At 40.2% G+C, this 57671-nt stretch carries 61 protein-coding genes, 1 pseudogene and 1 other annotated feature (1 of these 63 running past the window's edge); of the genes and pseudogenes, 8 read left to right on the plus strand and 54 right to left on the minus strand.

The genetic code is table 11. From position 1 onward, the window contains the following. Positions 1–112: 112 nt before the first annotated feature. From deoC to gpr, 13 genes are all read right to left on the minus strand, one after another. Positions 113–787, minus strand: a complete 675-nt coding sequence (gene deoC / locus ACIQXV_RS12600; protein WP_402959275.1) for a deoxyribose-phosphate aldolase — start codon at positions 785–787, stop codon at positions 113–115. A 99-nt stretch (positions 788–886) separates the two neighbouring features. After that, on the minus strand, positions 887–2260 hold the full coding sequence (gene mtaB, locus ACIQXV_RS12605; RefSeq protein WP_402959277.1) for a tRNA (N(6)-L-threonylcarbamoyladenosine(37)-C(2))-methylthiotransferase MtaB: 1374 nt from the start codon (positions 2258–2260) through the stop codon (positions 887–889). Between the two features lie 8 nt (positions 2261–2268). After that, a complete protein-coding gene (locus ACIQXV_RS12610; protein WP_402959279.1) occupies positions 2269–3018 on the minus strand; it encodes a 16S rRNA (uracil(1498)-N(3))-methyltransferase in 750 nt (249 codons plus the stop codon). A 110-nt stretch (positions 3019–3128) separates the two neighbouring features. Beyond that, on the minus strand, positions 3129–4070 hold the full coding sequence (prmA, locus tag ACIQXV_RS12615; protein WP_402959281.1) for a 50S ribosomal protein L11 methyltransferase: 942 nt from the start codon (positions 4068–4070) through the stop codon (positions 3129–3131). A 17-nt stretch (positions 4071–4087) separates the two neighbouring features. Continuing rightward, positions 4088–5218, minus strand: a complete 1131-nt coding sequence (dnaJ, locus tag ACIQXV_RS12620; protein WP_402959282.1) for a molecular chaperone DnaJ — start codon at positions 5216–5218, stop codon at positions 4088–4090. Positions 5219–5338: 120 nt separating this feature from the next. Next, positions 5339–7174, minus strand: a complete 1836-nt coding sequence (gene dnaK, locus ACIQXV_RS12625) for a molecular chaperone DnaK (RefSeq protein WP_402959284.1) — start codon at positions 7172–7174, stop codon at positions 5339–5341. A gap of 29 nt (positions 7175–7203) precedes the next feature. Next, a complete protein-coding gene (gene grpE, locus ACIQXV_RS12630) occupies positions 7204–7806 on the minus strand; it encodes a nucleotide exchange factor GrpE (protein WP_402959286.1) in 603 nt (200 codons plus the stop codon). Positions 7807–7916: 110 nt separating this feature from the next. Further along, a complete protein-coding gene (gene hrcA / locus ACIQXV_RS12635) occupies positions 7917–8948 on the minus strand; it encodes a heat-inducible transcriptional repressor HrcA (protein ID WP_402959733.1) in 1032 nt (343 codons plus the stop codon). A gap of 211 nt (positions 8949–9159) precedes the next feature. Further along, positions 9160–10299 (minus strand): radical SAM family heme chaperone HemW, encoded by a 1140-nt coding sequence (hemW, locus tag ACIQXV_RS12640; protein ID WP_402959287.1) that lies wholly within the window; start codon positions 10297–10299, stop codon positions 9160–9162. A 258-nt stretch (positions 10300–10557) separates the two neighbouring features. Next, the gene (gene lepA, locus ACIQXV_RS12645) at positions 10558–12393 is read right to left on the minus strand and encodes a translation elongation factor 4 (protein WP_402959289.1); all 1836 of its coding nucleotides are present in this window, start codon (positions 12391–12393) and stop codon (positions 10558–10560) included. 125 nt (positions 12394–12518) lie between these two features. Then, positions 12519–12845, minus strand: coding sequence for a DUF3679 domain-containing protein (locus ACIQXV_RS12650; protein ID WP_402959291.1), 327 nt, complete (start codon positions 12843–12845; stop codon positions 12519–12521). 18 nt (positions 12846–12863) lie between these two features. Further along, positions 12864–14069, minus strand: coding sequence for a stage II sporulation protein P (gene spoIIP, locus ACIQXV_RS12655; protein ID WP_402959293.1), 1206 nt, complete (start codon positions 14067–14069; stop codon positions 12864–12866). Between the two features lie 117 nt (positions 14070–14186). Further along, a complete protein-coding gene (gpr, locus tag ACIQXV_RS12660) occupies positions 14187–15305 on the minus strand; it encodes a GPR endopeptidase (RefSeq protein WP_402959295.1) in 1119 nt (372 codons plus the stop codon). Between the two features lie 217 nt (positions 15306–15522). Here gpr and rpsT point away from each other — a divergent pair, with 217 nt between their 5' ends. Then, complete coding sequence (gene rpsT, locus ACIQXV_RS12665; RefSeq protein WP_402959297.1) at positions 15523–15783, plus strand: 30S ribosomal protein S20; 261 nt, start codon at positions 15523–15525, stop codon at positions 15781–15783. 166 nt (positions 15784–15949) lie between these two features. On the opposite strand, the gene holA is transcribed toward rpsT, so the two are convergent. Continuing rightward, positions 15950–16966 (minus strand): DNA polymerase III subunit delta, encoded by a 1017-nt coding sequence (gene holA, locus ACIQXV_RS12670; protein ID WP_402959299.1) that lies wholly within the window; start codon positions 16964–16966, stop codon positions 15950–15952. A gap of 307 nt (positions 16967–17273) precedes the next feature. Between holA and ACIQXV_RS12675 the strand changes: the two genes are divergently transcribed. Continuing rightward, positions 17274–17408, plus strand: a complete 135-nt coding sequence (locus ACIQXV_RS12675; protein WP_402959301.1) for a YqzM family protein — start codon at positions 17274–17276, stop codon at positions 17406–17408. 72 nt (positions 17409–17480) lie between these two features. Here the strand turns inward: ACIQXV_RS12675 and ACIQXV_RS12680 are convergent, their stop codons facing one another. The 3 genes and pseudogenes from ACIQXV_RS12680 to ACIQXV_RS12690 all read right to left on the minus strand — a co-directional run bounded on the left by ACIQXV_RS12680 (position 17481) and on the right by ACIQXV_RS12690 (position 21089). After that, positions 17481–19808 carry a DNA internalization-related competence protein ComEC/Rec2 gene (locus tag ACIQXV_RS12680; protein WP_402959303.1) on the minus strand — a complete coding sequence of 776 codons (2328 nt, stop codon included), beginning with the start codon at positions 19806–19808 and terminating at the stop codon, positions 17481–17483. A 109-nt stretch (positions 19809–19917) separates the two neighbouring features. Then, positions 19918–20364 (minus strand): annotated as a pseudogene (locus ACIQXV_RS12685) (ComE operon protein 2); the annotation flags it as partial. Positions 20365–20438: 74 nt separating this feature from the next. Further along, positions 20439–21089, minus strand: a complete 651-nt coding sequence (locus ACIQXV_RS12690; protein WP_402959305.1) for a helix-hairpin-helix domain-containing protein — start codon at positions 21087–21089, stop codon at positions 20439–20441. Between the two features lie 87 nt (positions 21090–21176). Between ACIQXV_RS12690 and comER the strand changes: the two genes are divergently transcribed. Then, positions 21177–22001, plus strand: coding sequence for a late competence protein ComER (comER, locus tag ACIQXV_RS12695; RefSeq protein ID WP_402959307.1), 825 nt, complete (start codon positions 21177–21179; stop codon positions 21999–22001). Between the two features lie 74 nt (positions 22002–22075). Here comER and ACIQXV_RS12700 read toward each other — a convergent pair whose 3' ends face one another. The 8 genes from ACIQXV_RS12700 to ACIQXV_RS12735 are packed head-to-tail and all read right to left on the minus strand — an operon-like array spanning position 22076 to position 27117. Then, positions 22076–22825, minus strand: a complete 750-nt coding sequence (locus ACIQXV_RS12700) for a class I SAM-dependent DNA methyltransferase (protein WP_402959309.1) — start codon at positions 22823–22825, stop codon at positions 22076–22078. Continuing rightward, complete coding sequence (rsfS, locus tag ACIQXV_RS12705; protein WP_402959311.1) at positions 22822–23178, minus strand: ribosome silencing factor; 357 nt, start codon at positions 23176–23178, stop codon at positions 22822–22824. The genes ACIQXV_RS12700 and rsfS overlap by 4 nt, the downstream gene beginning before the upstream one ends. A 3-nt stretch (positions 23179–23181) precedes the next feature. Then, positions 23182–23748 carry a bis(5'-nucleosyl)-tetraphosphatase (symmetrical) YqeK gene (gene yqeK / locus ACIQXV_RS12710; protein ID WP_402959313.1) on the minus strand — a complete coding sequence of 189 codons (567 nt, stop codon included), beginning with the start codon at positions 23746–23748 and terminating at the stop codon, positions 23182–23184. Next, complete coding sequence (locus ACIQXV_RS12715) at positions 23738–24307, minus strand: nicotinate-nucleotide adenylyltransferase (RefSeq protein ID WP_402959315.1); 570 nt, start codon at positions 24305–24307, stop codon at positions 23738–23740. The genes yqeK and ACIQXV_RS12715 overlap by 11 nt, the downstream gene beginning before the upstream one ends. Positions 24308–24334: 27 nt before the next feature. Then, on the minus strand, positions 24335–24625 hold the full coding sequence (gene yhbY / locus ACIQXV_RS12720) for a ribosome assembly RNA-binding protein YhbY (protein ID WP_402959317.1): 291 nt from the start codon (positions 24623–24625) through the stop codon (positions 24335–24337). Beyond that, entirely contained in the window at positions 24625–25458 is an 834-nt protein-coding gene (gene aroE, locus ACIQXV_RS12725; RefSeq protein WP_402959319.1) for a shikimate dehydrogenase, read from the minus strand. The genes yhbY and aroE overlap by 1 nt, the downstream gene beginning before the upstream one ends. Positions 25459–25491: 33 nt before the next feature. Beyond that, positions 25492–26598, minus strand: coding sequence for a ribosome biogenesis GTPase YqeH (gene yqeH / locus ACIQXV_RS12730; RefSeq protein ID WP_402959321.1), 1107 nt, complete (start codon positions 26596–26598; stop codon positions 25492–25494). A gap of 3 nt (positions 26599–26601) precedes the next feature. Further along, positions 26602–27117, minus strand: coding sequence for a YqeG family HAD IIIA-type phosphatase (locus ACIQXV_RS12735; RefSeq protein ID WP_402959323.1), 516 nt, complete (start codon positions 27115–27117; stop codon positions 26602–26604). A 504-nt stretch (positions 27118–27621) separates the two neighbouring features. Between ACIQXV_RS12735 and ACIQXV_RS12740 the strand changes: the two genes are divergently transcribed. Then, positions 27622–27762, plus strand: a complete 141-nt coding sequence (locus tag ACIQXV_RS12740; protein ID WP_402959325.1) for a sporulation histidine kinase inhibitor Sda — start codon at positions 27622–27624, stop codon at positions 27760–27762. Positions 27763–27820: 58 nt separating this feature from the next. Here ACIQXV_RS12740 and ACIQXV_RS12745 read toward each other — a convergent pair whose 3' ends face one another. Then, the gene (locus ACIQXV_RS12745; RefSeq protein WP_402959327.1) at positions 27821–28603 is read right to left on the minus strand and encodes a phosphatidylserine decarboxylase; all 783 of its coding nucleotides are present in this window, start codon (positions 28601–28603) and stop codon (positions 27821–27823) included. Positions 28604–28723: 120 nt separating this feature from the next. On the opposite strand from ACIQXV_RS12745, the gene pssA reads away from it, so the two are divergent. Together pssA and sigK are read left to right on the plus strand one after the other, a co-directional pair. Next, a complete protein-coding gene (gene pssA / locus ACIQXV_RS12750) occupies positions 28724–29263 on the plus strand; it encodes a CDP-diacylglycerol--serine O-phosphatidyltransferase (protein ID WP_402959329.1) in 540 nt (179 codons plus the stop codon). Positions 29264–29412: 149 nt separating this feature from the next. Then, positions 29413–30129, plus strand: coding sequence for an RNA polymerase sporulation sigma factor SigK (gene sigK / locus ACIQXV_RS12755; protein WP_402959331.1), 717 nt, complete (start codon positions 29413–29415; stop codon positions 30127–30129). 34 nt (positions 30130–30163) lie between these two features. Here the strand turns inward: sigK and ACIQXV_RS12760 are convergent, their stop codons facing one another. Next, entirely contained in the window at positions 30164–31135 is a 972-nt protein-coding gene (locus ACIQXV_RS12760; RefSeq protein WP_402959333.1) for a F510_1955 family glycosylhydrolase, read from the minus strand. Positions 31136–31338: 203 nt separating this feature from the next. On the opposite strand from ACIQXV_RS12760, the gene ACIQXV_RS12765 reads away from it, so the two are divergent. After that, positions 31339–33138, plus strand: a complete 1800-nt coding sequence (locus ACIQXV_RS12765; protein WP_402959335.1) for a M3 family oligoendopeptidase — start codon at positions 31339–31341, stop codon at positions 33136–33138. Positions 33139–33584: 446 nt separating this feature from the next. Here the strand turns inward: ACIQXV_RS12765 and ACIQXV_RS12770 are convergent, their stop codons facing one another. The 7 genes from ACIQXV_RS12770 to mtnN form a co-directional block, all read right to left on the minus strand. Further along, on the minus strand, positions 33585–33725 hold the full coding sequence (locus ACIQXV_RS12770; protein ID WP_402959337.1) for a YrzI family small protein: 141 nt from the start codon (positions 33723–33725) through the stop codon (positions 33585–33587). Between the two features lie 29 nt (positions 33726–33754). Then, on the minus strand, positions 33755–33895 hold the full coding sequence (locus tag ACIQXV_RS12775) for a YrzI family small protein (RefSeq protein ID WP_402959339.1): 141 nt from the start codon (positions 33893–33895) through the stop codon (positions 33755–33757). Between the two features lie 29 nt (positions 33896–33924). Beyond that, positions 33925–34065, minus strand: coding sequence for a YrzI family small protein (locus tag ACIQXV_RS12780; protein WP_402959341.1), 141 nt, complete (start codon positions 34063–34065; stop codon positions 33925–33927). 450 nt (positions 34066–34515) lie between these two features. Continuing rightward, entirely contained in the window at positions 34516–34776 is a 261-nt protein-coding gene (locus tag ACIQXV_RS12785; protein ID WP_402959343.1) for a YrhC family protein, read from the minus strand. Positions 34777–34984: 208 nt separating this feature from the next. Then, positions 34985–36118: a bifunctional cystathionine gamma-lyase/homocysteine desulfhydrase gene (locus ACIQXV_RS12790; protein ID WP_402959344.1), complete on the minus strand. Its 1134-nt coding sequence runs from the start codon at positions 36116–36118 to the stop codon at positions 34985–34987. Beyond that, entirely contained in the window at positions 36119–37042 is a 924-nt protein-coding gene (locus ACIQXV_RS12795; protein ID WP_402959346.1) for a PLP-dependent cysteine synthase family protein, read from the minus strand. It lies immediately after the preceding gene. Positions 37043–37052: 10 nt separating this feature from the next. Further along, a complete protein-coding gene (mtnN, locus tag ACIQXV_RS12800) occupies positions 37053–37748 on the minus strand; it encodes a 5'-methylthioadenosine/S-adenosylhomocysteine nucleosidase (RefSeq protein ID WP_402959348.1) in 696 nt (231 codons plus the stop codon). A 296-nt stretch (positions 37749–38044) separates the two neighbouring features. Between mtnN and ACIQXV_RS12805 the strand changes: the two genes are divergently transcribed. Beyond that, complete coding sequence (locus ACIQXV_RS12805) at positions 38045–38248, plus strand: DUF2536 family protein (protein ID WP_402959350.1); 204 nt, start codon at positions 38045–38047, stop codon at positions 38246–38248. A gap of 32 nt (positions 38249–38280) precedes the next feature. On the opposite strand, the gene ACIQXV_RS12810 is transcribed toward ACIQXV_RS12805, so the two are convergent. From ACIQXV_RS12810 to ACIQXV_RS12905, 20 genes are all read right to left on the minus strand, one after another. Continuing rightward, complete coding sequence (locus tag ACIQXV_RS12810; protein ID WP_402959352.1) at positions 38281–38919, minus strand: YrrS family protein; 639 nt, start codon at positions 38917–38919, stop codon at positions 38281–38283. A gap of 75 nt (positions 38920–38994) precedes the next feature. Next, positions 38995–40758 carry a peptidoglycan D,D-transpeptidase FtsI family protein gene (locus tag ACIQXV_RS12815; RefSeq protein ID WP_402959354.1) on the minus strand — a complete coding sequence of 588 codons (1764 nt, stop codon included), beginning with the start codon at positions 40756–40758 and terminating at the stop codon, positions 38995–38997. A 136-nt stretch (positions 40759–40894) separates the two neighbouring features. After that, the gene (greA, locus tag ACIQXV_RS12820) at positions 40895–41371 is read right to left on the minus strand and encodes a transcription elongation factor GreA (protein WP_402959356.1); all 477 of its coding nucleotides are present in this window, start codon (positions 41369–41371) and stop codon (positions 40895–40897) included. A 156-nt stretch (positions 41372–41527) separates the two neighbouring features. Further along, entirely contained in the window at positions 41528–42163 is a 636-nt protein-coding gene (gene udk / locus ACIQXV_RS12825; RefSeq protein ID WP_402959358.1) for a uridine kinase, read from the minus strand. A gap of 1 nt (position 42164) precedes the next feature. Then, the gene (locus ACIQXV_RS12830; RefSeq protein ID WP_402959360.1) at positions 42165–43436 is read right to left on the minus strand and encodes a peptidase U32 family protein; all 1272 of its coding nucleotides are present in this window, start codon (positions 43434–43436) and stop codon (positions 42165–42167) included. Between the two features lie 61 nt (positions 43437–43497). Further along, positions 43498–44427: a peptidase U32 family protein gene (locus ACIQXV_RS12835; RefSeq protein ID WP_402959362.1), complete on the minus strand. Its 930-nt coding sequence runs from the start codon at positions 44425–44427 to the stop codon at positions 43498–43500. Beyond that, entirely contained in the window at positions 44424–45074 is a 651-nt protein-coding gene (locus ACIQXV_RS12840) for an O-methyltransferase (RefSeq protein WP_402959364.1), read from the minus strand. Before ACIQXV_RS12840 ends, ACIQXV_RS12835 begins: the two co-directional genes overlap by 4 nt. A 292-nt stretch (positions 45075–45366) precedes the next feature. Further along, positions 45367–46503: an endolytic transglycosylase MltG gene (gene mltG / locus ACIQXV_RS12845; protein WP_402959366.1), complete on the minus strand. Its 1137-nt coding sequence runs from the start codon at positions 46501–46503 to the stop codon at positions 45367–45369. Positions 46504–46716: 213 nt separating this feature from the next. Beyond that, entirely contained in the window at positions 46717–47022 is a 306-nt protein-coding gene (locus ACIQXV_RS12850) for a DUF1292 domain-containing protein (protein ID WP_402959368.1), read from the minus strand. A gap of 12 nt (positions 47023–47034) precedes the next feature. Further along, a complete protein-coding gene (ruvX, locus tag ACIQXV_RS12855; protein WP_402959370.1) occupies positions 47035–47451 on the minus strand; it encodes a Holliday junction resolvase RuvX in 417 nt (138 codons plus the stop codon). Positions 47452–47454: 3 nt separating this feature from the next. Beyond that, positions 47455–47721: an IreB family regulatory phosphoprotein gene (locus ACIQXV_RS12860; RefSeq protein ID WP_007084549.1), complete on the minus strand. Its 267-nt coding sequence runs from the start codon at positions 47719–47721 to the stop codon at positions 47455–47457. A 116-nt stretch (positions 47722–47837) separates the two neighbouring features. Next, entirely contained in the window at positions 47838–50474 is a 2637-nt protein-coding gene (gene alaS / locus ACIQXV_RS12865) for an alanine--tRNA ligase (protein ID WP_402959372.1), read from the minus strand. 55 nt (positions 50475–50529) lie between these two features. Next, positions 50530–50763: a binding site (T-box leader), on the minus strand. Between the two features lie 45 nt (positions 50764–50808). Next, on the minus strand, positions 50809–51873 hold the full coding sequence (locus ACIQXV_RS12870) for an AI-2E family transporter (RefSeq protein ID WP_402959374.1): 1065 nt from the start codon (positions 51871–51873) through the stop codon (positions 50809–50811). Positions 51874–51961: 88 nt separating this feature from the next. Beyond that, positions 51962–52096, minus strand: a complete 135-nt coding sequence (locus tag ACIQXV_RS12875; protein WP_402959376.1) for a YrzQ family protein — start codon at positions 52094–52096, stop codon at positions 51962–51964. Between the two features lie 61 nt (positions 52097–52157). Next, complete coding sequence (locus tag ACIQXV_RS12880; protein WP_007084553.1) at positions 52158–52349, minus strand: hypothetical protein; 192 nt, start codon at positions 52347–52349, stop codon at positions 52158–52160. Between the two features lie 11 nt (positions 52350–52360). Beyond that, positions 52361–52837: a PRC-barrel domain-containing protein gene (locus ACIQXV_RS12885; RefSeq protein WP_402959379.1), complete on the minus strand. Its 477-nt coding sequence runs from the start codon at positions 52835–52837 to the stop codon at positions 52361–52363. Positions 52838–52870: 33 nt separating this feature from the next. Continuing rightward, positions 52871–55282, minus strand: coding sequence for an SF1B family DNA helicase RecD2 (recD2, locus tag ACIQXV_RS12890; RefSeq protein WP_402959380.1), 2412 nt, complete (start codon positions 55280–55282; stop codon positions 52871–52873). A gap of 32 nt (positions 55283–55314) precedes the next feature. Further along, positions 55315–55968: a tetratricopeptide repeat protein gene (locus tag ACIQXV_RS12895; RefSeq protein ID WP_402959382.1), complete on the minus strand. Its 654-nt coding sequence runs from the start codon at positions 55966–55968 to the stop codon at positions 55315–55317. A gap of 82 nt (positions 55969–56050) precedes the next feature. Next, positions 56051–57169, minus strand: coding sequence for a tRNA 2-thiouridine(34) synthase MnmA (mnmA, locus tag ACIQXV_RS12900; protein WP_402959383.1), 1119 nt, complete (start codon positions 57167–57169; stop codon positions 56051–56053). Positions 57170–57209: 40 nt separating this feature from the next. Then, on the minus strand, positions 57210–57671 hold the end of the coding sequence (locus ACIQXV_RS12905; protein WP_402959385.1) for a cysteine desulfurase family protein. The gene runs 681 nt beyond the window's last position; the window shows 462 of its 1143 coding nt (coding positions 682–1143); the start codon falls outside the window, past its right edge; the stop codon is at positions 57210–57212.

Here is a 57671-nt window from a genome sequence, read left to right on the forward strand (position 1 = left end):
CAAAAACGACTAAACCATCGTGCTCCAGTTGAATACCGGATCACGATGGCTGCATAGTCTTTTTTAGAGCTGTCTACTTGACGGGTGTAAGTCCAGAATCGCCGTCTTTTCTTTAGTAATCCGAGGTTACGTGCAGCCCTTTTATAATAGAAACACTTGAACTTGCTCCAATCCTCGTCGCCCCAGCTTCAATCAGATTTTGAACATCTGCAGTACCGCGAACTCCGCCAGAGGCTTTAACCCCAATTTCCGGCCCAACAGTTTGCCTCATGAGAGCGATATCCTCCACAGTTGCTCCACCTGTTGAAAATCCAGTAGAGGTTTTCACATAATCTGCACCAGCCTTTACAGAAAGCTCACAGGCACGGATTTTCTCATCCTTCGTTAACAGACTCGTCTCAATAATTACTTTCGTTAATGCTCTGCCCTTTGCCGCTTCGACAACTGCACGGATATCGTCCTCCACTAACCTGTCATTCTTATCCTTTAATGCACCGATATTAATAACCATATCCACTTCATCTGCACCATTGTCAATTGCATTCTTTGTTTCAAATACCTTTGTTTCTGAAGTTGTCGCCCCTAAGGGAAAACCGATAACCGTACAAACCTTCACACTGCTCCCTTGCAAAAGCTCCTTGGAAGTACTAACCCAAGCTGGATTCACACATACGGAAAAGAACTTATTCTCCTTAGCTTCTTGGCACAAGGATTCAATTTGCTCCCTAGTTGCTTCCGGCTTTAGTAAGGTGTGATCAATCATTGCAGCAACATTAGTAGTAGCCATAATATGCTCCCTCACTTTCTTTTTTAAATTACATAAAAAGATTTGCTGCTAACAGTAGTATGCCCAAAATAAAAAGGACCAGTGAAAGGTCCTTTTTCCTTAAATAGCAGCTTCTTCATGATTAAAAACTTCTTCTTTAACAATCGCAGTATCTTCAACAATCCTTACAAATTGGCCTTTATTGTACGGGTAACCAGCTTTTGTAATTTTCACTTTTACAATCTTGCCGACCATATCTTCTGTTGCCGGGAATACTACTTTTAAGTAATTATCTGTATAGCCAACATATTTTCCAGAATTGGTTTCTTCCTTGTATTCCTCTTCAGGAATCACTTCTAATACGTCACCTTCAAACAATGATGCGTATTCTTTTGCCAGCTGATCAGAAAGGGAAATTAAACGGTGAACACGTTCATTTTTCACTTCTTCATCAACCTGATCTTCCATCCGTGCAGCTGGTGTACCTGTACGCTTAGAATACGGGAAGACATGGAGCTCAGAGAATTTATGATTTTTAATGAAATTGTACGTATCCATAAATTCTTCTTCTGATTCTCCAGGGAATCCAACGATGACATCGGAGGTTACTGCTAATCCTGGTAAAACTTCCTTCAGACGTTCTAATCTCTCACCAAAGAATTCCATCGTATATTTGCGGCGCATTCTCTTTAGAACGGAATTTGAACCTGATTGTATTGGTATATGCAAATGACGAACAACGATATTAGATTGTTTGATGACCTCAATCACTTCATCCGTAATCTGACTCGCCTCAATCGATGAAATACGAAGACGTTCAAGCCCTTTTACTTCTGCTTCCAATTCACGGAGCAGCGCGGCAAGATTATAATCTTTCATGTCTTCTCCATAACCGCCTGTATGAATACCAGTTAACACAATTTCCTTGTATCCCGCATCAACAAGTTGCTGTGCTTGACGAATCACTTCTTTTGGATCACGTGATCTCATTAGGCCGCGTGCCCATGGAATGATACAAAAAGTACAGAAATTGTTACAGCCCTCTTGGATTTTTAAAGAAGCACGTGTTCTGTCGGTAAAGGAAGGAACGTCAAGCTCTTCGTAAACACGGTTCTTCATGATGTTGCCAACACCATTTATCGGCTGGCGTTCCGTTTTATATTGTTCAATAAATCCGAGCATTTTTATACGATCTTGCGTTCCCACGACAATGTCAACACCAGGAATGGCCATAATTTCAGCCGGCGATGTTTGCGCATAACATCCCGTTACACAAATAACCGCATCAGGATTTTTTCTAACCGCTCTGCGAATAACCTGTCTGCTTTTTTTATCTCCTGTATTCGTTACCGTACATGTATTGATAATATATACATCGGAAATTGATTCAAAATCAACCCGTTCGTATCCTTCTTCTTTAAACAACTGCCAGATGGCCTCTGTTTCATAATGATTCACCTTACATCCAAGTGTATGAAACGCGACTCTTGCCATTTGTAAACTCACCTCAATAATTCAAAATGATAGGAAATGGCCGCAAGAGAATATAAAGGGGCCGTTTCCGTTCTTAAAATTCTCGGGCCTAACCCGCATAGGCCGAACCCATGATCCTTTAAAAGCTGTACTTCTTCTTGCGCTAACCCGCCTTCTGGGCCAAAAACCAAAAGAAGGGTTTCACCTTTTTTTATTTTTTTGAGGGTAGCTGAAAAAACAGAAGTTTCACCGTCTCTGCTTTCCTCCTCATAGGCAGCTAATTTATAATGAAAGTCCTTACTTTTGGCCAGCATTGCTTTAAAACTCATCGGACTAACGATTTCAGGCACAAAAGCACGATGGGATTGTTCAGCAGCTTCTTTGGCAATCTTTTGCCATCTCTCTATTTTTTTGGCTGCTTTTTTCTCATCCCATTTTACGACTGAACGTGCAGCCGAAAATGGCAGAAACTGATGTGCACCCAGTTCCGTTCCCTTTTGAATAATCCATTCCAGCTTGTCCCCTTTAGGCAAGCCGCTTGCAATTGTAATTGAAATAGGAAGCTCTGAAACCTCATCTTTCCATTGTACAACGTCTGCAACGACACTTGAATCGGTAATTTCTGCAAGCCTGCAAACAGCTTGGTTTCCTTCCGGATCGACACAAATGATTTGATCGCCTATTTGCATGCGCATAACCTTTACGATATGGTGGCGGTCTTCATCATCAATAAAAAAATGATTTTCATTTGCTCGTTGTTTAACAAAGTAGCGTTGCACACGTTTGCACCCTCTCTAAAACATTTTACTCTTTATTTTACAAAAGTTATGGCAATATTGAAAGATAGAAAAATAAAAAGGGGTCCCGCTTAAACCCCTTTTGTCCACCATTATATCCTTTTGGCAATAATCGCAACCCAATCTTCCATCAGCATTGTTTCGGAAATTTCAAAGCCTGCTGCCACAATAGCCTCTTTAACCTGTTCTTTCTTTTGCTGAATAATCCCGGATGCAATGAATGTTCCACCAAGCTTAACACTTCGTGCAACATCCTCCGTAAATCTTAAGATTACTTCCGCTAAAATATTGGCAACAATCACATCGGCTGAATTTTCCTCTACACCATCCAAAAGATTGTTTTGAGAAATGGATACCGTATTACTTACCTTATTTAACTTGATATTCAACTTTGCTGATGTTACAGCCACTTCATCAAGATCATAGGCCCTAACATCCTCGGCACCAAGCATGGCTGCAGCAATACTTAACACTCCAGATCCAGTCCCAACGTCAATTACCCTGTCCCCCGGACGGACTGTTCTTTCAAGTGCTTGAATACACATTACCGTTGTAGGGTGTGTTCCCGTACCAAAAGCCATACCGGGATCTAATTCAATGATTAATTCATCACTGCTGACCGGTTCGTAAATCTCCCAAGTAGGGACAATCGTGAACTTTTCAGAAATTTTGACTGGGTTATAATATTTCTTCCAAGCGGTTGCCCATTCTTCTTCGTGCACTTCACTAATTGTTACATCGTTTTTACCTAAATCAATATCATATATGATTAAATTATTTATCGAATCCTTGATGGCCTCAACGGTTTCTCCCAAAAAACTGTTAACCGGTAAATAGGCTTTGACAATGACGCCTTCATCAGGATAATCGTCTGGATTGAGTTGGTAGATTTCTCCGAATTGATCTTCCCTTTCCTTTGTCAATTCAAATGGATCTTCAATGACTACACCGCTCGCCCCGGCTTCATGCAATATATGTGAAATAGGTTCGATCGCCTCGTTTGTTGTGTGGATACTAATTTCTGACCACTTCATTCTACCAACTCCAATCCTTACTCGCTTTTAAAAGCACGTTTTACCTTTGAGAAGAAACTTTCCTCATGTTCCCCAATGGGAGATGAGCCGCTAAGCTCGGCAAATTCTTTAAGAAGCTGCTTTTGTTTGTCTGAAAGCTTTGTTGGTGTAATAATCCGGACAATAATGTATTGATCCCCTACACCATATCCGCGGACATTCGGGATACCTTTCCCTTTTAAACGGAATTTTTTCCCCGTTTGTGTACCAGCCGGGATTTTTAGCTTAACTTTTCCGTTTAATGCAGGTACCTCGATCTCATCACCTAATGATGCTTGGACAAAGGTGATTGGCATTTCACAATAAATATCATCGCCATCTCGTTCAAAAAACTCATGCTGACGCACCTGGAAAACAACATAAAGATCCCCAGCCGGGCCGCCGTTAAATCCTGCTTCCCCTTGACCAGCCATGCGAAGCTGTTGGCCATCATCAATACCTGCAGGAATTTTAACATGAATTTTCTTGCGCTTTTGCACTTTCCCTTTACCACCGCATGTTGAACACTTTTGTTTAATTTCTTTCCCCGTACCATTACAATGATGGCATGTACGGCGATTAACAATTCTTCCAAATGGAGTATTTTGTTCGACATTTAGCTGCCCTGTTCCATGGCAGTGCTGACACGTCTCTGGTTTTGTTCCTGGCTTCGCACCAGAACCACTGCATGTATTGCACGTTTCTTCACGTGGTATTTCAATATCTGTTTCTTTTCCGAACGCTGCTTCTTCAAATGAAACAGTCATTGTATACTGAAGGTCGGCGCCTTGTCTTGGCGCATTTGGATCACGCCTTCTTGAACCGCCACCGCCGCCGAAGAACGTATTAAAGATATCTTCGAAGCCGCCAAATCCGCCCCCAAAATCAGCTCCTCCGCCAAATCCTTGGTTCGGATCGGTATGGCCGAATTGGTCATAATGAGCCTTTTTTTGATCATCGCTTAACACTTCATAAGCTTCAGCAATTTCCTTAAATTTATCAGCCGCATCTGGCTCTTTATTAATATCTGGATGATATTGTTTGGAAAGTTTACGATATGCTTTTTTTATTTCATCCTTTGAAGCGCTCTTACTCACACCTAGCACTTCATAGTAATCCCGTTTACTCATGATTACCACTCCCGAATCTGTCACATAAAGATTATTTTAACACCAGTAATAGTTCTATTGCAATAAAAAAGCCAAAGCAGTTAAACTGACTTTGGCTTTATCGTTATTTTTCACAGCCTATTATTTATCGTCTTTAACTTCTTCAAATTCCGCATCAACGACATTGTCATCTTTAGCAGTTGTATTGCCTCCATCTTGACCGCCTTGCGCAGCTTGCTGTGCTTGGGCTGCTTGTTCATAAAGCTTAACAGTCAAAGCTTGAACGATTTCCTGTAATGCATCCTTCGCAGTACGGATTTCGTTTAGGTCATTTTTCTCAATAGCTGCTTTTAAAGCATCCTTCGCTTCATTAGCTTTTGCGATCTCAGCTGCATCTACCTTACCTTCAAGGTCTTTTACCGTTTTTTCTGTTGTAAAGACAAGTTGGTCCGCTTCATTGCGAAGCTCCACTTCTTCCTTGCGCTGCTTGTCAGTTTCAGCGTTTTCTTCCGCTTCTCTAACCATTTTTTGAATTTCTTCATCGGAAAGACCTGTTGAAGACTTAATCGTAATTTGTTGTTCTTTATTCGTACCAAGATCTTTTGCACGAACATTTACAATTCCATTTTTATCAATATCAAAAGTAACCTCAATTTGTGGAATTCCACGTGGTGCAGGCGGGATATCTGATAACTGGAAGCGGCCAAGCGTTTTGTTATTTGCTGCCATTGGACGCTCACCTTGAAGCACATGGATATCAACAGCAGTTTGGCTGTCTGCAGCAGTTGAGAACACCTGTGATTTAGATGTTGGAATCGTTGTATTACGGTCAATCAACTTTGTAAATACGCCGCCCATTGTCTCAATTCCAAGTGAAAGAGGTGTAACGTCAAGCAATACAACATCCTTAACATCACCAGTGATAACGCCGCCTTGAATTGCAGCACCCATTGCAACAACCTCATCCGGATTAACGCCGCGGTGCGGCTCTTGACCTGTTGCTTTTTTAATTGCTTCTTGAACGGCAGGAATACGTGTTGAGCCGCCCACAAGAATAACTTTATCAATTTGTGATGGTGATAACCCTGCATCACTTAGTGCTTGACGAGTTGGACCCATTGTCCGTTCTACAAGGTTTGCTGATAGTTCATCAAACTTTGCTCTAGACATCGTAACTTCAAGATGAAGTGGACCCGCAGCTCCTGCAGTGATGAATGGTAATGAAATTTGTGTTGAAGTTACACCCGATAAATCTTTTTTCGCCTTTTCAGCAGCATCCTTTAAGCGCTGTAAAGCCATTTTATCTTGAGAAAGGTCAATGCCATTTTCTTTTTTAAATTGGTCAACCAAATAATCAATAATCACTTGGTCAAAATCATCGCCGCCTAGGCGATTATCACCAGCAGTAGATTTTACTTCAAATACGCCATCACCTAGTTCAAGAATGGAAACGTCAAATGTACCGCCGCCAAGATCGTAAACAAGTATCGTTTGATCTTGATCTGTTTTATCTAACCCGTATGCTAGAGCAGCAGCAGTCGGCTCATTAATGATACGTTCCACTTCAAGACCGGCAATTCTTCCGGCATCCTTTGTTGCTTGACGTTCAGCGTCATTAAAGTAAGCTGGCACTGTAATAACTGCCTTTGTTACAGGCTCGCCAAGATAATCCTCAGCATAAGATTTTAAATATTGAAGGATGATGGCAGAAAGTTCTTGAGGAGTATAATCTTTGCCTTCAATATTCTCTTTATGACTTGTACCCATATGGCGTTTAATCGACATAATCGTATTTGGATTTGTAATTGCTTGGCGCTTTGCCACTTCCCCAACTTGACGTTCCCCATTTTTAAATGCAATAACGGATGGAGTTGTGCGATTTCCTTCTGGGTTTGGAACTACTTTCGGTTCTCCGCCTTCAAGTACGGATACACAAGAGTTTGTAGTACCAAGGTCAATACCAATTATTTTACTCATTGCCTTTTCCTCCTAAAAAATATGTAGACTTATTGATTTACTTTTACCATTGCTGGGCGAATCACGCGGTCCTTTAATAGATAACCCTTTTGAAATTCATCCGTAACAACATTGGAACCGTAATTCTCATCCTCACCCTGCATCACAGCATGATGCTGATGTGGATCAAACTCTTTCCCTACAGATTCAATTTGTTCAACACCTTCTTTTTTCAAGGCATCTATTAGACTGCGGTACACCATATCCATACCTTGCAGTACTGATGTGGCTTGTTCATTGTCTACTTCAATCTGCAATGCTCTTTCAAAATTATCTAAAGCAGGAAGTAGATCGGTAATTAATTTTTGCGCTCTATATTTTTCGCTAGCCTCTAGATCTAATCTAGTGCGTCGGCGGAAATTATCAAAATCTGCTTGAAGTCGTAGATAACGATTATCTGCTTCCACTAATTTATCCTTCAACTGCAGATTTTCCTGCTGCTGTTCATCAATGGAATCAGCATTTGCTTGTTCTGTTGTATCTCCCTCGGCAAAAACAGGCTCAGCCGTTTGTTCATTGGTAAGTTCAACATTTTCAGTACTTTTCATTTCTATTTCTTCTTCACTAATTGTATTGTTTTTTTCTTTCGTCAACTTACTCACCTCCCTTAAAGGATTTGTTTATTTTAAAAGATTCATGTCGTGTTCATGGAAAAAGGAGTGAAACATTAAAGGCATTTCACCCTTACTCAATATTACCAGTGCTAATTATTTTGATACAGTTTCGTTAAGACCTTGGTCAAATCCCCGCTTAAAAATTGGAGTAAGCTAATCACACGTGAGTATTCCATTCTCGTCGGACCAAGGATGGCGATCGTACCAAGTTTTTCAGCACCTACCGAATAGGAAGCTGTAATTAAACTACAATTGTCCATTGCAGTAATATTATTTTCCGTGCCAATTTTAACATGAATCCCTGCTGAATCTTTCCGGATTAAATTATAAATCGAATCTTCTTGGTCAATCATCATCAAGAGTGTACGGATTTTTGATATATCATGAAATTCTGGCTGACTTAACATATTTGTTTTGCCGCCAAAAAAGAGCTTTTCATGGATTGGCATTTTTAAAGAATCTGCAATCGTATGCATCATTAAATCGTAATTATGGATATGCTGTCTTAACAGCATTGCCACTTCCTTATAAATCTTATCGTTTAGATGATCTAAAGGAACACCTGCTAACCGATCGTTCAAAATATTAACCGTTTTTTCTAAGTCACTCGCATCCATAGAAGCCGGTAATGAAAAGGTACGGTTTTCGACATGGCCGGTATCAGTCACAAAAATGGCTACCGCTGTCTCTTTGTTTAACGGAATGATTTGGATTTTTTTCAGCTTATTAATACTAACGGCTGGCCCAAGCACAATCGATGTATAATTAGTCAGCTCCGATAAAATCTTTGCAGATCTTTGAATAATCTTTTCAAACTCATAAATCTTCTCAGCAAATATTGAACGAATAATGGCAATATCTTGCTGGTTTAAATCCTGAGGTGAAAGTAAATGATCCACATAATACCGATAACCTTTTTCGGACGGCACACGCCCTGAGGAGGTATGTGTCTTCTCAATAAACCCCAACTCTTCAAGGTCGGCCATTTCATTACGAATAGTGGCTGAGCTTAAGGAAATTTCCTCTTTTTTCGACAAACTTCTTGAGCCGACTGGTTGGGCAGATCGAATAAAGTCATCAACAATAACTTGAAGAATTACCAATTGACGATCTGTTAACAACATTCATCACCTCTGTTAGCACTCATCATCACCGAGTGCTAATTATACTAATAAATTATCAAAAAAAGGGGGATGCTGTCAATCATTACGTACTAAGAAATGCGAAAGCGCCTTGCCCAGGGGCGACAGGCATAAGACAAGCCGGCGAGAAGGTTGTTCTTTAACCTTCTTGACGGAATGGCTTATGACCCCGAGCCCCTAGGCGCTGCAGCTAGACAACTCCTAAAAAGGATTGAAAAACTTCATTTCCTAAAAAGCGGCCATTTTTAGTTAAATATATATGATCTTTCCCCACTTCTATCCATTGTTTAGTCATTAATTCCCTTAGCTCTTTTTCAAATAGCTTTAGCGGATCAATATTAAATTTCTCATTGAAATGAGAGATTGAAACCCCCTCTGTTTTCCGTAATCCAAGGAACATTTCTTCCTCCATTTGTTCCGCTTTCGTTACGTGATGGTCTTCAAATACTGGCAGGTAGCCGCTGGCTATCTGATCGATATATTTTTTCAATGGGCCTGAATTTGATCTTCTGTTTCCATTCACATAGCTATGTGCGCCCGCTCCAAACCCATAATAATGTTCATTATTCCAATAAGTCAGGTTGTGCCGGCTCTCATAACCCGGCCTAGAAAAATTGCTTATTTCATATTGATTGAATCCGTGCTTTTCCATTTCTTCCATCAAAACTTCATACATACTCGCTTCAATATCTTCTCCAGGAGTAGGAAGCTTGCCTTTTTTCAATAAGTTATAAAAAACAGTTTTTGGTTCAATGATTAACGAATAAGCAGAATAATGAGTAATATCAAGTGAAAAAGCATCTGTTAATGTCTCCTTAAGATCCTGAATCGTTTGTGTTGGCAAACTAAAAATAAGATCAATACTGATATTTTCAAATCCTACTGTTTTGGTGTTTTCAATGGTTTGATATACATCTTTTGCCTTATGAACACGCCCGATTTTTTTTAGCAATTCCTCATTAAACGTTTGTACCCCGAGACTAATTCTGTTAACGCCCGCATCCTTTAATATTTGTAATTTCCCTTTTGTTAAATCACCGGGATTTGCTTCAAAGGTAAATTCCAGTTTATCAGCTTTAGGTAAATTTCGATTAATACTATCACAAAACCAATAAAGCTGTTGTTCATTTAATGAGGTCGGCGTGCCGCCACCGACAAAAATAGTATCCAGCCGGTCCGTTGGATACTCGGTAAGGGTCATCTTCATTTCATTGTCCAACGCTCGTAAATAATCATCAACCGGCTGCCCCTTTAGAAACACTTTATTAAAATCACAATAATGGCATATATGCTCACAAAAAGGGATATGCAGATAAGCTGCTTTAATCATCGTTTTCACTTCCTAAAAAAAGAGGCAGGAACCACCTATGATCAGGCAGCCCCAAACCTCCGCTAATTTTTATTTTAATATCCGAAATTTATATCAAGGTCTTTGAGAATTGTCCAGCTCCAGCACCCTAGCGGCTAGTGTCCTTCGCTCTCCGCCCTACGATAAGTCAACATCGAATCGCCTCCGGCTCTTCGTGTTTCCTTTATCTCAGTTGGAGCGCTCCAGGCCATTACGCCGCTGACCAGGGCGCTTACGCTTTTATTTCTTTGAATTACTATCATCCATTTTTAATACTGCCATAAACGCTTCTTGCGGTACTTCGACGGAACCGACTTGTTTCATCCGCTTTTTACCTTCTTTTTGCTTTTCTAACAATTTACGTTTACGGGAGATATCTCCGCCATAACATTTCGCTAATACGTTTTTCCGCATCGCTTTAATCGTGGAACGCGCGACAATCTTTTGCCCGATTGCCGCCTGGATAGGTACCTCAAACTGCTGTCTAGGAATAAGCTCCTTCAGCTTCTCCACAATGACTTTTCCGCGATCATAGGCAAAGTCCTTATGGACAATAAAACTTAAGGCATCGACTTTCTCAGTGTTTAATAATATATCCATTTTAACCAGGCTTGATGGTTTATAGCCAATCAGCTCATAATCGAAGGATGCGTAGCCCCTTGTGCTTGATTTTAACTGATCAAAGAAATCATACACAATTTCAGCCAATGGAATTTCATAAATAATGCTTACGCGGTTTTCACCTTGGTATTGCATATCAATGAATATTCCCCTCTTGAACTGACAAAGCTCCATAATTGCACCGACATAATCATTCGGTGCCATCATCGTCGCTTTTACGTATGGTTCTTCGACATGGTCAATCTTTTGTGGGTCAGGCAGGTTAGACGGGTTGTCCACTTTTATTTCTGTGCCGTCTGTCATATGAACATGATAGATTACACTTGGTGCTGTCGTGATCAAATCAATCTTGAATTCCCGCTCTATCCGTTCCTGAATAATTTCCATGTGGAGCAGGCCTAAGAATCCACAGCGAAAACCAAAGCCAAGTGCCTGGGAAGTTTCAGGTTCAAATTGTAATGCTGAATCGTTCAATTGAAGCTTTTCAAGGGCTTCACGAAGGTCATTGAATCTAGCTGTATCAATTGGATAAAGTCCGCAATAAACCATTGGATTAAGCTTTCGATACCCGGGAAGCGGCTCCGTACTCCCATTTTTTGCATTTGTAATCGTATCACCGACACGCGTATCACCCACGTTTTTTATCGATGCTGTCAAGAAGCCGACGTCGCCGACGGTTAATTCGTCAAGCATTGTTGCTTTAGGTGAAAATACGCCTACCTCGTTGACCTCAAATTCTTTTCCTGTTGCCATCATTTTGATTTTGTCGCCGACTTTAACAGATCCGTCAACAACGCGAATATAGGCAACAACGCCTCGATAGGCATCATACAAGGAGTCAAAAATAAGCGCTTTTAATGGTGCGTCCGGATCGCCTGTTGGTGCCGGCACTGTCTTTACGACTTGTTCAAGGATATCTTCAATACCAATTCCTGCTTTTGCAGATGCTAACACTGCTTCTGAGGCATCTAGGCCAATGACCTCTTCTATTTCATTACGAACCCTTTCAGGTTCAGCACTTGGCAGGTCAATTTTATTAATAACCGGTAAAATTTCAAGGTCATTATCTAGTGCAAGGTATACGTTTGCTAGTGTCTGTGCTTCAATTCCCTGCGCAGCGTCTACAACCAAAATGGCCCCTTCGCAGGCAGCAAGGCTTCTTGATACCTCATACGTAAAATCGACATGTCCCGGTGTATCGATTAAATGGAAAATATAGTCTTCTCCATCTTTTGCTTTATATTTTAACTGGACGGCATTTAACTTGATGGTAATTCCGCGTTCTCTTTCAAGATCCATTGAATCTAACAGCTGATCTTTCATTTCACGGGATGTTAATGCATTCGTTTTTTCTAAAATACGGTCAGCCAATGTTGATTTCCCATGATCGATATGGGCAATAATCGAAAAATTTCTTATTTTTGCTTGGCGTTTCAGTCTGTCTTCTCTATTCATGGTAGTTCACTCCTACTATTCTCGCACATGTACACTATTGTTGATTATATCAGCAGGAAAATCAAGATTCAATAAATTTTACTAAGCATTAAACAAGCGGTACCACTCTGGTACCGCTTTTCATTTTAGTCTGTGATCGCCTTAATCAATTTTTCAGAGGCCCCGGAAATTCCTTCAGACATTTTCTTCCCCATCGAGGAGAAGAAATTAAACGCACTTATTTCCTCGAGCATTTTTCTTTTCGCCTCAATATCATGACTGGAAATATCATTGCCAAGGAAGGATGCGCTTATATTATTGTTCGTTTCATGGATATGGACAGCATTTTGAAAATTTGGATCTTCATAGCCCTTCAATTTATGAATCCCGTTACCCGCCAGCTGCATGCCCGTTAAAACAGAAATTAACATAAGTACCGCAATAAATAGGCTTTTCACCATAAACATCTTCATAAAAGTGCTCCCTTACTGCTATTGTTTATCTGTTGACTGATCCACATCCTGATTCACTTTTTCTGCCTGCCAGTAATATTCGCTAAACACATCGGCAAGGGCGTCCGCCGAGCGGTTTAATTCCTCAAATGTGTTATCAACACCGCCAAATTCGATTAGAATGGCATTTTCCGAAAGGTTTTGGTTATAGATGCTATTTGAATTTGCGTAATTTTTCACCATAACTCCCCTGCTCAAGCCCTTATATTTTTTTTCTAAAAGTTCATGGAGTTCGGTAGCAAATTTAGCATTCTTTTCATGATTAGGATTTTTCCCACCAATAATAAAATCAAGCCTTGCATAGGATTTTCCGTTAATATCAACCGTTGTTTTATCTTTCCTTAAAGCATCCCTATGAATATCAATAAAGTATTGTAAATCTCGGTTTGAAGTCATTGCTTCTTGAACTAGCAGCCCGGATTCTTGGTATGACTTTGGATACTTTAACCCTTTTTTATTTAAGTTCCCCTGAACATCGGTTTTATCAATAAAAGTTCCGATTCCTCTATCTTCTAAGCTCGTTTTAAGTTGATCGCCAATCTTGGTGACGTTAATTTGAGAATGATAGGCCAAATCCGGATTCGTTACACCTTTCAAATATGGTAAATAGGATTCTCGATTATGGGTGAAATAAACATAGACAACCTTACGATCACCTGTTGTTTGTCCCGGAGTTGGGGATGGATTATCTCCAGACGGTTTATCTAATCCCTCTAAATTCTGCAGTGCTGCCTCACGCTCTGCCTTCATGATATCTATCGGCGGCGAAGACTCAATTGGCATATTCGTATAATTCGTACCCTCACCGGCTACAAGAATTTTGCCATCGAATTGAAAGAAACCGGGTAACTCTCTGCCAAGAAGACTCCGTGGATCATCTAAATTTATATTGCTTGATAGTTTAAAAACCAAGCTGGTTAACTTGGGAGCCGTCGCCCAATTATGCTCGGCCTTTAAAAAATGATGATTCTCCCAGCCCATTAATTGATACAGCAATTCTCCATTTACATTCATAGCAGCTTGGTTCACGGAGGATGACATAATTCGATATTGTGGCTTCAACGAGGTTAAGAGCCCGCTAATAGAAAAGACTAAGATCATAAATAATGATAGAGCCGCAGTAATTTTCAGTAAACTAGTCCCTTGAACGCTCAAAAAGGTACCCGATTTTCTAGTATTTTTCATGGTTCCACCTCGCATTAACGATTCTAGTAAATCTTATGACAATACTAGAATTGATAGAACCAATTATTTGGTGAAACAAAGAGGAGCCTTTGCGTAGAGCAGGCCCCTTTCATAAATTTATCTTGTATAGTATCCGGCATTCTCTTGGTCAACGGCACTGTGGAGCGAGGCATTTAACCCATTCGCAATCAGGTTTGCCATATCTTCAATAAAGACATCCACTTCCTTTGGCGTAACCATTAAATTATGACCAATCGGTGATAACACCTCATAAATTAACTTTCTTTTTTCATCATCAGGCAAGGTACCAATCATGCCAAGAAATGTCTTCCGGTGCTTTTCTTCAGGAAGATCCTCTTCCGTTAATTTTCTTTTTTCACCAAAGGTCATACCTGCCGGTGCGAGTGCTCTTGAAGGGCGATTTCCCTCCCTCAATTCCTTTCCAAAATGTTTAAGAATGAAATCAATCGTATCACTTGTAATTGAAACAGCGTCTACAACCGTTGGGACTCCAATCGCAATAACAGGGATGCCCAATGTTTCCTTACTAAGCTCCTTCCTTTTATTGCCTACACCTGAACCAGGGTGGATACCTGTATCGGAAATTTGAATAGTAGAATTGACCCTCTCAATTGATCTTGATGCCAATGCATCGATAGCGATGACAAAATCAGGTTTTGTTTTTTCGACAACTCCGAAAATAATATCGCTTGTCTCAATCCCTGTCAGACCCATTACCCCCGGTGACAAAGCACTAACGGGACGATAGCCATCTTCAACATTTTCAGGCTGAAGCTGGAAGAGATGGCGGGTAATCAAAAGATTTTCACAAACCATTGGACCTAATGCATCTGGGGTAACATTCCAATTTCCCAGCCCGACAACAAGACATGAATCTGTTTTCTTAATGCCTGAGCCTTCTAAAAAATAGGCAAATTCCCTAGCAAAAATCTCTTCAACCTTTTGCTGCACCTCGGTGTTTTGCTGTCTGATCCCTTGAACCTCCATCGTTAAATAGCGGCCAGCCTTTTTACCAAGCTGTTCTTCACCTTGTTTGGTTACTTCAACCAACGAAATTTTTATATCATCAACATCTTTTTCCTTAATAATGACACCTTCAATTTGCGAAAGGTTTTCCTCTTGTCCGACAGACCTCCCGGCAAGCACCATTTCTCTTGCTTCAATGGCCAAATCTGTTCGAACCGAGTACTGACTTAAGTCAATCGACTCATCCATTACATTCACTCCCATCATGAAGTCTCTTAGTAATTAGAAACTATTTCCTATTTTTGCCCTTTTCATTCCAAAACATGCAGGTTAATATTCTTATCCTTTTTATTTGTGTATTGCAAAATAGGCGCTCGTTTGATAAAATACTTCTTGTTCTGAATTATTATGGATGAATGTAAAGTCGAGTTCATATAGTCTCGATTCTTTGTAGGAGGTGAAAGTAATGCCTAACATTAAATCTGCTATTAAACGTGTTAAAACAACTGAAGCGAAAAATGCTCAAAATACAACTGCTAAATCTGCAATGCGTACAGCTGTTAAGAAAGTAGAAGCTGCTGTTACAGTTAATGACGCTGCTGCTGCAAAAGAAGCATTAGTTACTGCTGCTAGTAAATTAGACAAGGCTGCTGCAAAAGGTCTTATCCACAAAAATGCGGCTGCTCGTAAAAAATCACGTCTAATGAAGAAATCAAACGCTCTATAAGAAAAGCTAAAGCGCCTTGCCCAGGGGCGACAGGCATAAGACGAGCCGGCGAGAAGGTTGCTCTTTAACCTTCTTGACGGATTGGCTTATGACCCCGAGCCCCTAGGGGCTGCAGCTAGACAATAGAAGCGTTAAAAAAAACGATTCCGTTATAGGAATCGTTTTTTTATTTTTTCAACCGGAACAAAAACATCTCAATTAATAATGATTTATTCATTCCGCCGGTTTTCATTTGATAGTCTGCATCAGCAAGGAGACCCATTAGGTTGGATAATTCTTCATCGGTAAATTTATTGGCCTGCCCAAGGGCAAGTTTGACCCGAAACGGGTGTGTTTTTAAGTACCCTGCAATTTGCTGTTGTCCATATCCCCTTCTCGATAGCTCTTTTACCTGATAAATTAAGCGGAATTGTCCTGAAATCAATGCCAAAATTTTAATGGGTTCCTCGTTTTGCTTTAATAAATCATAATAAATTCGCAACGCCACATCGAGTTTGCGCTGGACCACTTTTTCAATCAGAGTAAAAATATTTTGTTCAAGCGACCTGGCTACCAGCATTTCAACTAAGTGAACATCAATACGCCTTTGCTCAGCAGCATATAATGCCAATTTATCCACTTCACTGGCAATCATGAACAAATTTGTGCCCACAAGTGCCAACAATTGGTCAATCGCATTTGCTTCGAATTCAATCCCACTGCTTTTTGCCCGTTCTCTTATCCAATTCTTTAATTCGTGTTCATTTAATTTTTTAGCCTCAACTAATTCTGCATTTCTTTTTAATTCTTTTGTTATCTTTTTCCGTTCGTCTAATTTTTCATACGGAGCTGAAATAACCATCACCGTATACGGTGCCGGCTCTTTCAAATAGGCTTCAAATTTTGCTAAATTGTGGTCAACCTTCTCTTTTGATCTTTCTGCAGTTAAAAAAGCAGGATTATGTAAAAAAACAACTTTTTTCTCCCCTAAAAAAGGAAAAGTTTCAGCATCTTCTAATGCCACATCAATCGGTGTTTCTTCTAAATCATACGCAGAAAAATTAAAATCCTTATCTTCTTCGTCTAAAATATGGTTAAGAAGTAATTGTTTCGTTTCATTTATTAAAAATGCCTCTGTTCCATATAATAAATAAATAGGAGCAATTTCCTTTTGTTTAATTTTCCGCCAAATATCTACAACCATTTTGTCCAGCGCTCCCCTTCATTTCCTCACATCTTATCGTAATGAAGCTTGGACAATTTGACAAGTATTTAATGAGAATTGGCACCTATCTCCACTAAGTGCCAATTCTCGATCTATAATGAACGCCTGCAAATGATTGCCCTAGGAGCTTTTATTGCCTGGCGGAGTTCCTTTTGTAATCATAGTGTAGCCTTAGCCGAATCATACTATTTTGACAACTCTTGTCAGTATAGAAAGCAATTCGAGGAAGGCTGGATTTTTTTAAATAAATGGCTTATACTATATGTTGAAATAGGAGGGGTGGACTGTGAACGAATTTGAAAAAAATCCGCAATATACACGTAACGATGCGATCGATTCCGGAGTTGGATTTGGAGTTTCCTTTGGCTTTTTCGCTTTAATGTTTATTATCGCAACAGTCGTTAAGCTTATCGGTTCATAATGAATGGCTACATATTTGTAAACTAAGAGCTGCGATAAGTGCAGTTCTTTTTTTACTTAAGAATACCTTATCTTATGGCAAATAGGTTGAAAAGGTTCCATTTCCATGAGAAAAACGATAGGTTATTGCCCCCTGTAAATCAGTTCGATAAATGATGGTCTTTGTGTCATTTAACCGATTAAGAACTTCTTGATGCGGATGACCAAAACGATTTTTTTCTCCCGCCGAAATTAATGCTACTTGAGGTTTTATTTGTTGAATAAAATCCTCAGCACTTGATGTTTTGCTGCCATGATGACCTGCCTTTAAAACGTCAACCTTCAAATTGGGGAATTCTTTTATTATTTTCGCCTCCCCATCCTGATCAAGATCCCCGCCAAAAAACCAATTAACTCCCCCTATATGGGCAATAAAAGCAATCGAACCGCTGTTTCGTTCACCGGAAAAATTCTCTTCAGGGGAGAGGACGAAAAATTCACTTTCATTCCTTTTCCAGTGATCCCCCGCAGACACATGTACGACGGGAATTCCTTGTTTCTTTGCCATTTGAATGATAGTTCGTTCTGTTTCCGATGGTTCTGTAACGGAAGGCAGTAGAATTTGTTTCACCTCAAGTTCAGTTAAAATCGATATAGCCCCGCCAATATGATCCATATCCCCATGTGTAAGAATGAGCTTATCAATCCGGGTGATCCCTTTTCCCTTTAAGTATGGAACAACCACATCCCGCCCCACCTCAAACGGTTTTGTGCGCTGACTCCACTTTTCTTCACCAAATCCAATCGTTCCTCCCGTATCGATGAGATAGTTACCTTTTCCGTGTGGAAGGTGGATCAATATACTATCCCCTTGGCCAACATCAATCATTGTTACATCACCGTAAGGATTCAACCAATTCCAACAAGATTGAAATGTAAGCAGCATGACAGCCAATCCAACCAGGTGAAGTCTTTTTTTCGAGTAAGCCCCAGCCTCCCAAATGAGAAATAGAGCAACAATGAGAAGCAGGTAGATGATCAGCATAATCATGTTTGGTTTTCCGGGAATAAAACGGCCAAAAGAAAAATTAGCTAGGAAATCGATCAGCTGATTGGAAAGATTAATGATTTTTAATAATAGGTCAATTAGTATTTGAGGGGTTTTACCGAACAGAAGCTGAATGAAAAACAATATATATAATCCTGGGAGATAGACAAACGAAAAAAGCGGAATATATAACAAATTAGCAAGAATACCGACCATTGATACTTCGAAGAAATGATACAGCAATAATGGCAAGGCTGCCAGCTGTGCTGCCGTGGATGTAACCAACATCCGGGTCCCATTTTCCTGATATTTTTTTAGGATATGCGGTGCAGATAGAATAATCGCAAAGCTGACTGAAAAAGAAAGCTGAAAGCCAATATCAAAAATGACCAATGGCGTGAATAATAAAAAAAGGATGAACCCCAAGCTAATGGCATCAATCGGTAAAAGCTTAATACGGCTTTTCCACTTAACCGTAAGTAAGACAAGGAAAATCATTAGTGCTGCCCGGATAACGGATGGTGAACCGCCTGTTAGAATGACATAAACTGGAAGCATGATCAGCAGAAAATTTGTCATAAACTGCCTCGTAAGCCCGCAGCGAATTCCGATATAAAAAACCATTCCAATTAACAAGGAAACATGCAGACCGGAAATGGCTAATAAATGGACGATCCCTGTCTTTTGATAATCTCCAAGTAATTCGGGATCAAGCATATTTCTGTCACCAAAAATTAAGGCAGCTGAAAGTGAGGCCATTTCAGGCGGGAAATTTTTTTCAAGGAAGCGAATACCAGTGAAACGAAGTTGTTTAATAGCCACTAGTGGGGAGGGGTTCAATGTGTAACAGTGTTGAAGCGGGTTTTCCTGAATTTCAACAATCCAATAAATTTCCTTCGTGGCCAGATACCTGCGATAATCAAAGCTATTTGGGTTTTTGGCAATAGATGGTTTTTTCATGGTGCCTGACACCTTGCATAAACAAGAATAAAAACTTTTATTATGCAGTGCCGTTTTTTCCTCTAATGATTTAAGCTTGTACCGGATGAGGAGTTTTTCTTTGAATTGTTTATCGACTGCTTGCACCTGTAATAAGTCACCGTCAATTTTGGGATCTTGGCTATATTCGAGAATAAAGTTTGCGTGTGCCTCGGGGATGGCTGATTTATTGTTTGTTTCAGATCGTTCACCTGCAAGAAAAAAGACAGCAAATATAACTAAAACAACAAAAAGCTCGGGCTTCCGGAAGCGTTTATATTTAGTTAAAACAGTTAGATAAATAGAAGTTACTAATAGAAAAGGAAGAAGCGATACAAAGGAACATAGTGCGCCCAATAATGCGGCAACAGCAAAATAAAGATATTTTCCATTCATTATTTATTCTCCATTGTGTAGTATTAGTTTATTAGGGGCTATTCGAATTTGAGGCGAACGCCGGATTAAACACCGGCGTTCTTTGGAGGAATATTTATTGGTTAATTTTGCGAAAATCAATAACTGATTCCGTCAATTCAACCTTTTCAACTTTTACATTTGCCTGCTCAAAAAGTTCGATTGCATATGGATGATTTTTATAATCCTCCGCGTAATAGACTGTTTTTATGCCTGCCTGAATAATCGCTTTACAGCATTGAAGACAAGGAAAATGAGTGACATAGATTTCAGACTCGGATGTTGGTACGCCAAATTTTGCACATTGCAGCAGTGCATTCATTTCGGCGTGGATCGTCCTTACACAATGATGATCAATCACATAACATCCCTTATCAATACAATGGTCGCCACCGGCAATCGAGCCGTTGTAACCTCCGGCAATGATACGCTTATCTCTAACAATGGTCGCCCCCACTGTCAAACGTGTACAGGTGCTTCTTAGTGCGAGCAAATGGCTTTGTGCCATAAAATATTGATCCCAGGAAATACGTTCCATTTAATCCCACTCCCTTTTAACATACTTTTTCTTTTAAGTTTACTGGTGTTTGTCCTTTTCGGTCAATGAAAGATTCAGTTCACGACTATCAAATCTTTTAATTTTTCAAACGTCTTGTCTCCAATACCCCTTATGCTTTTTAAATCCTCAATCACTTTAAAAGGTCCGCTTGTATTCCGATATTCAATAATTGCCGCTGCCTTTGCAGGCCCAATACCAGGAAGGTTTTGTAACTCCTGTTCATCCGCTTTATTAATATTTATTTTCCCTTGTTTCTGTCCAGACCCGCCGGATACCGTCATGCTTCCCACGGATGGGCCTGGTGCAGCGACACCTTCCTCCCCTTTCGCAGGGATGTATATCACCATCTCATCCTGCACATGTTCGGCAAAATTCACTTGGGTTTGGTCTGCTTGATCCGTTAAACCACCCGCCCGGCCTATTACATCAATAACCCGTTCACCTGAATTTGATTGATATACACCAGGCAGTTTTACCTGCCCCTTCACATCGACCATGATTTTTTCCGGCAGTGCAGCAGTTGGATTGGTTTGTTTTTTACTTTCTGTTTCAATTCCCTCAGCTTGAAGCTTATTTTCACCAATAATAGAATTCATTGGTGCAGGCTCGTCATGATCATTGACATAAAAATAATAAGAGCCGCCAAAAACAATAAAAACAACAGCAATAACGGTAAGTTTATGCTCAATCAGCCAGTCTTTCAAAAGAATCCATCCTTTCTAAAGGTATATTTCACATTCAGTTTTCATATGGTTATAAAAGAATATTGCATGCGAAGGAGGGTCGGAAAAATGAATATAGGTATCATCGGTACCGGAAATATGGGGACAATGTTGGTTGAGGCTTTGATTGACGGAAAAGCCGTATCCCCTTCTTCAATGATGATTACAAACAGAACAAACTCAAAAGCCATACTGCTTAAAGATAAATATATGGGAATTAGGGTTGGGGCAAATGCAGAAGAAGTAGCGGCTCAATCCGATTTGTTATTTCTTTGTGTGAAACCATTAGATATATATAAAATGTTGGATAAAATCAATCCACATTTAGGTCCTGAAAAATGTCTCATTTCGATTACGAGTCCTGTCAGTACAAGCCAAATTGAAAAAAAGGTATCTTGTTCAATCGTCCGGGTGATCCCAAGCATCACCAATCGTGCCATGGCTGGGGTGTCATTGATTACCTATGGAGAAAACTGCAGTGACCATTGGAGGATAGCTGTAGAGAAATTAATTTCGAAGATTTCTGTGCCAGTTTGTATCGATGAAAAAATCACGAGGGTTGCCTCTGACATCGTTAGCTGCGGACCTGCGTTCTTCAGCTCTCTTCTTCAAAGTTTCATACAAGCAGCAGTAAAGGAGACAGAAATTGATCATGAGACAGCAACAATCTTTGCAAGTGAAATGATTGTCGGTCTTGGTGAATTATTAAAGCAAGGGCATTATACCCTGCCGTCATTACAAGAAAAAGTTTGTGTTAAAGGCGGCATAACTGGTGAAGGGATAAAAGTACTTGATCATGAGCTTGGGGATGTATTTGAACACCTATTTCAAGCGACGCATGCAAAGTTCAAAGAGGAATTGGATAAGGTAGAGATGCAATTCTCTAATCAATAATTCGAGTTTCTTTTACAAATTCCTTCAACTTTTAAAAAAAAAGCCATCTTTTTTTTTAAAAAAGATGGCTTTTTTTATTTTCTCTTAGCAGTAAAAAAGATTCGTTCTGAATGTGTTTGGGGTTTGGAATGCTTAAAATCCGCGGAGACCTCCAGCACTTCAAAGCCGACAGCCTCCAGCCAGTTTACATATTGCTGTACAGGATAGGTCCGCTGGAAATGAAGCTCATCAAACCGGTCATATTTTCCTGTCCGTTCATCCAAAACGAAAAAACACAACTCGTGTTCGACACTATTAGTATGTTCACCGGGAAAGCTATTCCATATATAGGATACCTCTTCCTCATTTAAAGCAAAAGTTTGGTTGATGAAAACCTCGGTAATTTTATAGATAGAATGAACATCAAAAATGAAAATCCCGTCATTGTCCAAATGTTCTATAACATTTTTAAATGTAGTGACTACTTCTTCTTCGGTTTTCAGGTAATTTAAGGAATCACAAAAAATACCGATCACATCAAATTGTCCTTGACCTTCTAAATCAGCCATATTTTGCTGAAAAAAGGGAATCTTGACGCCTTCCTCCTCAGCCTTTGCTTGTGCTACAGCCAGCATATCTTCTGACAAATCGACGCCGGTTACATGATATCCCTCTTTCGCAAAACGGACGGAGAGTTCACCGGTGCCACAGGCTAAATCCAAGAGAAGCGGGGCCTCTTTAACGTCATATTTCACCAGTATTTCTTTGACAAACTGTACCCACTCGTCATATGGAGCGTCTTTCATCAGCTCATCATACAAATAGGCAAACTGTTCATAACTCATGAATTCAGCTCACTGCGGATATCTTCAAGCGGTGCATCGCCCCATAACCGTTCCAAATTGTAGTAGCTTCTTTCTTCACGATGGAAGACATGGGCAACAACATCACCTAAGTCAATTAACACCCATCTTGCTTCATCAAAACCCTCAATCCGTTTCACATCATAGCCCTTTTCCTGGGCTTTTTCTTTCATTTCTCTTGCAATTGCCTGTACCTGTTTATCTGAATTACCGTGGCAAATGATAAAGTAATCGGCAATTAAGGAAATACCTTTCATATTAAGGGCAAGAATGTCTTCTGCCCGCTTATCGTCCGCTGCCTTTACAGCAATTTTTAAAAGTTCTTGATTATCCATTCATCAATCCTCCAGTTTGTTTATAAGGTCATTGTAAGTAAAAAACGTCTCAGGGTATACAGTTTGATTCTTTTTCATTAAAAATAGAATGGTATTTTGTACCGCTTTAATTAAAGCTCGATCTAAATTTACTTTCGCCATTTCTCGTACTTCATCCACTCCCGGGAAATGTCTTCCAGGTTCGATATAGTCAGCCAAGTAGATTACTTTTTCAAGTAAAGTCATGTCAGCCCTGCCCGAAGTGTGGTAACGAATAGCATCCAAGACTTCACGGTCCGTAATGCCGGCTTCATTTTCTACCAAGTAGGCGCCAACAGGGGCATGCCATAATTCTGCATTAAATGCCAGCAAATCCTGTGGTAATCCCTCGGTGACAATAATTGATCTCATTTCATCCTTTGGGCGAAATTTCGCGTAATCATGAAAAATGGCGGCCAGTTCTGCCTTCTTAACATTTGCCCCATAGTGGGTGGCTAAGGTAATAGCCGTTTCCATGACTCCTAGCGTATGCTGATAACGGTGCTCTGTTAATTGTTTCTTGACGAGTTCTAACGCCTTTTCACGTTCCATATAGATGTTTCTCCTCAATATATTCGATTACTTGATCGGGCAATAAATATTGAACCGTCTTTCCGCTTTTCATTCTATCTCTAATCATACTGGAAGACACATCCATCGCCGGAACATCGACATACAGTACCGGGTAATCTGTTTGACGATTATATGACGGCCTATCAACACCAACAAATTGGACAAGGTTGACGAGTTCATCAACTTTATGCCATTTTGGTAAATATTCAATCATATCTGCTCCGATAATAAAGAAAAATTGATGGTCAGAGTATTCGGTATTGAGCATTCTCATGGTATCGACTGTATAGGAAGGCCCTCCGCGTTCTAGCTCAATTGGTTGAATCGCAAAAACGGGATTCCCCGCAATGGCCAGCGTAAGCATTTTTAGTCGATCTTCATCTTTGACCGATTCCGGTTTTTTCTTGTGTGGCGGCTCATGGTTAGGCATAAACCAAATTTCATCAAGCTGAAGTGCAGAATGGACTTCATTGGCAATCAAAAGATGTCCATAATGCGGCGGGTCAAATGTTCCGCCCAATATTCCCACTTTCTTCATGCGTTTGCCATCCTTTGCTTCAATTGATTATGGAAGCTTTATTGTTTTCTTTTCAACAGACTCTTTATAAAGAACAATTGTACTGCCAATGATTTGTACAATATCTGCACCGGTTCCTTTTGCCAATTGCTCGGCAACTTCTGTTTTATCTACTTCACAATTTTGCAAAACACTAACTTTAAATAACTCTCTCGCTTCTAGCGCATCTGCAATTTGTTTAATCATATTTTCATTTACGCCGCCCTTACCTACTTGAAAAATCGGATCCAAATGGTGTGCCTTTGCGCGTAAAAATCTCTTTTGTTTACCTGTTAACATTAGTTTCCTCCTAGTTGTTTTAAAACATTGTTTCTCATTCTTTCTATATCGGGAAAAATACCTGTCCATTTTTCAAATGCAAGTGCCCCCTGATAGACAAACATATCGATTCCGTTTTGAATACTTGCCCCTTTAGAGGCGGCATCATGTAAAAATTGTGTTTCCAATGGATTATAAATTATATCACAAACGATTGACTGTTTACGTAACTTATCTAAAATAAAAGGCTGCTCAGCAATCTTCGGAGACATACCGATCATCGTCGTTTGAATAATTAAATCATAGTCCCCAATATTTTTGCTCGCTTCATTTAATGACAATGCCCTTGATGGACTGTCATAAGGACAATCCTCAATGAGTTTCGCGGCTGTCTCTACAGTCCGGTTCGCAATGTCAACTACATACGGATTAGCCTTGGCCACGGTAAAATAAATCGCTCGAGCTGCTCCCCCTGCACCAATCACCAATATCCTTTTTCCTGATACGCTTTGTACAAAGGCATTTAATCCACTTAAAAATCCGGGTCCATCCGTGTTATAGCCAATCAGCCCGCCGCCTTCATTGACCACCGTATTGACTGCACCTATGCTTGCGGCTAATTCATCTATCCCATCGAGAAAGGGAATGATCGTACTTTTATGTGGGATCGTTACATTAAACCCGCCGACACCAATTGCCTTTAAGCCCTTAACTGCATCCCCCAAATTTTCTGCCTTTACTTGAAATGGGAGATAATGGGCATCCAACTGATAAAATGAAAATAAATCATTTATCATAACAGGTGACATGGAATGTCCAATCGGATCCCCCAAAACAGCATACAACTTCTTCACTTGCATCTCCCCACCTATATTACGACCTCTATATTATATTAAAGATTTTCGGATTAACGTTTGTACACCCTTGGGAACATAGGCAGCCACTTTTGCCCCTGGCTCGTTGACCGTAATCCAGCCAAGTCCTGAAAAAACAATATCCGTTTTTGCTTCTTTTATCATAAATTCCTGTTTTACTAATTCCGGAAACGTTGTTAATTGCTCTGGACCCGGTGGTGTCAGCATTTCCCCAACATGTTTTTCATAGAGCTCAGACGCATTTTCTGTTTTTGTCCGGTGGATATTCAATTCATTAGAAACATAACAAACAAACGATCTTCTCCCGCCGCTTATATAATCAAACCGTGCTAATCCACCAAAGAACAATGTTTGTCCCTCATTTAATTGAAATACCATTGGTTTGATTTCCTTTTTCGGTGTAATAATTTTTAGATCCTTTTTATCAACAAAATGAGCCATTTGATGATGGTTAATAATCCCTGGTGAATCAATCAAGGATTTCTCATCATCAAGCGGGATTTTGATAATATCAAGCGTCGTCCCCGGAAAATGAGAGGTGGTAATAACATCTGCTTCCCCTGTCACTTCCTTAATAATTCTATTAATAAAAGTAGACTTACCTACATTGGTACAGCCGACAACATAAACGTCTTTCCCATTCCGCAATTCGTCAATAGCCGCTGCTGTTTCTTTCACATTTACCCCTTTAGCGGCACTGACAAGGAACACCTCTTCAGGTCTTAAACCAAGTTCCTTTGCCTCGTGCTTCATCCAGTTAATCAATTTGTTATGCTTCACGGATTTTGGCAGCAAATCAACCTTGTTTCCAACAAGTAAAACCTTGTTATGTCCAACAAACCGGTGCAAGCCGGGAAGCCAGCTGCCGTTAAAGTCAAAAATGTCGACAATCATAACAATCAGGGCATCTGTCTTACCCATTTCATTTAATATTTTTAAAAAGTCATCGTCCGTTAAATTAACATCTTGAACCTCATTGTAATGCTTAAGACGAAAGCATCGTTGGCAAATAATCATTTCCTTTGCTAATGCCGATGCTGGTGTATAACCTATTGTTTCCGGGTTTTCTGTTTGGACTTTTACGCCGCAGCCCATGCAAATATATTGTTGTTCACTCACTAATTAATCCTCCCACTGTAACATTCCTTTTTTGCGGAACCAATTTAAAATTCTACGTTCCGCAAAACGATTAAATTTCGTCCAAAAACCGTCCGTTTGAGCAACAGGAACCACAAGGATGGTATGAAATCCACTTCGGTTCCCGCCAAGCACATCCGTTAATAATTGATCGCCAATTACAACAGTTTCTTCTTTTTTAATTCCCATTTGCGAAATCGCTCGATAAAATGCCGGAACCATTGGTTTCCGTGCCCGAAAAATAAACGGAATCTGCAGCGGATCGGAAAATGCCTTTACTCTTTCTTCATTATTATTAGAAACAATTGTGACAAGGATATTGTGTTTTTTTATTTCATCAAACCATTTAATCAATTGCGGAGTGGCAGTAGGACGGTCCCATTCCACTAACGTATTATCTAGGTCCGTAATAATCCCTTTAATCCCTCGTGATTTTAACTCTGCAGGAGATATATTCAATATGCTTTTCACATGTTCATTCGGCAAAAATTGTTTTAACACTAAGCTTACACCTCATTAAATTCTAAATAAAAATAAACTTCGACTTTGAGAATTGTCCAGCTCCAGCGCACGCCGCTGTCCAGGGCGCTTTCGCTTTTCTCATCATAACCAATTTTAACCTTTGTTTCAAAGGTTATGTCATGTTCTTATTGTTCTTCAAATCTTAACAATACATGATATTCAATCACAAATCCTTTTCATATAAAATGAATTCACTAAATAAATATGACTGTTTCAGGAAAATAAAAAAATATTTTTCGACAAATATCCGCTTTTCCAAAGCCTGTGGATAACCTTATTAACATTATACCCATTGAATCATTTACATTTCGCTGTTTTATAAACAAATTAACCACAAGTTATCCACTATTACCTGTGGATAAATAGAACGATTGTTCTATCAGAATAAATTTGGTAGATTTAGGGTACACCTATTGAACATACCATTTTATGTTTACTTTACAGCAAATAGAACATTAATTTTTTCCGGAGGTGGATTCTGACGTGCGAAAACTGTCAGATGAATTATTAATCGAGTCATATTATAAAGCAAGAGAATTAAATCTAAGCCCAGAATTTATTGGTCTCATTGAGTCCGAAATACACCGACGTTCCTTATACAATAAAATTAAAAAATCTTCGTAAAATTTGTATTCCGCCCTTTGAAGGGCTTTTCTTTTTACAAAAATAACGCCGATTTAGCTTACTTTCTTAAAATCCCTAATCTCTCCCCAACTTTAATGTCTTTTGGAGTATTCAGGGTAGAATCGATTTGAAAAGTGTTCCTTTCAAATAACAGCACTACGGTAGACCCAAAACTAAAATAGGCTAGCTCGCCACCCTTCACTAACTCGGATCCTTTATGTGTGGTTTCGATTGAATTCACAAACATGGCCCCAACCTTCACAACCGCTACATGCCCAAATTCCGTTTTAACTTCCGTGATCACCCTGTAATTTTTAGCAAGTGTTCGAACACCATACTTTAATCCTAATTTATTTACCGGATATGATTTCCCTCCAAGTGTCCATTGCTTCGTCACAATTCCATCAACGGGGCTATGAATGCGGTGGTAATGACTTGGGCTTAAATACAAGATCATGTATGTACCATTTAAATATTTTGCTAAAAGCTCACGCTCTCCCAACATCTCTTGGATTGAATAGGTCTTTCCTTTTACGATGATGTCACTTGACTCTTTTATCGGCCCAACGTCTTCAATAACAGCGTCAACAGGACTGACAACCACATCGTGACTTTTATCAATTCTCCTTGCCTCTTTTTTCAGTGTCCTCACAAATAAATCGTGAAGGGTGGGATATTCAGACAAGCCCTTCTCCATTTCTTCCTGATTCAAATGATAAATTTTGGCGAAAGATGGGACGACAAATCGGCTGGCACGAGAACGAGCAAACCGCCTTAAAATGCCTGATGTCCACCTCCCATTCGTTAACTCAATCATAAGACGATAAAACCCCTGAATCATGGAACGACCCCCAAATAGTGTAAAAATACTCTTTACGAAAAGACATAAAACGCTTAGAATTAAATAATATAGAATAGACTATAGAAATTGATTCCCTTCTGGCTAGGAGTGGTGTGGAGAATGTTTTTATTGGATTTTTTGGATCAGACAATAAAAAAGCTGAAATCCCAAACAGCAAATGTCATCACCTTAACGAATCTCTCATTAGGTGGATTTGCGATTGTGTTCGGCCTGCATGGAAATTTAAGGTTAAGTCTGCTGCTCATTTTTATCGCAGCCTTAGCAGATCGGTTTGACGGTATGATTGCCCGAAAATTTAATATTGAATCAGAGCTTGGAAAACAATTAGATTCCATGAGTGATATTATATCATTTGGAGTGGCACCTGCACTATTACTATACCAAGGAATATTAAATGAATTTGGCGGGCCGGGTTCATTTTTCACTGTATTCTACATCGGCTGCGGTGCATTCAGATTAGCACGTTTCAACATTACAGAAAGCAATGGTTATTTTACTGGGCTCCCAATTACTGCGGCAGGATGCTTGGCAACCCTGAGCTTTTTGGCTATTCCCTACCTGCCATCCCAAACGTTCTTATTCATTATCATCATTCTATCATTCCTAATGGTTAGTTCATTTAAACTGAAAAAAGTGTAATAAAAACAAATTTGACCTGCTTCAGCGACTTGCTAGAGGAGGTCATTTTTATTTTTCAGAAAAAAAATTTAGGACAGACACAATTTCCCGTATTTTTCATAGGAATTAATAATAGGCCATGGCCTAAAAATGCACGGGGGTGAATGTGGATGTCCGGAATCTTAACAGCTCTCGGTTATTTAATGAAGGAATTTTTATTTCTTGTTTCATATGTAAAAAACAATGCCTTTCCGCAGCCCCTATCTGCTGCAGATGAAAGAAAGTATCTACGGTTAATGGCAGAAGGGGACCCGCAAGCAAGGAATATGTTAATTGAACACAATTTAAGGCTTGTCGCGCATATCGTAAAAAAATTCGAAAATACCGGTGAAGATTCGGAAGATTTAATCTCAATTGGAACGATTGGTTTAATTAAAGCGATCGAGAGCTACTCTGAAGGGAAAGGAACAAAGCTTGCTACCTATGCCGCTCGCTGTATTGAAAATGAAATTCTGATGCATTTACGGGCACTCAAGAAGACGAAAAAGGATGTTTCCCTGCATGACCCGATTGGCCAGGACAAAGAGGGAAACGAAATTTCATTAATCGATGTGTTGAAATCTGAATCTGAAGACGTAATTGATACGATACAGCTGAATATGGAGCTTGAGAAAATCAAAAAATATATCGAAGTCCTCGATGAGCGGGAAAAGGAAGTCATCATTGGCCGATTTGGTCTAGATTTGCAAAAGGAAAAAACACAACGGGAAATTGCGAAGGAACTAGGCATCTCTAGAAGCTATGTCTCAAGAATTGAAAAGCGTGCGTTAATGAAAATGTTTCATGAATTTTATCGTGCTGAGAAAGAGAGGAAGAGGAAAAATTAACATTTACCCTTCATGAAAAAGAGCTGGATTAAGATTAATCCAGCTCTTTTTTACCGTCTCTAAGAAGATCTGTCCATTTTTTCCCGCCATCAATAGATTCATATAAATCATTTTTATAGGTGGTAAAGGCGATTTGATTTTGATCTTTTGGATTCACAGCCATATAGGTAATCGGATTATCATAATCCAGAAATGGAAAGGTACTATTCGTTTGTTCACCGGAAAGTGGATTTATCGTTTTTAATAATATTTTATCGTTTTCCACACTAGAAAATAAAATGGAATTTCCGTTAAATGTAAGCGCAGTTACCATAAATGGGTCTGTAATCAGCTTCATCGTATTTCCGTTATCATTTGAATAATAAATGCCTGACCTTGTTGCCATTGCGATGGTTTCCCCATTCTTCGGATGAACAGCCATCATCCCAAGCGAATCAGCGTTAAAATCCTTGAAGGCGCTTTTTTTCCAAGTAGCACCGTTATCAGTAGAATAGTTTACACCTAAACGTAATTCGTCATTTTGTTGTTCACCAATCACATAAAGGCCATTCCCCGAAAAGCTAGCAGCAGTGAAATGAAAATTCGTTTTACCATAGAAGGCTAATTTTTGCAGTGTTTTCCCTTTATCAGCACTTTTTACTAAACCTAGAGGATCCTCCAAGCTTGTCCCTTTTTGTGGATGCCCGCTCGCGATAAAACCCGATTCTACTGCTTGAAAGCCAATATAGTCATGTTGATTGACAGTTGTTTCATACCATTTTGCATCCTTATACATTTTTAAGCCATCATTTGCGGCTATATACAGGGCATTGTCATTACCAGGGTAGCCGATCCCGCGGATATTTTTCAACTTAAACGATTTAGCCTCAACTATATCAAAATTCGTTTTTATTTCAGCTTTATTTTTTTGCTCGGTCTTTTTTGGCTCCTCGCTCTTGTTTGTGCAGCCAGTTGCAAGTACCATTCCTATTAGTATGGCAAGAATCATTTTTAATTGAACCTTCATTCTTTTCCTCCTGAAAAACTTCATATTAAACTATAAGGCATTTGTTTACGAATCCTTATCCATCCACTTATACCCCAGTTCAAAGAGGGTTGTCAAATGATTAAAATGCATGAGCCATTTTTATTTCGAAAAGCGTAAAGTATAGAATTTTTCGAAAAGTAGACATATAATAAATAGGTACATATATAAAGGGGGTACTTAGAATGACAGCGACTACATATTCAGAAGTTTGGAATCTTGATGTCTTTTTTAAAGGTGGAAGCGATTCCACTGAATTTCAAGAACACTTAATCCAAACCGAAGAACAAATCAAAAATTTCGAAGCGAAAGTAAATAACTGGACACCACTCAATGCACTTGAGGACGCCAAATACTTGCAAGAATTACTCTCGGGTTTAGAAGGCGCCGCAAAAAAACTGTTTCAGGCTGGAGCCTTTGTTGGCTGTTTACTTGCGCAAAATACCGAGGATAAAAAAGCATATTCGCTTGACGCGAAAATAACAAGCTTAAACGCTACCTTCCAGACAGCTCTCGGTTCATTAGACAACATGCTGACATCGATTGATGATGTGGTATGGCAGCAGCTAGTAAGTGTTGAACCTTTAAAGGAGCTCGCCTTTGTGTTAACAGAAAGCCGTGAAAAGGCGAAGGAGAAGCTGTCAAAAGAAGAGGAAGCCTTAATCAGCGCCCTTGAAGTGGACGGCTATCACAGCTGGGGACAGTTGTATGACTTAATTGTTAGTAAAATCAAAGTGTCATTTACCGAGCAGGGTGAGGAGAAAGCACTTTCGGTCGGTCAAGCCTTCAATAAATTCTCCAGCCCTGACCGAGAAGTCCGCTCAAGTGTCTTTAAAAATTGGGAAATGGCTTGGGGGGAGCAGGCGGATTTACTAGCGAAAACGTTAAACCATCTCTCCGGATTCCGGTTAAATGTGTATAAAAAAAGAGGCTGGGAAAATGTTTTGAAGGAACCGCTCAGCATTAACCGGATGGAAAAGAAAACCCTGGATACAATGTGGGCAGTCATTTCAGAAAATAAACAGAAGCTTGTTCAATATTTAGAGCGTAAAGCAACGCTCTTAGGACTTGAAAAGTTGAGCTGGTTTGATTTAGATGCACCATACGGTAAAACAGAAACAAAGGTTTCATATCAAGAAGGTGCAGAATTCATTGAACAAAATTTTGCACTGTTTGGTGACAAAATGGCCGCTTTTGCGAAGAATGCATTTGAAGATCAATGGATTGAAGCTGAGGACCGCCCTGGAAAAGCTCCTGGAGGTTTCTGTACCGGTTTACCTGAGAGTGAACAATCCCGTATCTTCATGACTTACTCAGGGACACCGTCAAATGTTTCCACACTGGCACATGAGCTTGGTCACGCGTATCATTCTTATGCAATGAGAAATGTCCCATTTCTTAACTGTAATTATGCGATGAACGTAGCTGAAACGGCCTCGACCTTTGCAGAAATGATTGTTGCAGATGCATCAGTGAAAAAGGCAAAAGGTGAAGAAGAAAAGCTCGTTCTTCTCGATGATAAAATTCAAAGAACTGTCGCCCTTTTAATGAATATCCATGCCCGTTTCTTATTTGAAACTAGTTTTTATGAGGAAAGAAAACAAGGAACTGTATCTGTAGATAAATTGAATGAATTGATGCTCAAGGCTCAGAAGGAAGCTTACTGTGATGCCTTAGAGGAATATCATCCATTATTCTGGGCATCGAAACTGCATTTCTTCATTACCGGTGTGCCATTCTATAACTTCCCGTATACCTTTGGCTACTTGTTCTCTCTTGGCATTTACGCTGAAGCGCTTGAGGAAGGGAAAGGCTATGAAGAAAAGTATATTGCCCTATTAAGAGATACTGCCTCCATGACGGTAGAAGACCTTGCGCAGAAACATTTACAGGTAGATTTAACACAAAAAGATTTCTGGGAAAAAGCTGTTCACATCTGTCTTGATGATATTGATGAGTTCCTGGAGCTTACAGAAAATAAATAATGAAAAAGAAAAGCATCGGCCATTTCAATGAGGCCGATGCTTTATTATTTTTTATTCAACACTTACTTCTGCTGAGATTACGCAGCCAATCGCCCCAGTAATAATCAATGCCATGACAACCATGAACATATTCTCCACCCCTTAGAAAGTTCTGCTATTCTCTAATTTGAATTTATCATATTTTCACAGTAACAATCGTAGGGAAAAATGAACATTTTGTTAACAAAATTTTTTAGGTTTAGGTCTATGATTTCAGTTGGATTCTTTTTTCTTTGGTTTAAATATAAGTGACAAAAATAATATATGCAGCGGCATGTTTGCTACCTCCTATTGTGAAATATGGCTAGGTGGTATCCTTCAAATCCCATAAACTAGCCCCTCGTCCTTGCATTAGAAAAAACAACATATTAAAAACCACCTTTCTTATCATTGAATTTTTTTACTTGCTACATCATCCGGTACATGGATGCTTGACGATCCTTGTTTTTTTCATAAAGCTTTTCAACCATTTCTTGATGGACAGCTTCTTTAAGGCTCATTTTCCGCTTATGAATAGTAATCGTTAAAAAGAAAATATTAAGCGTCATGTCGATTCACTTCCTTTGTTAAGGGATCATTACATGAAGCGATGCATGGAAATTTGGCAATCTTTCGTTTGGTCATATAGTTTTTCAACCATCTCCTGTTGAACCGCTTCTTCAAGACTCACTTCTCGCTTTTTAAACGTAATACTGAAAAATAAAATATTTAAGGTCATGTTAATTCATCCTTTTCTTTATATTTGTTTTACATAAAATGGTGCATGGAAATTTGGCGGTCTCTGTTTTGTTCATAAAGCTTTTCGACCATTTCCTGGTTGGCCGCTTGTTCGGGGCTCATATTTCTTTTTTTAATCGTAATCGAGAAAAATAAAATATTTAGGGTCATACATACCACCTCCTTAAAAGATCTTTTCGTTTTTTAAGTACCGCAACATCTTCACTTTATCCAAAACATATCCAAATGGTGCGAAAAAAGGGCACAAAAAGGCCGCAAGAAGTCACTCCCCTGCGGCCAGCTTTTTTAGACACAAAAATACCGCAAGGCATCATTCTCCCTGCGGCATGGATATGTATTGTAACAATGCGTTAAGCAATCCATTCCAGTCTGGTCGAATGCGTGATATTCAAATATACAGTTTTCATGCCAGCGACAGCGCCTCTAGAAATTGCCAATAACATCATTTTCTTCGACCTCCTTTGGAATTTTTTACTTACTACGGTAATTATATCCACGCATCCATACTTTGTAAACCTTTTTGAATAAATTTTTTTAAAAATAATTAAAAAGCCCTGCAGCCGGCAAAAAAAATAAGCGTCCCTTTTTGAAGGGATCCGCCTATTTTTTCGTAAAATAATCTTCACTGTCTTCCATATCTGACAGCTTTATTTGACATTGCTTTGATTGAATAAACATTAAAATGGATACAGCAAGGAAGGACATGGAGGAAAGAATCATAATATTTACATCCATCTCGCTTTTCGAATCTGAAGGAATGATGACACCAAGATAGAAAAATATACTGCAAGCCAATAAGACAGTCCCAAACCGTTTAAAATCCATCACCTTTTCGTAAAGATGCTTCATTTCATGTTTCACTACTTACCACCTGCTTTTCTTAAAATCTACTAACCTACTTTACCACAGAATATCTGGAAAAAGAGGATGTAAATTTTAGAAAAACCTATTTTATTTGCGGTTCTAAGCGGTTTATTTGCGAAAGTAAGCAATTTGTTTGCGAAATCAGGCAATTTGTTTGCGAAACCACATGGAAAGAGGTTTGACCAACGGATCAAACCTCTCTTTCTTATTCCAATGCCTGTGTAAGATCCTCAATGAGATCCTCGATGTCTTCGAGTCCGACCGAGATGCGGACTAGGCCGTCTGTGATGCCAAGTTCTGCTCTTCTCTCCGCAGGGATAGAGGCATGGGTCATTCTTGCTGGAACGGAGATTAGGCTTTCTACTGCTCCTAGACTTTCTGCCAATGTAAAATATTTCACCTTGCTGAGTAATAGGTCTGCATTTTCGGCACTGCCTACATCAAATGAAACCATGCCGCCAAACCCTCTTGCCTGTTTCTTGGCAATGTCATGATTGGAATGTGATTCCAAACCAGGGTAAAATACTTTCTTCACCTTAGAGTGACCTTGTAAAAACTCAACAATACTCTTTGTATTCGCTTCCGTTTCTTCCATGCGGATACCTAGTGTTTTGATCCCTCTGATTAACAGCCATGAATCCTGAGGCCCTAGAACACCGCCAGTCGAGTTTTGGACAAAGTGCAGGTCTTCTGCAAGCTTATCACTATTAACAACCACTAAGCCGGCCACTACATCGCTATGACCGCCAATGTATTTTGTTGCACTATGAAGAACAATATCGGCACCAAGCTCAATCGGGTTTTGCCAATATGGGGTCGAGAATGTGTTGTCGACAATCGTCAAAAGTCCATGTTCTTTTGCAAGCTTTGCCGCAGCCTCGATATCCGTAACCTTTAAAAGCGGGTTTGTCGGTGTTTCTAAATAAACAGCCCGCGTATTAGGTCTGATTTCACTTTTAATATTCTCTAAATTACTTGTATCAACAAATGTTGAATCAATGCCGAAACGATTCAACACCTTCGTCATTACACGGAATGTGCCTCCATACACATCGTCAGTTAAGATGACGTGGTCACCGCTGTTAAAAAGCATAATGACAGCGGTAATTGCCGCCATCCCGGAGCCAAACGCAAATCCTGCCTTTCCGCCTTCAATATCTTTAATCAGCTCTTCAAGTGCATGTCTAGTTGGATTGCCAGTACGGGAATATTCGAAGCCTTTATGCCCGCCGACACCTTCCTGTTTATACGTACTAACTTGATATATTGGGAATGAAACAGCACCTGTTGCCGGATCTTCACTTATGCCGCCATGAATCAATTTTGTTTTTCTTCTCACTTAAATACCCCCCTCAAAGATTTTTTTGCTTAAATATCGTTCACTGCCATCAGGAAAAATAACCACGATGTTTGTACCTGGTGTTGCAGTTTTAGCCTCTTTCAGTGCAGCAAAAAAGGCTGCCCCTGAAGAACTGCCAACAAGCAGCCCTTCTTTTGCGGCTAACTCTTTAACGAAACGAAAGGCATCAACATCTATAACGGTATGAATGGCGTCAAAATAGGCAGGCTCCATAAAAGGAGGCAAGAATTCCATGCCAATGCCCTCCGTTTTATGGGGGCCCGATTTGCCTCCATTTAAGATGGACCCCTCTGGCTCGACAATTACCGTTTTTATTTGCTTCTTTTTTTCTTTTAAATAACGGGCGGACCCCATGAATGTACCGCCTGAACCTGCACCTGCAACAAAAATATCAATGTCACCATCAAGTTGATCCCAAAGCTCCGGTCCCAGAGTTTTGTAATACGTGGCAGGATTAGCAGGGTTAGCAAATTGCTGCGGGCAATAGGAACCGGGAATTTCTTTCAAAAGCTCCTCCGCCCTAGCAATCGCCCCCTTAATGCCTTTCTCCGTTGGTGTATGCACGATTTTTGCCCCAAGTGCTTTCATGATATCCTGCTTTTCCATGCTGAACTTTTCGGGTACACAAAAAATGACGTGAACGCCTTTATTTATCGCAGCAAGTGCTAAACCAATTCCAGTATTACCAGCAGTCGGCTCAATGATCGTTCCACCCTCTCGGAGTTTCCCACTTGAAAACGCCTCATTTAACAGCTCAATTCCCAGCCGGTCTTTAACACTCCCCCCAGGGTTCATGAATTCCAGCTTCGCAAAAATGCGAACACCTTCAGGCAATGGAAATTGTGTAATTTCAACGATTGGTGTGTGCCCAATTAATTCATGTACATTTTTGTAGACCTGCATTTCTCCACCCCTACTTTAAAGCTGCCACCATTTTCATGACCAATGTAGCAGAATTAGTGGCCGCCTTATCAATAAACTGATCAAACGAAATTTCGGATTCTTTTCCGGCAATGTCCGAAAGTGAGCGGATAATCACAAATGGAACGGAAAAACGGTGAGCCACTTGCGCAATCGCCGCCGCTTCCATTTCAACCGCTTGTAAATCCTCAAATTTCGACCGAACAAAATCGACGCGAGCTGGGTCTTCCATAAAAGAATCCCCTGTCACAATCAAGCCTGTTACGATTTGGAAATTTTCCAGTTCCTTTGCTGCTGCTTCAGCGACAGACATTAACCTTTCGTCAGCGATAAATGCTGCCGGAAGCTGTGGCACCTGCCCATATTCATAGCCAAAGGCAGTCACATCTACATCATGATGGCGGACTTCCGTTGAAATAACAGCATCCCCAACATTAAGTGCAGGATTGAAGCCCCCTGCTGAACCAGTATTAATAATATAATCTGGCTTATATTTTTCAAGCAGGATGGTCGTAGACATGGCCGCGTTTACCTTCCCAATCCCGGATCGCAGCAAGATGACATCTGCACCGTGCATTTTTCCAAATGTAAATTCACAGCCTGCAACTGTTTCCTGTGTTTGCCCCTCAATATTGTCTCGTAGTAAAGTGACTTCTTCTTCCATTGCACCGATGATGGCTACTTTCATTACTGAACCTCTTTCTTATTGTTTTACAATATCATTATTATTATGTTTCTGGATTCCTGCATCGTATCCATAAACACTATTCTACCTTTTTTAAAAGAAGCTTGCCATAGCATGAATCCGACTCTTTTTTCATTATCGGCAACTCTCTTGATATTTTAAAATAATATGATGTTATTCCTATGAGTATACTATGAATTTAACCGGAATCATGTTATCATACTTCACAATTTTATTCAAATCCATTGCCAGCATCAAGAGAATTAACTAAAATTATGTTATGGAAAGGAATGATCACGGTGAATTTTCAATTTGATTTAATTGAGGATAAAGTTGAATTTTTCGAGGCTAATAATTTGAAAACATTGCAAAAAAAGATTGAATCACAGATTGATGAGAATAGAGCCATCCTGCTAGGGGTTCACTCCGTCTCCCACCAAATGCATGTGAACGAAAACGGCCAAACATACTTTACGGCAGTTGTTCATTTTAAAAAGAAATAGGATGGCGCCCATTATGGCCCATCCTTGTTTTTTTAGTCCGTCAATTTGATTACCTTCGTAGGTTTCCAGCCTTGGCCGTCCACCCACTCGATAAATACTTTATATTTTTCCTTTGTATCTTTTGCAGATACAGTACCAACCGAGGCATTCGCTTTAGATTGATCTCTGCCAAGCCAAATGACAGTCATATTATTGCTTTTATCTATCCCTGTGGCATAAGAGATGGCGCTAAGCATCTCATCCCAATCTACTCCACTATAAACTGGAGTATGTTCCCCTGTCTGGGTTGTGCCAACAGGTTTCCAAGAAGGATTTTCGAATGTGGTGCCATCCTCGGAAACCACTGCTTGGGAATCATCTGTCTTTTCGGGTGTGGAGGCTTCCTCACTTACTTGCTCTTCTTCCGTTGCATCTTTAGAAGAACTGTCATCCTTGGTGACTTTTTTATCCTCTTTGGTCTTTTTCTCTTTATGCACTGTTTCTTTTTGCTCTGTTTTTGGAGTTTCCTTCTTTGGCGCTGCTTTATCATCACCGCCTGAGGCGAAAATAGTATAAGCAACAAAAATAATCAATAACAGGACAATGATGATTAAACTATTTAAGACGATATTCGTCTTTTTTCTTTTCGCACGATATCCTGAACGCGAATTTTGATTGAAATCATTATTCAATTAAATCACTCCCCCAATAAATAAGGCTCTCAATATTCTAACATGATTTACTGAGAACTTGAAGGAAAAACCATTTCAATCTCCATTGCTATGATTTCTTTCATATAACATCTTCACCATATCGGCATATAACAAGTTAATCCCGCCCTCGGAATCCTTCACATCCAAATTCACCGCCACTAGAGCGTATTTGGGATTTTGATAGGGGAAATAACCGGCAAACCATTTATTATGAAGCTGCATGCCATTTTCGTATTTACCTGTTTCGGCAGTCCCTGATTTCCCCGCCACCTCGTATGGCAAATCTTTAAACCATCTTCCCGTTCCATTTGGGTTTAGCACCACTTCCCGCAGCAGCTTTTGCAGCTTCATCGCTGTGTAAGGAGAAATGGTATCCCCTTTTAAGCTTTGCTCGGGGAAATCAACCATCGTCGTACCATTTTTATACTCAATTTTCGAAACAGCACGAACCATTTCCTTTTTACCACCTCTGGCAATGGTGGCCATCATATTGGCTGCAGCTAATGGTGTGACACGCACCTCATGCTGCCCAATACCTGACATCGCTGCAAAATTGGCATCTTTTCTAGCCTCATCAGATAGAAAAATTCTACCTTTATCTTCATCAGAAAATTGTTTGAAGTCAGTTGTATGGTATACATCTCCTTGCCAGCCGACAGAGCCTGTCAGCGACAATTTAGTCGCATAATCTTCGAGGAGGTGTGGATCCGTTTTTTGTAATTCCTTTGCCAATTCTCCAAACGCACGATTACAGCTTCTGGCAAAGCTATTCGTAAAATCTAACATTCCATAATCATATTTTAGTTCTGGTTTGCCATTAATCTTTTTACTGCAGTCAAAGAGACGCGTCGGATTATCAAGATTTTGGTCAATTGCCGCAGCAGCCACAACAGTTTTAAAAACAGAGCCAGCAATTTGCTGCTTCAACATCATATTCGTAATTCCCCCGCCGCTGTAGGGATCCTTTTTATTAATCATTGGACGTGAAACCATCGCAAGCACACTATTTTCCTCAATATCGAGGAGAATGAGGCCTCCTTTTTTAATTTGATACTGATCAACGAGATCTTCAGCTTTTTGCTGAAGGCTTTTATCTAGGGTTGTCCGTACATTCACAGGGTAAAACGGGTTCGCCGGATCGACATACTTAACGTTGATTCCAAATAGCGGGGCCCCTCCGCCATCTACATGGTAGACAAGCTTTGATTTCCCCTCTGGAAGCAGGAATTCATCAAAGCTTTCCTCAAGACCCGATACACCCAATAAGGTTTTTTCAGATAGTTCCTTGTTTGGATAACGCTTCTTCAGCTCCTTTGGATTTTCCCCTGTCAGGCCAATTAACTGCTCCGCCGGAACTTCTCGGCGTTCAAACTTCTTTTCAATCGCAAATACTCCGGGAATTTCCAACGCATTAATTCTTTCCATTTGGGAGGTAGTCAATTCAACAGGCTGCGGGTCACCATATGCAAACGGTTTTTTCGCTCCATCTACAGCCATTTTCAGCACATTTACCGGAATTCCTGAAAAAACAGAAACCTTCTCAGCCTCCCAATCCATCTTTTTTAAAAATGGAAAAAGAACGAGAACTGAAACCTTTTTATGTGTCAGCATAGCACCGTTTCGATCAAGGAAGTTGCCTCTGCCATTATCAATCACTAGCTCCTGCGTTCTTTGTTTGACACTTTCTTCAAGTAAATTCACATTATGTTTTGAAAATGTCTTTGTCTCCATTAATTGGATTTGCATTAAACGCACCAAAAGCAGGACCAACCCGGTTATACAAATAAAAAGCCATCCTAGTGCTCGTTTTCTCCACATAAAAAACACCTCGTCAAAAGTCTTGACGAGGTTCTTGATTTTCAAACAATATTTAATTGAATCGTAATAATTTCAATTATTGTCCAGCTCCAGCGCCTAGGAGTCATAAGCCCCCGGGCAGGCACTTCTGCTTTTCTTATTTAATGCTGACAATGCGGACGCTCATCTCACCGCCGGGTGTTTGAACAGATACTTGATCGCCAACCTTTTTGCCTAAAAGGCTTTTGGCAATTGGCGAGTCGTTTGAAATTTTCCCCTCAAATGGATCTGCCTCGGCACTTCCGACAATCGAATATGTCTCTTCTTCACCATCAGGAAGTTCTACAAACGTTACCGATCTGCCTAAAGCAACTGAGTCCCCAGCCATTTCGCTTTCGGCAATAATCTTGGCATTGCGGATCATATTTTCTAAGGTTGTAATTCGGCCCTCTACAAATGCTTGCTCTTCTTTCGCGGAATCATACTCAGAGTTTTCAGATAAATCCCCGAAGCTTCTCGCGATTTTAATCCGTTCGACCACTTCTTTACGTTTCACTGATTTTAAATACTCAAGTTCTTGTTCAAGTTTGTCTTTTCCGGCTTGTGTCATTGGAAATACTTTCTCTGTAGCCAAAACCCTCACTCCTTCTAGTCTTCACAATCCCCCAAAAGAATTGTGTATGTAGTGTATGTAGGTATTATGCAGATTCGCATAATACATAGGAGCGCGTCCTTTTCTGAAGGGCGCGCACTTTAAAATATTTATTTTAGCTTTTCATTTGCTATTGTGTCATAAAAATGACTTTTGTTCAAGAATTGTTTGAATTTTTGTGACCATTAAATCAACAGCAACATGATTTTGTCCACCTTCAGGGATAATTAGATCGGCATAACGCTTCGTTGGTTCGATAAACTGATTATGCATTGGACGGACAACATTTAAATATTGTTCGGTAACAGAATCAAACGTCCGCCCTCGATCCTTAATATCACGTGTCAGACGGCGAATGATTCTTATATCAGCATCCGTATCAACGTACAATTTAATGTCCATTAAATTGCGGAGACGCTCATCCTCAAGCACTAATATCCCTTCTAGAATGATAACATCCTTCGGTTCAACCGGAATGATTTGGTCTGAACGGGTGTGGATGGAGTAATCATAAACCGGCTTTTCTATTGCCTCATAGCGTAAAAGCTTCTCGATATGTTCAATGAGTAAATCATTATCAAAGGCAAGTGGATGGTCATAATTTGTTTTCAAACGTTCTTCAAATGGCACATCGCTTTGATCCTTATAATAATAATCCTGTTCAATCACTAAAATGGAATGATCTTTTAAACTTTCATAAATAGCTTTTGTTACACTGGTTTTTCCGGAGCCGGAGCCACCGGTTACACCAATAACAACAGGTTTACGTCTCATGCTAGTTCTCCTTTCGCATCATGTTGTTAGGGTATACCGGTTTGTCCAATTTAAATTGCACAATCTGAAGTGGATGTCTGGCTGCATCCAATTCATTACCTTTTTCATCCCAAATTTTATCAATCACATGTGTAAAGTTCTGAATTTCCGGGCCGAAGAATTCGATTTCTTCCCCTGGTTTAAAATGGTTTCGTTGCTGCAATGTAACGATTTGTGTTTCTTCGTTGTAATCCAGCACAAGACCAACAAATTCAAACTTTGTCTTCTTGCTATGATTACCAAACATTTGCTCTTTATACCCGGGAACCCCTTCAAAAAACGCAGGCGCAGTCTCACGGTTAGCGCATTTATCCAGTTCCTCTAACCATTCACGCTGAATGACAAAATTCTCTGGATCTGCACAATAGGCATCGATCACCTTGCGGTAAACACTAACAACTGTTGCAATGTAATGAATTGATTTCATCCGGCCTTCAATTTTCAAGCTGTCAATTCCAAGTTCAATCATCTGTGGAATCGATTGAATTAGATTAAGATCCATGGGACTCATAGCAAACGGGTCGTCATTGTCTCCGTGAAAGGAAACTTCATTGTTGTTATCTTCAAGCTTATAAAGATCATAATTCCAACGGCATGACTGACAACAGCCACCGCGGTTGGAATCCCTTGCCGTCATATGATTACTTAACGTACAACGTCCGGAATAAGCGATACACATTGCACCATGGACAAAGGTTTCAATCTCAACATCGACCTTTTCCTTCATTTCACTGATTTCTTCCGCACCTACCTCACGGGCTAAAACGACACGTTCTGCTCCTGATTCCTTCCAAAACTGAGCAGTCTGCCAATTCGTTATGGATTGCTGCGTACTGATATGAATTTCTATCGCTGGTGCAATTCGGCGGCAAGTTTCAATAATGAGCGGATCGGCGACAATAATTCCGGCAATCCCTGTTTCTTTCAAGCCTTGAATGTATTTCTCTAGACCAGCAATATTTTCATTGTGAGCAAAAATGTTGGTGGTCACATAAATCTTCGCTCCGTATTTCTTAGCAAACTCGACCCCTTCTTTCATTTCTTCGAAGGTAAAGTTATCTGCGTTCGAACGGAGACCATATTCCTGTCCGCCAATAAAAACGGCATCTGCGCCATAATGAACGGCAATTTTCAATTTCTCAAGATTACCTGCTGGAGCAAGGAGTTCCGGCTTCTTGATAATGACACGTTTCCCATCGACAACCTTAGATATCTTATCTTTAACGATATTCACGATTTTGAACTCCTCCTAAATTTATGTCTAGCTACAGCGCCTAGGTGCTTTCGCTTTTCTATCAATAAACGGTTTCTTTGAAATAGAACCCTGTATCTAATGAACGATTAGCTGGCTGGATTTCCTCAATAGCTGCTAACAATTCATCCTTTTGTTCATCATAAAGATCTGGATCTTCGAAAAATAGATCAATCGCCTTGCGATAGAGTTTCGTTACTGTAAGAATATATTCTGAGCTCTTTAATATTCCATCAATTTTAAATGAATCCACGCCAGCTTCTAACATTTCCTGAAGCTCATCAATAATACACATATCGTTTGGACTCATGATATGTGTTCCATTTGAATCTTCAAAAATTGGATATTTATTACTGCGTTCTACATCATGTAAGAACATATTTTTTTGCATTTTACGATTTTCTATTTCCATGACTTTTCCTTGATACTCAAAATAGTTACCAAGCAGTGAGCGTTTTGATTGGAACATGCAGCTCATTCCATGGACTAGTACTTCAATTTCTACTTCTGCATTTTCTTTTGTTTCCACGATAGCATCCATGTTAATCTCACGGGCAAGTACCGAACGTTTGGCACCTTTTTTGCCCCAATAGTTGCAAGAGAACCAATTCGTACCAAGTGTTTCCGTACTCCAATGTAGCTTCATTTCTGGAACAACTTCCCTCGCCGTCATTAAAACAGCTGGATCGCCAAAGATAATGGCATCCGCCGATGCCGCTGCGGCAAATTGAAGATAATCAGCAAGTTCATCAATTTTTTCATTATGAAAAATGGCATTCATGGCCACATAAACTTTTTTTCCCTTGCTGTGTGCTAGCTCAATCGCCTTTTGAACGTCCTCACGCTTGAATTCACCTGCAAGTCGTAACCCATATCGCTGCTCACCGACAACAAAGGCATCTGCACCGGCTTCCACTAATGGTAAAATATCATCAACTGTCAATGGAGTGACAAGCAATTCTGTTTTTTTCATTTCCTCTCACCTCTCCTTTTGCTAATTGCGACTCCGTCACCAACAGGCACAATCACGGAATCATAATCCGGATGATTCATTAACCAATGGTTAAACTCGTCAATTTTCTTAACAAGATTACGGGTTCTTTTTGATTCAATCTCTCTTTCAGCGACAAGGCCTTTAAACAGCACATTATCGGTAATAATCATTCCATCATGACTAAGATAGTTTTCATACATTTCAAAGAATTTTTTGTATTGGCCTTTAGCCGCATCGATAAATACGGCATCAAACGGTGCGTGTCCACTTACTTGTTCTTCAACCTCCAGCGCATCACCTTCGATTAAAGTAATTTGCTCACCTATCCCGGAACGCTGGATAAAGTCTTTTGCGACGGTAATTCGTTCATTGTCTCGTTCAATCGTAACAATTTTAGCATTTGGAAGGCCAGAGGCCATCCTTAAGGCAGAATAACCAATCGCTGTCCCGACCTCCAGAATTTTTATAGATTGATGAATTCGCAATAATTGCAGCATTGTTTCAATTCCTGCAAGCTCCATAATGGGGACATTATGTTCTTTTGCATAACTCTCCATTTCAGTAAACAATGGGCTTCGCCCTGAAATTAAACCTTCTATATAAAAATGCAGCTTCTCATTTAACAAGCTGCCCTCACCTCAATTCTAAAAAAGCATTCTTAAAAGAAAAAAATGGATCCGGACAATTGCCAAAGCCAAATATTTCTATTTTCTCTCAATTTAGTGCTCTGTAGACATGAAAAAATAGCGTTCACAGGAAATGTTAATCTGCGCAAAGGGTTCAAGCTCCGATGCGCTTTCGGGCAAACACTGCCGCAAATCACCTTACTGTGAGGTACGCTATAAAATACTTATTAAAACACCTGAATTATTCTACCATAAAAAAAGAGGGAATGCTAATCTTTCCCCCATGAAATAATTATTTTTTATTGGTAATATGTTTTGCTTTTTCTTGATTATGTTCATCCAATGTTTTTGTAAAAATAACAACGCCCTCAGGAGTTGCCAGGAAGTAATAATAATCTGTTTCCGCCGGGTCTAATGCTGCTTCAATCGAAACCTTGCCGGCATTGGATATCGGACCTGGAGGCAGACCCGTATTTTTATACGTATTATATGGTGAATTTACTTCTAAATCCTCATATAATACCTTGTCTTTGTGTTTCCCTTGTGCGTATAAAACAGTTGGATCCGTTTGCAGCGGCATTCCTTTTTTGATCCGATTATAGAAAACACTTGCAATCGTTTTACGATCGGCTTTCTCGGTAGCCTCCTCCTCCACCAAAGAGGCCATTGTTAATAATTGGTGAACGGAAAGCTTTTTTTCGTTACTTGCTTCGGTGTAATCAACTAAAACGTTCCTTGTTTTATCCAACATCGCAGTGACCATTTCTTCAACAGATGGATTAGGCTTATAAAATGGATACGTTGCCGGATATAAGTAGCCTTCCAATGGATATTTCACCGTAGAATGAAGAATTTCTTCCGTTAATACGTCCGGGTATTTAACCATTAGTGTTTTAATAAATTCTTTATTGTTCAATTTATTAAACACATCATCTTCGTTTTGGTTTGTAGCTTTTGCCATAATGGCGGCAATTTCTTTAAGCTGCTTTCCTTCTGGAACCGCAATTTTAAAGCTTGCTTTCGCTAGTACCTTACCCGTTTTCAGGCGGCTGACAATTTCAGGAACATCCATTGATGGACTTAGCTGATAATCTCCAGCCATAAATCCACCTTCATTTTTCAGCTTGACATAATATTTAAAGACTTTTGCATTTTTTATAATTCCATTTGCTTCTAATTTTTCGCCAATCCCTGTCACTGAAGACCCTAACGGAATTTCTACTGTTTTCTGTTTCTTACTGTTAGAGTCAACAGGCTTAAGTGCTGATTGTATGTAGAGATATCCTCCGCCGCCAATTAAGACTATGAATAATAGCAATAAGATAGAAATGATCAAAACAATCTTGCGGACAATTCTTGCTTCATGGTGCTGTTCAAGCATTTTTTGCCGAATAACCTCTTTTTTTGTCCCCTTTTCTTCTTTTGTCATCTTTTTCCTCCTTCCCTTTGACCCAACGAATACATCGCCATTATAAAATTATTAGAAAAAAGGTATCATAATAATTTCAGCATATAGTGAGAAAAATGTCAATTTATCAATGAATTTGTCAAAAAAGAAAAGCGCTAGGGCGCTGGAGCTGGACAATTCTCAAAGTCGATCTTAAAAAGAAAGAATCGGCTACAGCGCAGCCGATTCTCCGTTTTACTCTTCTTCTTGTTCCTCGTTAAAGGTATTGAATACCTCTTCTACCATGTCCCATTCTTCGTCCGTCTCGATTTCCATTAACTCACCAAAACCGCCGTCTTCAGTTGGAATGTAAGCATAAGTCAGAATGTCGATTTCTTCTTCTTCATCTTCGTTTGCTCCTACTGGATAAAAGAATACATAGGACTTTTCAAATTCATCTGAATCAAATGTGAAAAGTATTTCAAATAATTGTTCATCGCCATTTTCATCTACAAGTGTGATATAGCGATCCTCTTCGTTATGATCATGTTCGTGTGTCATTTTTTCACCTCATTAATTTTTGCTATCAAGATAACCCTGAAGAATCATCACCGCTGCCATTTTATCGATGACCTTCTTCCGTTTTTTTCGACTGACATCTGCTTCAATCAATACGCGTTCGGCTGCCATTGTTGTCAGCCGCTCGTCCCACAGTACGGTTGGCACAGCAAATCTGGCTTCAATTTCAGAAGCAAATTGCTTACTAGCTTCACCGCGCGGTCCAACCGTTCCATTCATATTTTTAGGAAAACCGATGACGACTGTATCAACTTGATACTCTTTTATTAATTGACCAATTTCCTCAAAACCAAACTCTTGCTTTTCTTCATTGATTTTGAGGGTTTTGAGACCCTGTGCTGTCCACCCCAGCTCATCACTAAGGGCAACACCGACAGTTTTTGAGCCTACGTCTAAACCCATTGCGCGCATTACTTAAACCTCTCGTTGTTGTTTTAAATAGGATTTGACTAATTCCTCAATAATTTCATCCCGTTCCAGCTTACGAATGATGTTACGGGCATCGCGATGACGTGGAATATAGGCAGGATCTCCGGATAATAGGTAGCCGACAATTTGATTGATAGGATTGTACCCTTTTTCCTGCAAAGCCTCATAGACTTGCAAAAGAACGTCCTTTACATCGTGTTCAAATGGCTCTTCAGGAAAATTAAATCGCATCGTTTTGTCAAATGAACTCATTCCATGCACCTCACCTTTCTGAATAGAGGAGAGAATTGGTATTGTCTAGCTTCAGCGCCTAGGTGCTGAAGCTTTTTAGATTTATTACCTACATTTTACACTACTTTGTCCTATTATCAAATGGATTTTACCCATTCCTCCACGAATTGCAGAGCAGCATCCAGTTTTTCAGGGTCTTTACCGCCGGCTTGTGCCATATCCGGACGGCCTCCGCCGCCTCCACCGCAGCGAGTAGCTACTTCTTTAATTAATTTCCCTGCATGGTAGCCTTTTTCAATTAAATCCTTGGTAACAGCCGCAATTAAATTCACTTTACCGTCATGCGCACTGCCGAGGACGATGACAACTGATCCAAGTTTTTGTTTCAGGTCATCAGCCATATTTCTCAAGTTATTCATATCAGCTGCTTGCACCTTTGCAGCTAAAACTGTAACGCCATCAATTTCTTTTGCTTTTGATACGAGGCTGCCAGCTTCAATATTTCCAAGTTTTGTTGCAAGTGATTCGTTTTCCCGCTGCAGTTGTTTGATTTCAACCATTAGACTATCAATGCGGTTCACAATATCTTTTGGATTTGTTTTAAGTTTTTCAGCAGCATCCTTTAACAAACCAACTTGCTCATTTAATGATTTGTATGCTGATTCACCTGTTACTGCCTCAATCCTTCTAGTGCCGGCACCGATTCCGCCTTCTGAAACAATTTTAAATACCCCAATGACAGATGTATTCGGTACATGGCATCCGCCGCAAAGCTCGAGACTGTAATCACCGACCCTTACAACGCGGACAATATCACCATATTTTTCACCAAACAGCGCCATTGCCCCCATTGCTTTTGCTTCGGCAATTGGTTTTAGGCTAATGTTCACTTCGATGTTTCGCCAGATTTTTTCGTTCACGATTTTTTCGATTTGTTCCAGTTCATCCGGCGTAATTTGACCAAAATGCGAAAAGTCAAACCGAAGTCGGTCAGGCTCGACAAGGGAACCGGCTTGGTTAACATGTTCGCCAAGGACATCTTTTAATGCCTGATGCAGCAAATGGGTAGCTGTATGATTTTTAATGATTTTTACGCGATTTTCAGCGTCCACCTTTGCTGACACTTGGTGGTTCGTTTTTAACGTGCCGCTCTTTACCACTACTTGATGAAGGTTTTGACCATTCGGTGCCTTTTGAACATCCTTTACAGCAACCGTTACGCCTTCTCCTTCAATCAACCCGCGGTCAGCGATTTGTCCACCGCTTTCAGCATAAAATGGTGTTAAATCAAGAATAAGCTGTACCTCTTCACCGCTGAATGCTTCTTCTACTAGATCCCCATTTTTAATAATTGCCGCAACGGTTGAGCTTGTCTCAAGCTGATCATAGCCAACAAATTTGCTTTGGACGGTAACATCGCGAAGCACGCCCTTTTGAACCTGCATCGAATCGACATCATGACGGGCTGCACGAGCACGCTCACGCTGCTGTTCCATTTCTACCTCGAAGCCTTGATGATCAACCTTCATGCCCTCTTCTTCGGCATATTCTTCGGTTAATTCCACAGGGAATCCGTATGTATCATACAGACGGAACACATCGGCACCAGTGATGGTATCGCTGCCTTTTTCCTTCTCCTTTTTAATAACACTTGCTAAAATAGTTAAGCCTTCATGAAGAGTTTCGTGGAAACGCTCTTCTTCATTTTTAATAACCTTTTGAATGAACTCGGTCTTGTCTTTTACTTCCGGATAGAAGTCATACATAATTTCGCCCACGACAGGAACAAGTTCAAACATGAATGGGCGGTTAATATTGATTTGTTTTGCATAGCGGACAGCCCGGCGCAGCAATCGGCGCAATACATAGCCTCGTCCTTCGTTTGATGGCAATGCCCCGTCCCCAACAGCAAAAGCAACTGTACGGATATGGTCAGCGATTACTTTAAAGGCAACATCGCGTTCTTTATCAACGCCATATTTTTCTCCGGAGATTTCCTCTGTTGCCCGGATAATCGGGATAAATAAATCGGTATCAAAATTGGTTGGAACATTTTGAACGACAGATGCCATTCGCTCTAGTCCCATGCCTGTATCAATATTTTTCTTTGGCAGCGGTGTATAGGTGCCATCAGGGTTATGGTTAAATTGTGAAAAAACAAGGTTCCAAACTTCAAGATAACGCTCGTTTTCACCGCCTGGATATAATTCCGGATCACTTGGGTCATTTCCGTATTCTGGTCCGCGGTCATAGAAGATTTCGGTATTCGGACCGCTTGGACCTTCACCGATATCCCAGAAGTTTCCTTCAAGACGAATAATGCGTTCCTCGGGAATGCCAATCGTTTTATTCCATATTTCAAATGCTTCATGATCTTCTGGGTGGACGGTAACTGATAGTAGTTCTGGATCCCAGCCAATCCATTTTTCGTCAGTTAAAAACTCCCATGCCCATGCAATGGCTTCTTGTTTGAAATATTCACCGATGGAAAAATTGCCAAGCATTTCAAAGAACGTATGGTGGCGGGCAGTTTTTCCGACATTTTCAATATCATTCGTTCTGATTGATTTTTGTGCATTTGTAATCCGTGGATTTTCCGGAACGACACGTCCATCAAAGTATTTCTTTAAGGTTGCAACACCACTATTGATCCACAACAATGATGGGTCATCATGCGGAACAAGCGATGCACTCGGTTCAATCGTGTGTCCTTTTTCTTCGTTAAAAAATTGTAAAAACATCGAGCGGATTTGTGACCCAGTTAAATTTTTCATTACAGTAGACCTCCTTGAATAGTTAAAAAAGCATACAAAAAAGCCCTCATCCCAAAACAGGGACGAGAGCTTGTCTCGCGGTACCACCCTGATTATGAATACAATAAATCTGTATTCATCTCTCAATAATGCCTTAACGCGGCAGTAACGGCAGTGGTTAGCTGCACTCCGGATTAGCTTTCTGTCATCCTTCATCTAAAGCTTCTTTCAGCCGGGGAAGCTTCTCTCTTTTGCGCATGAACGCGTTACAGATGGACTACAACATACTTGGATCCTTCTACATTTTCCTACAACTATTCTATATGACGAATTATAGCTACCTAGATATTGTTTGTCAATTTGATTCATGAATAAAATGATTTTTCGCATGAATAATCCCCACTTTAAGCACAGCAAGGACCGGGACAGCTAGGATCAGCCCTAATATCCCGCCAATTTCTCCACCAGCAGTTAACGCAACCATAATGACTAATGGGTGCATATGCAGACTTTTACCGACAATATAGGGGGACAAGATATTCCCTTCAAGAAATTGCAGACCGAAAACAATCACTAAGGTAATTATCACTAATTTTACAGAAGTAGTCGCTGCAATAATAACTGCCGGCACCGCTCCGATAATCGGTCCGAAATAGGGGATTACGTTCGTCGCACCAACTATTAACCCTAATAATAAGGGATATTTTAAGTCAAAAACCCAAAATAATAGGGCAGAGATACTGCCGATAATGATACAAACAAGGAGCTGTCCCCTGATATAACTACCGAGGGATTCATCGACATCCTTTAGAAAGAGTGTACCCTTCTTGCGCCATTTTTTGGGGGTAATATACCACACAGCCCGTTTAATTAACGTGAAATCCTTCAACATATAAAAAGCAATGAACGGAATAATCAGAATGAGGACTGCCGAATTTAAAAATTTCATTAAGATGTTCACGATGATGGTCAGTAATGAGTCCATTTTTTTTTCAAAGGTATCAATGCCTTCATTGATGCGTGCCTGCAGTCCATCCGGCCAGGCCCTTGTGTGTGATTGAAGCGTATCAATCCAGCCGCGGTATTGCTCGGCAAAAGCTGGGGCACTTTCAGATAGGTCTTTTAATTGATCAATGATTGCTGGTATTCCTTTATACAGACCAACAAAAATCCCGCCAAAAAAGATAATATAAATAATTAGGATGGCAAGCCCGCGGTGAAGCCCTTTTTCATGTAATTTTTCAACAATTGGGTGAAGTAAATAGGTGATAAACCCGCCAATAACAAAAGGGAGAATGATAATGGCTGCCATCCTCACAATTGGCATCCACACGAAACTTATTTTTAGAAAAACAAAAATGGCAATTAATAAAAGGAGCAAAAAACCGATTCGGTAATACCATTTCATACGAATATCCACTTTCCATGCCTCCTTTTGGTTAGTTTTAGAGTCAATTGGAGGAAATATACAACTAAAAATCCCCCTTTTCTAGAGGGGGATTGACCTTTTAAAATATCGCTCGTTTTACTTTCTTTTGCAGTCTTTTCATATTGCGGGCAGACATCATATTATTTCTTTCGGCAATATTATATGCTGCCATACCAGCACCAAAAACAATCATGGTCGTTATCATTTTATTCATACGACTCACCTCTTTGATGAATTGTCAAAGCTGCAGCGTTGCACTTTCTGCTTATCTTCGTTTAAAGGGTGTACCGACGCTCTTCTTCTTCAAACAAATCATCTAAAGAACTTAGTGACCCGTCTTCTTCGACTTGATGGGTATTAATTATACCTTGGGCAACTGAAAGCTCAATAAAACAGTTCCAGCAATAGTATTGGTTGATACCAATTTTGCCGATATCCTTGCTTTGACAATTTGGACACTTAAACATGAAAAGACACCTCACGTATCATTTACATCTACGATAATGGCATCCTTTCCGATCGCTAAGGGCTTCCCGGATTGAATGACTTGTTTACCTTCCGTGATATCCGAAAAGAAGCCATCCGTGATTTCGTACCCTACGATTGTGCCCACTTCTTCTTGAAAATATACATCTTTCAACAATCCAAGAGATTCCCCGCTCTTTGAGAGCATCATCATCCCATCTAATGAATGTTGATGATTTAGCGTATATTCCGGACTTTGTTTCATCTTTTGCAATTGCCCGGTATCGGTAACCATAACCCCATCCCAGCCAAAAGATGCCACATTTTGAATGTCCAAAAAATAAGATTGTTTGAAGAAAACGCCTTTTTTAACCAAAAGGCCTTTGACTTTTCCAGTGCTTAAAATACATAGGTCACTAATCTCACCGATTTTTGTCCCACTTCTTGTGTCAAATACAGGCTGTCCTTTTAATAAAGAAAATGTCCGCAAAGAGTGTCCCACCTCCTGTGAACATTTATAGTTTTAGTCAATTACCATAAAATCATAAGGTGAAACGTTTTCCATCCCTACCATTGGATTAACTTTCATTAATACTTCCTCGTAAGACAATTCATCCGCAGAATTCTCCTCTTGGGGTAGGGTCTCATTTTCGGAAATCGATTCTTGCAGCTTTTGGCAGAGGGTCGTTTGTCTTGAGAGTTCGTCGGCTCTTTCAACCCCCATTCTAAGGGCATCCTCTTCACCGCATAAAATCAACGATTGTTTACTTCTCGTAATCGCGGTATAAATTAAATTTCTCCGCAGCATCCGGTAATAACTTCTTGTAATGGGGAGAATAACAATGGGAAATTCACTTCCCTGTGACTTATGCACCGAGCAGCAGTAAGCATGGGTGATTTGATTTAAGTCCTGCCTTGTGTATTCGACCTCATTGCCTTCAAAAGAAATATAAATCATATCTTGTTTTTCGGTGTTTTCCTTCGCATAAATAATCGAGATAATTTCTCCAATATCGCCATTAAAGACATTGCTTTCCGGCTGGTTCACAAGCTGGAGCACCTTATCACCGATGCGGTATTTGACTTCCCCAAATGCAATTTCCTTCCGTTTGCCGTCAGGATTCGGGTTAAAAATTTCCTGTAGCAGTACATTCAAGCGGTCGATTCCGGCTGGCCCTCTGTACATCGGTGCCAGCACCTGGATATCTTTTGCTGAATACCCTTTATTTTTGGCATTAAGGGCTACTTTTTCAACCACTTGTGCAACCTGCGCCGTTGAACATTTAATAAACGAACGATCGGCCTGCTTTGCGGTAATATTAGCAGGGAGATAGCCCTTTTTTATATCATGTGCCAATTCGATAATGGAAGAACCCTCTGCCTGCCGGTAAATATCGGTAAGGCGGACGGTAGGAATCCGCTCAGACTGCAGCAAGTCCTTTAAAACCTGTCCCGGTCCGACAGATGGCAGTTGGTCTTCGTCGCCAACCATAATAACTTGAATATTCTCTGGGAGTGCTCTAAACAATTGATTGGCAAGCCAAATATCGAGCATCGAGGTCTCGTCCACAATTAATATTTTTCCTTCTAAGGAATTGGCATCATCTCGGTCAAGGACTTCTGTCCCGTTAAAACCAAGTAATCGGTGGATTGTTACTGCAGGCAGTCCTGTCGACTCTGTCATTCGTTTAGCAGCACGTCCGGTTGGTGCTGCCAGTAAAAACGGAAACGGCTCATCCTTTTTGTGATAATCCTTCAGCTCTAAGGAACAGCCATGAAGTTCTGCATATAGTTCAACAATTCCTTTGATAACAGTCGTTTTCCCAGTACCAGGTCCGCCCGTTAAGATCAACATGGGCGACATTAATGCTGTTTGAATTGCTTCTCGTTGTGTTGGTGCATATTGTACCCCTAAGCGGTCTTCCAAACCTCCTAATGCCAGTAGAAATTCCGATTCAGGGAATTGATCCTTGTATTCCGTTTGTTGTAAAATCCGGTTAATGCTCGTTACAAGACCTTTTTCCGCGAAAAATAAGGTAGGCAAATAGACTCGTTTTTCCTCACCTTGAATTTTCCCCTCTTCTTCGAGCTTAATAAGCTCATGTGAAATATCTATGTATTCAATTTGATCACGCTTGTTGTCCTCGAGGAGTGCCTTCACCTGCTCAAGCAAATCTTGCGCATGCATATAAACATGGCCTGTTTGCATGCTTTCACTTTCCAGGGTGTAAAGACAAGCAGCTTTTATCCGATCCGGATGGTTTCCGGAGATCCCCAGCTGGTAGCCAAGCTCGTCCGCACGGCCAAAACCGATGCCTTCGATATCTTCAACAAGCTGATAGGGATTTTTTTGAATCGTATTTAGCGTTTCCTCTTTATAGGCTTGATAAATCCTCATCGAAATCTGCGGTCCAAAGCCATATTGATTTAAGGCGACCATAACCTGCTCGAGCCCTTGATGCTCCATCAGCGTATCGTAAAGTGTTTTCGCTTTTTCAGGAGGGAGTTTTGGAATGGAATCAAGCAAGGAAGGCTGATTGAGAATTTTGGAGATCGCATTTTCTCCTAATGTTTCAACAATGCTCTGTGCCGTTTTTTTACCGATCCCTTTAAACATTTCACCTGATAAATAGGCAATTACTCCTTGTTTGGTCTGTGGCATGTCCTTCCGGAAATGATTTGTATGAAATTGCACCCCGAATTTTGGATGATCCTTAAATTCCCCGAAAAAAATATAGGTTTCCTGTTCATGAATTTTTGGAAAATAACCGGTAATCACCGCTTCTTTATCATCATATTCATCATTTGTCTCATCAACGCGGATCCTTAAGACGGTGTAAAGATTTTGTTCGTTGTGAAAAATCGTTACAATCGGCCGACCTTTGACGAATTTTCCCTGCTCTGCAAATAAATCAAGTGAGTCTTGTTTTTCCATTTTGGCTCCCTCCTTTCGGTTGAAAGTAAAAATTATCGGTTATTTTCAATCAGTTTTTTTGCATGACCTGCAAGTAAATGGTCTGGTTGTATGTCGAGTGCTTTATTCAGCATTTCGAGTGCTAGTACTGCATTTTCTTTAAAGGCATAAGAAACCCCTAAATTGTAAAATGCATCTGAATGGCTTGGATCCAGCTCGATACATTTTTCGAATTGAGTGATGGCGTCGTCAATCATTTCGAGCTGTGCCAGACATAATCCATATTGAAATCGTGCCTCCGCATCCTGTTCATTTAGTTCAACACTTCTTTGTAAATAGGGGAGAGCGAATCGACCTTGCTGCAATTGAACAAGTGTTAATCCCAACATAAAGTAATTGTCGCTTGTGTGCAGACCTTTTTTCATCGCTGTTTCAAACATATTTTTTGCTTCGTTGAAAAGGTCTTTTGTAAATAAAAGGTTACCGATGCTATAGTAAGCCGCCGCAGTGTTTTCATCTATTTCAAGCGCTTTTTGGTAAAATTTTAACGCCTTTTCATCATCGCCGACGGCAGAAAGGACGTTTCCAAAATTTATATAGGCAACGGGATCAGTTGGATTTTCTTCAATGGCCTCATTAAAGGCTTTTGCCGCCTCTTCCCAGTTGCCCTCTTGCATGTATTTAACACCTAATTGGTTTTTATCCATTTTTTCAGCTCCAATCCTAAAAGAAAGTATATCATATTTGTCAAAAAAACCCCGACTCCAAAATAGGAATCAGGGTCAAAAACTAGCCAACATATGTTAAACGTTCACCATTTTTATACACTTCGTCGATTGTTCCACCGCCAAGACATTCGTCGCCATTGTAAAACACAGCGGCTTGACCTGGAGTGATGGCCCGAATCGGTTCGTGAAAAAGAACTTGTACCTTATCGCCCTCTAAGAGACGAACGGTCACTTTATGGTCTTCCTGACGATACCGGAATTTGGCTGTACATTCAAACTCGGCAGGCTTTTCACGATTGGATACCCAGCTTACATTAACAGCGGTAATCGCATCAGAATATAGTTTTTCATGATGAAAGCCTTGTCCAACATAAAGGATATTTCTTTTTAAATCCTTACCGATAGCAAACCAAGGCTCGCCCGAACCGCCAATTCCCAACCCGTGACGCTGACCGATTGTATGATACATCAGACCTTCATGCTTGCCCTTAACTTCACCATCAAAGGTTTCCATATTTCCCGGCTGAGCAGGCAGATATTGACCTAAAAACTCTTTAAAATTCCGCTCCCCGATAAAGCAAATCCCAGTGCTGTCCTTTTTCGCAGCAGTTGCAAGGTTTGCCTCCTTCGCAATTTCACGAACACTTGATTTTTCAAGATTCCCGATCGGGAACATCACTTTACTAAGTTGTTCCTGCGATAATTGATTCAAGAAATAGGTTTGGTCTTTATTTTCGTCAAGACCGCGGAGCATTTTATATTCACCATCGCGGTACTCAACTTGGGCGTAGTGACCAGTAGCAAGGTAATCCGCCCCCAAATTCACCGCATGTTCGAGGAATGCTTTAAATTTTATTTCTTTGTTGCACATGACGTCAGGATTAGGTGTCCTGCCCGCTTTATATTCATCAAGGAAATAGGTAAAGACCTTATCCCAATATTGTTTTTCAAAATTAACCGCATAATAGGGGATGCCAATTTGATTGCAAACACGGATAACATCCTCGTAGTCTTCTGTCGCTGTACATACGCCGTTTTCATCGGTGTCATCCCAGTTTTTCATAAAAATGCCGATGACGTCATAGCCTTGCTGCTTTAATAAAAGTGCTGCAACAGAGGAATCAACGCCTCCTGACATTCCGACAACAACCCTAGTATTTTTCGGATCTTTTCTTTCCATTTTTTTTCACCTCTCACTATACCGAAGCATCGTTGTACATTTATTTTTTCAGACGCGAAACCACTTTACCAATTTCTTCAGCTGCCTTCATGACTTCCTCAGTCGTTGTATTAAAGCCGAAGCTGAAGCGAATCGAATTGATTAAGCGCTCTGATTGTTTACCAAACATGGCAACAAGGACATGGGAAGGTTCAATCGAACCAGCAGTGCAGGCTGACCCGCTCGAAACAGCAATTCCTGCTAAATCAAGGTTGACCAGCATTGCCTCCACACTTGTCCCAGGAAAGCTTAAGTTTAATACATGTGGCAACGAATATTCAAGCGATCCGTTTATAGCAAATTCTACCTCTAGTTCACGGAGCTTTTGCAGCAAAACTTCTTTAAACGCCATGAACCGCTCTTTTTTAACCTGCCGTTCATCACTTGCAATAAGAACAGCTTCATGAAACCCGGCAATGGAGGCGACATTTTCCGTTCCTGCACGGCGTTTTCTTTCTTGATC

The sequence above is a fragment of the Neobacillus sp. NPDC097160 genome, from assembly GCF_044762155.1.
Taxonomy (GTDB): domain Bacteria; phylum Bacillota; class Bacilli; order Bacillales; family Cytobacillaceae; genus Neobacillus.

What these genes read in the sequence shown, in the direction of transcription:
- ACIQXV_RS12700 (WP_402959309.1), bottom strand. Translation starts at nt 22,825, where the DNA reads ATGAGTTATGAACAGTTTGCCTATTTGTATGATGAGCTGATGAAAGAC.
- recD2 (WP_402959380.1), bottom strand. Translation starts at nt 55,282, where the DNA reads ATGGAAAAACAAGACTCACTTGATTTATTTGCAGAGCAGGGAAAATTC.
- alaS (WP_402959372.1), bottom strand. Translation starts at nt 50,474, where the DNA reads ATGAAAAATTTAACTGGGTCACAAATCCGCTCGATGTTTTTACAATTT.
- ACIQXV_RS12860 (WP_007084549.1), bottom strand. Translation starts at nt 47,721, where the DNA reads ATGAGTTCATTTGACAAAACGATGCGATTTAATTTTCCTGAAGAGCCA.
- ACIQXV_RS12715 (WP_402959315.1), bottom strand. Translation starts at nt 24,307, where the DNA reads ATGAAGAAAGTGGGAATATTGGGCGGAACATTTGACCCGCCGCATTAT.
- ACIQXV_RS12850 (WP_402959368.1), bottom strand. Translation starts at nt 47,022, where the DNA reads ATGACACACGAACATGATCATAACGAAGAGGATCGCTATATCACACTT.
- gpr (WP_402959295.1), bottom strand. Translation starts at nt 15,305, where the DNA reads ATGGATGAGTCGATTGACTTAAGTCAGTACTCGGTTCGAACAGATTTG.
- mtaB (WP_402959277.1), bottom strand. Translation starts at nt 2,260, where the DNA reads ATGGCAAGAGTCGCGTTTCATACACTTGGATGTAAGGTGAATCATTAT.
- rsfS (WP_402959311.1), bottom strand. Translation starts at nt 23,178, where the DNA reads ATGGATAATCAAGAACTTTTAAAAATTGCTGTAAAGGCAGCGGACGAT.
- prmA (WP_402959281.1), bottom strand. Translation starts at nt 4,070, where the DNA reads ATGAAGTGGTCAGAAATTAGTATCCACACAACAAACGAGGCGATCGAA.
- ACIQXV_RS12680 (WP_402959303.1), bottom strand. Translation starts at nt 19,808, where the DNA reads ATGAATGGAAAATATCTTTATTTTGCTGTTGCCGCATTATTGGGCGCA.
- yqeK (WP_402959313.1), bottom strand. Translation starts at nt 23,748, where the DNA reads ATGGAACGTGAAAAGGCGTTAGAACTCGTCAAGAAACAATTAACAGAG.
- pssA (WP_402959329.1), top strand. Translation starts at nt 28,724, where the DNA reads ATGTTTTTATTGGATTTTTTGGATCAGACAATAAAAAAGCTGAAATCC.
- ACIQXV_RS12760 (WP_402959333.1), bottom strand. Translation starts at nt 31,135, where the DNA reads ATGAAGGTTCAATTAAAAATGATTCTTGCCATACTAATAGGAATGGTA.
- ACIQXV_RS12875 (WP_402959376.1), bottom strand. Translation starts at nt 52,096, where the DNA reads ATGAATAAAATGATAACGACCATGATTGTTTTTGGTGCTGGTATGGCA.
- ACIQXV_RS12775 (WP_402959339.1), bottom strand. Translation starts at nt 33,895, where the DNA reads ATGACCTTAAATATTTTATTTTTCAGTATTACGTTTAAAAAGCGAGAA.
- mnmA (WP_402959383.1), bottom strand. Translation starts at nt 57,169, where the DNA reads ATGGAAAGAAAAGATCCGAAAAATACTAGGGTTGTTGTCGGAATGTCA.
- mtnN (WP_402959348.1), bottom strand. Translation starts at nt 37,748, where the DNA reads ATGAAAGTAGCCATCATCGGTGCAATGGAAGAAGAAGTCACTTTACTA.
- ACIQXV_RS12780 (WP_402959341.1), bottom strand. Translation starts at nt 34,065, where the DNA reads ATGACCCTAAATATTTTATTTTTCTCGATTACGATTAAAAAAAGAAAT.
- ACIQXV_RS12745 (WP_402959327.1), bottom strand. Translation starts at nt 28,603, where the DNA reads ATGATTCAGGGGTTTTATCGTCTTATGATTGAGTTAACGAATGGGAGG.
- ACIQXV_RS12895 (WP_402959382.1), bottom strand. Translation starts at nt 55,968, where the DNA reads ATGGATAAAAACCAATTAGGTGTTAAATACATGCAAGAGGGCAACTGG.
- rpsT (WP_402959297.1), top strand. Translation starts at nt 15,523, where the DNA reads ATGCCTAACATTAAATCTGCTATTAAACGTGTTAAAACAACTGAAGCG.
- deoC (WP_402959275.1), bottom strand. Translation starts at nt 787, where the DNA reads ATGGCTACTACTAATGTTGCTGCAATGATTGATCACACCTTACTAAAG.
- ACIQXV_RS12815 (WP_402959354.1), bottom strand. Translation starts at nt 40,758, where the DNA reads ATGTGGAGAAAACGAGCACTAGGATGGCTTTTTATTTGTATAACCGGG.
- ruvX (WP_402959370.1), bottom strand. Translation starts at nt 47,451, where the DNA reads ATGCGCGCAATGGGTTTAGACGTAGGCTCAAAAACTGTCGGTGTTGCC.
- ACIQXV_RS12765 (WP_402959335.1), top strand. Translation starts at nt 31,339, where the DNA reads ATGACAGCGACTACATATTCAGAAGTTTGGAATCTTGATGTCTTTTTT.
- mltG (WP_402959366.1), bottom strand. Translation starts at nt 46,503, where the DNA reads ATGACAAAAGAAGAAAAGGGGACAAAAAAAGAGGTTATTCGGCAAAAA.
- spoIIP (WP_402959293.1), bottom strand. Translation starts at nt 14,069, where the DNA reads ATGAAAAATACTAGAAAATCGGGTACCTTTTTGAGCGTTCAAGGGACT.
- comER (WP_402959307.1), top strand. Translation starts at nt 21,177, where the DNA reads ATGAATATAGGTATCATCGGTACCGGAAATATGGGGACAATGTTGGTT.
- ACIQXV_RS12770 (WP_402959337.1), bottom strand. Translation starts at nt 33,725, where the DNA reads ATGACGCTTAATATTTTCTTTTTAACGATTACTATTCATAAGCGGAAA.
- yhbY (WP_402959317.1), bottom strand. Translation starts at nt 24,625, where the DNA reads ATGTTAACAGGTAAACAAAAGAGATTTTTACGCGCAAAGGCACACCAT.
- dnaJ (WP_402959282.1), bottom strand. Translation starts at nt 5,218, where the DNA reads ATGAGTAAACGGGATTACTATGAAGTGCTAGGTGTGAGTAAGAGCGCT.
- udk (WP_402959358.1), bottom strand. Translation starts at nt 42,163, where the DNA reads ATGAGACGTAAACCTGTTGTTATTGGTGTAACCGGTGGCTCCGGCTCC.
- ACIQXV_RS12835 (WP_402959362.1), bottom strand. Translation starts at nt 44,427, where the DNA reads ATGAAAAAAACAGAATTGCTTGTCACTCCATTGACAGTTGATGATATT.
- sigK (WP_402959331.1), top strand. Translation starts at nt 29,413, where the DNA reads ATGTCCGGAATCTTAACAGCTCTCGGTTATTTAATGAAGGAATTTTTA.
- ACIQXV_RS12650 (WP_402959291.1), bottom strand. Translation starts at nt 12,845, where the DNA reads ATGAAGATGTTTATGGTGAAAAGCCTATTTATTGCGGTACTTATGTTA.
- ACIQXV_RS12880 (WP_007084553.1), bottom strand. Translation starts at nt 52,349, where the DNA reads ATGTTTAAGTGTCCAAATTGTCAAAGCAAGGATATCGGCAAAATTGGT.
- lepA (WP_402959289.1), bottom strand. Translation starts at nt 12,393, where the DNA reads ATGAATAGAGAAGACAGACTGAAACGCCAAGCAAAAATAAGAAATTTT.
- hemW (WP_402959287.1), bottom strand. Translation starts at nt 10,299, where the DNA reads ATGATTAAAGCAGCTTATCTGCATATCCCTTTTTGTGAGCATATATGC.
- holA (WP_402959299.1), bottom strand. Translation starts at nt 16,966, where the DNA reads ATGGTTGTAGATATTTGGCGGAAAATTAAACAAAAGGAAATTGCTCCT.
- dnaK (WP_402959284.1), bottom strand. Translation starts at nt 7,174, where the DNA reads ATGAGTAAAATAATTGGTATTGACCTTGGTACTACAAACTCTTGTGTA.
- ACIQXV_RS12795 (WP_402959346.1), bottom strand. Translation starts at nt 37,042, where the DNA reads ATGCAGGTCTACAAAAATGTACATGAATTAATTGGGCACACACCAATC.